General features: G+C 60.6%; 45 protein-coding genes and 2 pseudogenes (1 of these 47 only partly in view). 35 read left to right on the top strand and 12 right to left on the bottom strand.

Going from position 1 to position 57671, the window contains the following annotated elements; translation table 11 throughout:
• Positions 1 to 121: 121 nt before the first annotated feature.
• Positions 122 to 1648 carry a 2,3-bisphosphoglycerate-independent phosphoglycerate mutase gene (gene gpmI / locus ACQY47_RS12960; RefSeq protein ID WP_428557206.1) on the bottom strand — a complete coding sequence of 509 codons (1527 nt, stop codon included), beginning with the start codon at positions 1646 to 1648 and terminating at the stop codon, positions 122 to 124.
• Between the two features lie 151 nt (positions 1649 to 1799).
• On the opposite strand from gpmI, the gene ACQY47_RS12955 reads away from it, so the two are divergent.
• From ACQY47_RS12955 to secB, 3 genes are read left to right on the top strand one after another with little or no spacing between them, the layout of a single operon-like run.
• Positions 1800 to 2213: a rhodanese-like domain-containing protein gene (locus tag ACQY47_RS12955; RefSeq protein WP_017138635.1), complete on the top strand. Its 414-nt coding sequence runs from the start codon at positions 1800 to 1802 to the stop codon at positions 2211 to 2213.
• Between the two features lies 1 nt (position 2214).
• The gene (gene grxC / locus ACQY47_RS12950; RefSeq protein ID WP_017138634.1) at positions 2215 to 2469 is read left to right on the top strand and encodes a glutaredoxin 3; all 255 of its coding nucleotides are present in this window, start codon (positions 2215 to 2217) and stop codon (positions 2467 to 2469) included.
• 42 nt (positions 2470 to 2511) lie between these two features.
• Complete coding sequence (secB, locus tag ACQY47_RS12945; RefSeq protein WP_012721755.1) at positions 2512 to 2991, top strand: protein-export chaperone SecB; 480 nt, start codon at positions 2512 to 2514, stop codon at positions 2989 to 2991.
• 149 nt (positions 2992 to 3140) lie between these two features.
• On the opposite strand, the gene ACQY47_RS12940 is transcribed toward secB, so the two are convergent.
• Complete coding sequence (locus tag ACQY47_RS12940) at positions 3141 to 3596, bottom strand: tRNA (cytidine(34)-2'-O)-methyltransferase (protein WP_003171120.1); 456 nt, start codon at positions 3594 to 3596, stop codon at positions 3141 to 3143.
• Here ACQY47_RS12940 and ACQY47_RS12935 point away from each other — a divergent pair.
• On the top strand, positions 3595 to 4035 hold the full coding sequence (locus ACQY47_RS12935; RefSeq protein WP_017138633.1) for a hypothetical protein: 441 nt from the start codon (positions 3595 to 3597) through the stop codon (positions 4033 to 4035). The two genes, ACQY47_RS12940 and ACQY47_RS12935, sit on opposite strands and share 2 nt — an antisense overlap.
• A gap of 565 nt (positions 4036 to 4600) precedes the next feature.
• Here the strand turns inward: ACQY47_RS12935 and ntrC are convergent.
• The 3 genes from ntrC to ACQY47_RS12920 form a co-directional block, all read right to left on the bottom strand.
• Positions 4601 to 6037 carry a nitrogen regulation protein NR(I) gene (gene ntrC / locus ACQY47_RS12930; RefSeq protein WP_017138632.1) on the bottom strand — a complete coding sequence of 479 codons (1437 nt, stop codon included), beginning with the start codon at positions 6035 to 6037 and terminating at the stop codon, positions 4601 to 4603.
• Positions 6034 to 7119, bottom strand: a complete 1086-nt coding sequence (gene glnL / locus ACQY47_RS12925; RefSeq protein WP_017138631.1) for a nitrogen regulation protein NR(II) — start codon at positions 7117 to 7119, stop codon at positions 6034 to 6036. Before glnL ends, ntrC begins: the two co-directional genes overlap by 4 nt.
• Before the next feature lie 373 nt (positions 7120 to 7492).
• Positions 7493 to 8089: a chorismate mutase gene (locus tag ACQY47_RS12920; protein ID WP_428557360.1), complete on the bottom strand. Its 597-nt coding sequence runs from the start codon at positions 8087 to 8089 to the stop codon at positions 7493 to 7495.
• Positions 8090 to 8475: 386 nt separating this feature from the next.
• Between ACQY47_RS12920 and ACQY47_RS12915 the strand changes: the two genes are divergently transcribed.
• Entirely contained in the window at positions 8476 to 8715 is a 240-nt protein-coding gene (locus tag ACQY47_RS12915) for a DUF6124 family protein (RefSeq protein WP_428557205.1), read from the top strand.
• A gap of 70 nt (positions 8716 to 8785) precedes the next feature.
• Here ACQY47_RS12915 and glnA read toward each other — a convergent pair whose 3' ends face one another.
• Entirely contained in the window at positions 8786 to 10192 is a 1407-nt protein-coding gene (gene glnA, locus ACQY47_RS12910; protein ID WP_017138628.1) for a glutamate--ammonia ligase, read from the bottom strand.
• Between the two features lie 334 nt (positions 10193 to 10526).
• On the opposite strand from glnA, the gene thiI reads away from it, so the two are divergent.
• Positions 10527 to 11981, top strand: coding sequence for a tRNA uracil 4-sulfurtransferase ThiI (gene thiI / locus ACQY47_RS12905; RefSeq protein WP_065930794.1), 1455 nt, complete (start codon positions 10527 to 10529; stop codon positions 11979 to 11981).
• Between the two features lie 139 nt (positions 11982 to 12120).
• Positions 12121 to 13941 (top strand): translational GTPase TypA, encoded by a 1821-nt coding sequence (gene typA, locus ACQY47_RS12900; RefSeq protein WP_003217997.1) that lies wholly within the window; start codon positions 12121 to 12123, stop codon positions 13939 to 13941.
• 194 nt (positions 13942 to 14135) lie between these two features.
• Here the strand turns inward: typA and ACQY47_RS12895 are convergent, their stop codons facing one another.
• Positions 14136 to 14570 (bottom strand): YkgJ family cysteine cluster protein, encoded by a 435-nt coding sequence (locus tag ACQY47_RS12895; protein ID WP_053253906.1) that lies wholly within the window; start codon positions 14568 to 14570, stop codon positions 14136 to 14138.
• Between the two features lie 236 nt (positions 14571 to 14806).
• Between ACQY47_RS12895 and ACQY47_RS12890 the strand changes: the two genes are divergently transcribed.
• From ACQY47_RS12890 to ACQY47_RS12865, 6 genes are all read left to right on the top strand, one after another.
• Positions 14807 to 17257: a glycogen/starch/alpha-glucan phosphorylase gene (locus tag ACQY47_RS12890; RefSeq protein WP_017138624.1), complete on the top strand. Its 2451-nt coding sequence runs from the start codon at positions 14807 to 14809 to the stop codon at positions 17255 to 17257.
• Positions 17258 to 17462: 205 nt separating this feature from the next.
• Positions 17463 to 20969: a DUF2339 domain-containing protein gene (locus ACQY47_RS12885; protein ID WP_099549493.1), complete on the top strand. Its 3507-nt coding sequence runs from the start codon at positions 17463 to 17465 to the stop codon at positions 20967 to 20969.
• Complete coding sequence (locus ACQY47_RS12880) at positions 20969 to 22312, top strand: DUF3999 domain-containing protein (protein WP_428557359.1); 1344 nt, start codon at positions 20969 to 20971, stop codon at positions 22310 to 22312. Before ACQY47_RS12885 ends, ACQY47_RS12880 begins: the two co-directional genes overlap by 1 nt.
• A gap of 96 nt (positions 22313 to 22408) precedes the next feature.
• Complete coding sequence (locus tag ACQY47_RS12875; RefSeq protein ID WP_003237460.1) at positions 22409 to 23419, top strand: class 1 fructose-bisphosphatase; 1011 nt, start codon at positions 22409 to 22411, stop codon at positions 23417 to 23419.
• 260 nt (positions 23420 to 23679) lie between these two features.
• On the top strand, positions 23680 to 23934 hold the full coding sequence (locus ACQY47_RS12870; RefSeq protein ID WP_017138621.1) for a hypothetical protein: 255 nt from the start codon (positions 23680 to 23682) through the stop codon (positions 23932 to 23934).
• A gap of 30 nt (positions 23935 to 23964) precedes the next feature.
• On the top strand, positions 23965 to 24534 hold the full coding sequence (locus tag ACQY47_RS12865) for a lipocalin family protein (protein WP_017138620.1): 570 nt from the start codon (positions 23965 to 23967) through the stop codon (positions 24532 to 24534).
• Between the two features lie 160 nt (positions 24535 to 24694).
• Here the strand turns inward: ACQY47_RS12865 and ACQY47_RS12860 are convergent, their stop codons facing one another.
• A complete protein-coding gene (locus ACQY47_RS12860) occupies positions 24695 to 26059 on the bottom strand; it encodes a formimidoylglutamate deiminase (protein WP_428557204.1) in 1365 nt (454 codons plus the stop codon).
• Positions 26060 to 26206: 147 nt separating this feature from the next.
• Here ACQY47_RS12860 and hutC point away from each other — a divergent pair, with 147 nt between their 5' ends.
• The 22 genes and pseudogenes from hutC to ACQY47_RS12750 all read left to right on the top strand — a co-directional run bounded on the left by hutC (position 26207) and on the right by ACQY47_RS12750 (position 52886).
• Positions 26207 to 26917 carry a histidine utilization repressor gene (gene hutC, locus ACQY47_RS12855; RefSeq protein ID WP_017738808.1) on the top strand — a complete coding sequence of 237 codons (711 nt, stop codon included), beginning with the start codon at positions 26207 to 26209 and terminating at the stop codon, positions 26915 to 26917.
• Positions 26914 to 27474, top strand: coding sequence for a HutD/Ves family protein (locus tag ACQY47_RS12850; protein ID WP_428557203.1), 561 nt, complete (start codon positions 26914 to 26916; stop codon positions 27472 to 27474). The genes hutC and ACQY47_RS12850 overlap by 4 nt, the downstream gene beginning before the upstream one ends.
• 341 nt (positions 27475 to 27815) lie before the next feature.
• Complete coding sequence (gene hutU, locus ACQY47_RS12845; protein WP_017138616.1) at positions 27816 to 29501, top strand: urocanate hydratase; 1686 nt, start codon at positions 27816 to 27818, stop codon at positions 29499 to 29501.
• Between the two features lie 191 nt (positions 29502 to 29692).
• The gene (locus ACQY47_RS12840) at positions 29693 to 31138 is read left to right on the top strand and encodes a purine-cytosine permease family protein (protein WP_099549490.1); all 1446 of its coding nucleotides are present in this window, start codon (positions 29693 to 29695) and stop codon (positions 31136 to 31138) included.
• Positions 31139 to 31207: 69 nt separating this feature from the next.
• The gene (locus tag ACQY47_RS12835; protein ID WP_428557202.1) at positions 31208 to 32173 is read left to right on the top strand and encodes an ABC transporter substrate-binding protein; all 966 of its coding nucleotides are present in this window, start codon (positions 31208 to 31210) and stop codon (positions 32171 to 32173) included.
• A gap of 72 nt (positions 32174 to 32245) precedes the next feature.
• Positions 32246 to 33097, top strand: a complete 852-nt coding sequence (locus ACQY47_RS12830; protein ID WP_028615386.1) for an ABC transporter permease — start codon at positions 32246 to 32248, stop codon at positions 33095 to 33097.
• Entirely contained in the window at positions 33094 to 33918 is an 825-nt protein-coding gene (locus ACQY47_RS12825) for a quaternary amine ABC transporter ATP-binding protein (protein ID WP_046034013.1), read from the top strand. Before ACQY47_RS12830 ends, ACQY47_RS12825 begins: the two co-directional genes overlap by 4 nt.
• A gap of 136 nt (positions 33919 to 34054) precedes the next feature.
• Complete coding sequence (locus tag ACQY47_RS12820; RefSeq protein WP_428557201.1) at positions 34055 to 35578, top strand: HAL/PAL/TAL family ammonia-lyase; 1524 nt, start codon at positions 34055 to 34057, stop codon at positions 35576 to 35578.
• Between the two features lie 31 nt (positions 35579 to 35609).
• A complete protein-coding gene (hutH, locus tag ACQY47_RS12815; protein WP_099549489.1) occupies positions 35610 to 37148 on the top strand; it encodes a histidine ammonia-lyase in 1539 nt (512 codons plus the stop codon).
• Positions 37149 to 37310: 162 nt separating this feature from the next.
• Positions 37311 to 38720 carry an amino acid permease gene (locus ACQY47_RS12810; protein ID WP_017138609.1) on the top strand — a complete coding sequence of 470 codons (1410 nt, stop codon included), beginning with the start codon at positions 37311 to 37313 and terminating at the stop codon, positions 38718 to 38720.
• Between the two features lie 15 nt (positions 38721 to 38735).
• Positions 38736 to 39941, top strand: coding sequence for an imidazolonepropionase (hutI, locus tag ACQY47_RS12805; protein WP_017138608.1), 1206 nt, complete (start codon positions 38736 to 38738; stop codon positions 39939 to 39941).
• Positions 39942 to 39952: 11 nt separating this feature from the next.
• The gene (hutG, locus tag ACQY47_RS12800) at positions 39953 to 40753 is read left to right on the top strand and encodes an N-formylglutamate deformylase (RefSeq protein WP_236445686.1); all 801 of its coding nucleotides are present in this window, start codon (positions 39953 to 39955) and stop codon (positions 40751 to 40753) included.
• Positions 40754 to 40969: 216 nt separating this feature from the next.
• Positions 40970 to 41905, top strand: a complete 936-nt coding sequence (locus tag ACQY47_RS12795; protein ID WP_428557200.1) for a choline ABC transporter substrate-binding protein — start codon at positions 40970 to 40972, stop codon at positions 41903 to 41905.
• A 152-nt stretch (positions 41906 to 42057) separates the two neighbouring features.
• Positions 42058 to 42987 (top strand): alpha/beta hydrolase, encoded by a 930-nt coding sequence (locus tag ACQY47_RS12790; RefSeq protein WP_428557199.1) that lies wholly within the window; start codon positions 42058 to 42060, stop codon positions 42985 to 42987.
• Positions 42988 to 43091: 104 nt separating this feature from the next.
• A complete protein-coding gene (gene pip / locus ACQY47_RS12785) occupies positions 43092 to 44063 on the top strand; it encodes a prolyl aminopeptidase (RefSeq protein WP_017138604.1) in 972 nt (323 codons plus the stop codon).
• Complete coding sequence (gene dtd / locus ACQY47_RS12780; RefSeq protein WP_017138603.1) at positions 44060 to 44497, top strand: D-aminoacyl-tRNA deacylase; 438 nt, start codon at positions 44060 to 44062, stop codon at positions 44495 to 44497. Before pip ends, dtd begins: the two co-directional genes overlap by 4 nt.
• 323 nt (positions 44498 to 44820) lie before the next feature.
• Entirely contained in the window at positions 44821 to 46509 is a 1689-nt protein-coding gene (locus ACQY47_RS12775) for a glucan biosynthesis protein G (protein ID WP_169986745.1), read from the top strand.
• Positions 46502 to 49146: pseudogene (gene mdoH / locus ACQY47_RS12770) on the top strand (glucans biosynthesis glucosyltransferase MdoH). The gene ACQY47_RS12775 and the pseudogene mdoH overlap by 8 nt, the downstream one beginning before the upstream one ends.
• Positions 49147 to 49257: 111 nt before the next feature.
• Positions 49258 to 50058 (top strand): transporter substrate-binding domain-containing protein, encoded by an 801-nt coding sequence (locus ACQY47_RS12765; protein WP_428557198.1) that lies wholly within the window; start codon positions 49258 to 49260, stop codon positions 50056 to 50058.
• A 220-nt stretch (positions 50059 to 50278) separates the two neighbouring features.
• On the top strand, positions 50279 to 51076 hold the full coding sequence (locus ACQY47_RS12760; protein ID WP_099549483.1) for a transporter substrate-binding domain-containing protein: 798 nt from the start codon (positions 50279 to 50281) through the stop codon (positions 51074 to 51076).
• Positions 51077 to 51199: 123 nt separating this feature from the next.
• Positions 51200 to 52159 carry an amino acid ABC transporter permease gene (locus tag ACQY47_RS12755; protein ID WP_017138598.1) on the top strand — a complete coding sequence of 320 codons (960 nt, stop codon included), beginning with the start codon at positions 51200 to 51202 and terminating at the stop codon, positions 52157 to 52159.
• Positions 52152 to 52886, top strand: coding sequence for an amino acid ABC transporter ATP-binding protein (locus tag ACQY47_RS12750; RefSeq protein WP_017138597.1), 735 nt, complete (start codon positions 52152 to 52154; stop codon positions 52884 to 52886). The genes ACQY47_RS12755 and ACQY47_RS12750 overlap by 8 nt, the downstream gene beginning before the upstream one ends.
• Positions 52887 to 52942: 56 nt before the next feature.
• Here the strand turns inward: ACQY47_RS12750 and ACQY47_RS12745 are convergent, their stop codons facing one another.
• The 4 genes and pseudogenes from ACQY47_RS12745 to ACQY47_RS12730 form a co-directional block, all read right to left on the bottom strand.
• Positions 52943 to 54850: a methyl-accepting chemotaxis protein gene (locus ACQY47_RS12745; protein ID WP_428557197.1), complete on the bottom strand. Its 1908-nt coding sequence runs from the start codon at positions 54848 to 54850 to the stop codon at positions 52943 to 52945.
• A gap of 137 nt (positions 54851 to 54987) precedes the next feature.
• Positions 54988 to 55701 carry a methyl-accepting chemotaxis protein gene (locus ACQY47_RS12740; RefSeq protein WP_407073964.1) on the bottom strand — a complete coding sequence of 238 codons (714 nt, stop codon included), beginning with the start codon at positions 55699 to 55701 and terminating at the stop codon, positions 54988 to 54990.
• A 144-nt stretch (positions 55702 to 55845) separates the two neighbouring features.
• Positions 55846 to 56904, bottom strand: a pseudogene (locus ACQY47_RS12735) (methyl-accepting chemotaxis protein); the annotation flags it as partial.
• Positions 56905 to 57096: 192 nt separating this feature from the next.
• A protein-coding gene (locus ACQY47_RS12730) for a 16S rRNA (uracil(1498)-N(3))-methyltransferase (RefSeq protein ID WP_428557196.1) crosses the window boundary here: on the bottom strand, positions 57097 to 57671 show its 3' portion. The gene runs 133 nt beyond the window's last position; only the last 575 of its 708 coding nucleotides appear in the window; its start codon lies off the right edge, out of view; the stop codon is at positions 57097 to 57099.

Here is a 57671-nt window from a genome sequence, read left to right as displayed (position 1 = left end):
GCCCCCCCTGTGGGAGCTGGCTTGCCTGCGATGCGGACACCTCAGTGATTCAGAGGTACCGAGTTGATGCTATCGCAGGCAAGCCAGCTCCCACAGGGGGGGCGCGCGGTGCTTTTGAGGGTTAGACCAGAATCGAAGTACCGGTCATCTCTTTCGGCTTCTCCAGCCCCATCAGTTTCAGCATGGTCGGCGCTACGTCCGCCAGCACGCCGCCTTCACGCACTTTCAGGTCGCGCTTGCCGACATAGATGAACGGCACCGGCTCGGTGGTGTGAGCGGTGTGGGCCTGGCCGGTGGATTCGTCGGACATCTGCTCGCAGTTGCCGTGGTCGGCGGTGATCAGTGCCTCGCCGCCGACTTTCTCCAGGGCGTCGACGATACGGCCGACGCACAGGTCCAGGCATTCTACGGCTTTAACGGCCGCTTCCAGGTTGCCGCTGTGGCCGACCATGTCACCGTTGGCGTAGTTGACCACGATCACGTCGTAACGCTGGTTGTCGATGGCATCGACGATTTTGTCGGTGACTTCAGGCGCGCTCATTTCCGGCTGCAGGTCGTAGGTGGCGACTTTGGGCGACGGGATCAGGATGCGTTCTTCGCCCGGGAACGGTTCTTCACGGCCGCCGGAGAAGAAGAAGGTCACGTGGGCGTATTTCTCGGTTTCGGCGATGCGCAGCTGGGTCTTGCCGTTTTTCGCCAGGTAATCGCCCAGCACGTTTTCCAGGCTGCCCGGGGCAAAAGCTGCCGGGGCCGGGATGTTGGCGGCGTATTGGGTGAGCATGACGAACTCGACCTTCGGCTGGCGGGCGCGCTCGAAGTCTTTGAAACCGGCGTCAACGAATACATGGCTCAGTTCGCGGGCACGGTCGGCGCGGAAGTTCATGAACACTACGGCGTCGCCGTCTTCCACTTTCACCGGCTCGCCGATGGTGGTGGCTTTGACGAACTCATCGCTCTCGCCACGCGCGTAGGCGGCTTCCAGGCCTTCCTGGGCGGTGGCGGCGTTGAATTCGGCCTGGCCGTCGACGATCAGGTTATAAGCCTGGGAGACACGGTCCCAACGGTTGTCGCGGTCCATGGCGAAGTAACGGCCGACCAGGCTGGCGATACGGCCCTTGCCAAGCGCGGCGAAGGTGGCGTCGAGCAGTTCGATGGACGACTGCGCGCTTTTAGGTGGGGTGTCGCGGCCGTCGAGGAAGGCGTGCAGGTAAATCTTGTCGGCGCCGCGCTTGAAGGCCAGCTCGGCCATGGCGACCAAGTGATCCTGGTGGCTGTGAACGCCGCCGTCGGACAACAGGCCCATGAAGTGCACGGCCTTGCCGGCTGCGACTGCTTTATCCACCGCCGCGCAGATGGTCGGGTTCTCGAAGAACTCGCCGTCGCGGATCGATTTGGTCACGCGTGTGAAGTCTTGGTATACCACTCGTCCGGCGCCGAGGTTCATGTGGCCGACTTCCGAGTTGCCCATCTGGCCGTCCGGCAAGCCTACATCCATGCCGGAACCGGAAATCAGGCCGTTGGGTACGGTGGCCGTTAGGCGGTCGAGTACCGGCTTGTTGGCCGAGTACACGGCGTTGTCGTGGTGGCTTTCACTGTGTCCGAAGCCATCGAGAATTATCAGGACCAAAGGTTTAGGCGTGGTAGTCATAGATCCTCTCGCGGCGGTAATAAAGGAAGGCAATCTAAAAGGGAGTAGCAGTTTAAAGCGAAGTTCCGACCACGTCACCGCTTTACGGGGGTTGGCCGCCCCTGACGGCTGTGTATACTTACCGCCATTTTAACGCCCTGGAACCTCCTTGATGGTTGATCACCTGATTGCATTTGCCACTGCCCACTACCTGCTCGCGGGTGCCTTCGTCATCCTGCTGGCGCTGCTGATCGCTCATGAAATGAGCCGCGGTGGCCGCAGCCTGAGCACGTCGGAGCTGACCGCACTGGTCAACAAGGATGAGGCCGTTGTCGTGGATATCCGCCCGGCCAAGGATTTCGCCGCCGGCCATATCGTCGGCGCCCTGAACATTCCACAGGACAAGCTGATCGCCCGTTTGCCCGAGCTGGAAAAACACAAGGCCAAGACCATTATTCTGGTCGACGCCCAAGGCCAGCACGCCGGCACCCATGCCCGCGAGATGCTCAAAGCCGGTTTCACCGCCGCCAAACTGTCCGGCGGTATTGGCAGCTGGAAGGCCGATAACCTGCCGCTGGTGAAGTGATATGAGCCAGGTTGTCGTTTACTCCAGCGATTGGTGCCCCTACTGCATGCGGGCCAAGGCCCTGCTTGAGAAGAAGGGCATTGCCTTCGAAGAGATCAAGGTCGACGGCAAACCCCAGGTGCGCGCCGAAATGACCAAGAAAGCGGGACGCACGTCCGTGCCGCAGATCTGGATCGGTGACAAGCATGTCGGTGGATGCGATGACCTGTTCGCTCTGGAGCGCGCCGGTAAACTCGATGCGCTGCTGCTCGTCTGACTCCTAAACCCTAAAAGACCCCAAGATCAAGAAGGATCTGCGATGACTGACCAACAGAACACCGAAGCAGCAGAAGCTCAAGGCCCACAGTTTTCGCTGCAGCGGATCTACGTGCGTGACCTGTCGTTCGAAGCGCCGAAAAGCCCGGCCATCTTCCGCCAGGAATGGACCCCAAGCGTTGCGCTGGACCTGAACACCCGTCAAAAGGCTCTGGAAGGCGACTTCCACGAAGTCGTGCTGACCTTGTCCGTGACTGTTAAGAACGGCGAAGAAGTAGCCTTCATCGCTGAAGTGCAACAGGCTGGTATCTTCCTGATCCAGGGCCTGGACGAAGCGTCCATGAGCCACACCCTGGGCGCGTTCTGCCCGAACATCCTGTTCCCGTATGCCCGTGAGACCCTGGACAGCCTGGTCACCCGTGGCTCGTTCCCTGCGCTGATGCTGGCGCCGGTGAACTTCGATGCCCTGTACGCGCAAGAGCTGCAGCGCATGCAACAGGAAGGTTCGTCGACTGTTCAGTAAGTTGACGCGATAAAAAATGTGGGAGCGGGCTTGTGTGGGAGCTGGCTTGCCTGCGATAGCATCACCTCAGTATCACTGATACACCGAGGTGACTGCATCGCAGGCAAGCCAGCTCCCACACAGGTCTGCTCCCACATTTTGTTTATGCGTTACTTGAAGCCGAGCTGGCGCCAGCCTTCGTAAACCGCGACGGCTACAGTGTTGGACAAGTTCAAGCTGCGGCAACCCTCGCGCATCGGCAAACGCAGACGATGGCCATCGGGCAAAGCATCAAGCACCTCGGCCGGCAGGCCACGGCTTTCCGGGCCGAACAGGAAGGCGTCGCCTTCGGCAAAGCTGGCATCATGAAACGGCCGCGAGCCCTTGGTGGTGAACGCGAACAGCCGTGGGTGGCCGAGGCTTTCCAGGCAACTGGCCAAATCGGCGTGGCGCTTGAGCGTGGCGTACTCGTGGTAGTCCAGCCCGGCGCGGCGCAGGCGTTTGTCGTCCATGTCAAAGCCCAGCGGCTCGATCAAATGCAGGTGGCAGCCACTGTTGGCGCACAGCCTGATAACGTTGCCGGTATTCGGCGGAATTTCTGGTTGAAAAAGGATGACGTGAAACATGCACGGCTCCGAAGGCAAAGATGCGTTGCATTCTACCCCTGAAGACGACCCAAGGCCGAAGCTATTGCCACGGGTGATGGGCTCACTGGCGATTGTTGGCTTGATGATCGGGCTGATGATCGGTCGCCTGACCACGCCGGATCCGGTTGAGTTGCAGCAGGTAGAAACAGCGGCAGACGGCGTGGTGGTGTGGTTCAACAGTGAACCCAAGCTGCACGGCGAACATATCGACGGCACCGTGGCGCTGCTGTTCGGCGCGCAAGGCAAGGCTGCCAGCGGGCAACTCAAGGTCAACGACAAGGACGTGAATTGGCGCGTTCGCAAGACCGATGGCGGCCTGCTGCTGAACCTGGTGGCGGCTCGGCCGTTGCGCGGGGAATGGAAAGGGGAGAAGGCCGAGGGTCGCTGGCGGCTGCAGATCCATCTGCGCGAGGAATAAAAGAGGGAGTTCCCGGCCTGCCTGTACCAGGGCTCCCAAAACGGGGTGAAGCCTTGCAAGGCTTCGGTGTTAAAGAGGGAATCCCCGGCCTGCCTGTACCGAGGTTCCCGAAACGGGTGTGGGGCGCGACGCGATCCGCATCAAGCACCCCGGGTGTAAAGAGGGGATTCTCGGCCTGCCTGTACCAAGGTCCCCGAAACTGGGTGATGTAAGGGTTATTGCAGGGCGCGTGCCAGAAGTTGCAATGTGTGCCAAAAAATTTCGCCAGAAAGCGCAAAGCCCCGGAATACGGGGCTTTGGTGTTTTTGCGGTTTGATGTTTTCTTGATTCGGCGGGTGTTTCAGGCTGACTGGATGTGCGCGATGCTAGTTCATGGTGCATTGAAGCGGTGCACAGAGTTTGTCCCTGGCATAAAACAACTGTGGGAGCTGGCCTTATGTGGGAGCCGGGCTTGCCCGCGATGCAGGCACCTCGGTGTGTCAGTTACACCTTGGTGATGCTATCGCAGGCAAGCCAGCTCCCACACAAAGCCAGCTCCCACATGGTTCTTCAGTGGTTTTGAGATTTAGGCTTCATCACCCTCATCATCATCCCCGCCATCGACCTTCATCCCCAGCTCCTTGATCTTGCGCGTCAAGGTGTTACGGCCCCAGCCGAGCAGCACGGCGGCGTCGCGGCGGCGGCCGGCGGTATGCTTCAAGGCGGTTTCGATCATGATGCGCTCGAAGGCCGGTACGGCGCTGTCCAGCAGGTTCGACTGGCCGCGTGCCAAAGCCTGGTCGGCCCACTGGCGCAGCGCTTGCTCCCAGTTGGTCACAGGAGCCGAATCCTGCGGCAGGCTCAACAGCTCCGGTGGCAGGTCGCTGATGTGCACCTCACGCCCGGACGCCATCACCGTGATCCAGCGGCAGGTGTTCTCCAACTGACGCACGTTGCCCGGCCACGGCAGGTTCTTGAGGTATTCCTCGGTCTCGCTTTTGAGCAGCTTCGGCTCCACCGCCAATTCTTGCGCGGCGCGGCTGAGGAAGTGGCGGGCGAGGGTAGGGATGTCTTCGCGGCGGTCCGACATGCGTGGGATGTGGATGCGGATTACGTTGAGGCGGTGAAACAAGTCCTCACGGAACTTGCCCGCGTGTACCAGGGTTTCGAGGTTCTGGTGGGTCGCCGCAATGATGCGCACGTCGACCTTGACCGGCGTGTGCCCGCCGACGCGGTAGAACTCGCCGTCAGCCAGTACACGCAGCAAGCGCGTCTGAGTGTCAGCCGGCATATCGCCGATTTCATCCAGAAACAGCGTGCCGCCGTCAGCCTGTTCAAAGCGCCCGCGACGCAGGTTGGCCGCGCCGGTGAACGCGCCTTTTTCATGGCCAAACAGCTCGGACTCCATCAAATCCTTCGGAATCGCCGCCATGTTCAGCGCGATAAACGGCGAAGCCGCCCGTGGGCTGTGACGGTGCAGCGCATGAGCGACAAGCTCTTTACCGGTGCCCGACTCGCCGTTGATCAACACGGTGATGTTGGAGTGGCTCAAACGCCCGATGGCGCGAAACACTTCCTGCATCGCCGGTGCTTCACCGATGATTTCCGGGGTGCGGGTCAGGGCTGGCGGGGCTTCCTGGCTTTGTTGTTCCTGGGCGTGCTGGTTGGCGCGCTTGACCAGCGCCACCGCCTCGTCCACATCGAACGGCTTGGGCAGGTATTCAAAGGCACCGCCCTGGTAGGACGCGACAGCGCTGTCCAGGTCCGAGTGCGCGGTCATGATGATCACCGGCAAACGCGGGTGCTGCTCGCGGATCCGCGCCAGCAAGTCCAGGCCACTGGCGCCGGGCATGCGGATGTCGGAGATGATCACGTCCGGCTGCTGACGCGCCAGGCGGCTCATCACCCCGTCGGCGCTGTCGAAGCTCTGGGTGGTCATGCCTTCCTGTTGCAAGGCTTTCTCGAGGACCCAGCGGATAGAACGGTCGTCATCGACGATCCACACAGTTTCACTACGGCTCATGTCGTGGGGGCTCCTTGTTCCAATGGCAGGAAGATCGAGAACGTGGTGTGGCCGGGATGGCTTTCACATTCGATCAGGCCCTGGTGCTGGCTGATGATGTTCTGAGTAATGGCCAGGCCCAGCCCGGTACCGTCCGGGCGGCCGCTGACCATGGGAAAGAAGATGGTTTCCTGCAGTTCGGCTGGGATGCCCGGGCCGTTGTCGATGATCTCGACCTTGGTGACCAGGCGGTGGCGCACATGGCCGATGGTGAACTGGCGCAGAGCGCGGGTGCGCAGGCTGATGCGGCCCAGGCGCAGTTCGTTCTGGCTGCTGATGGCCTGCATGGCGTTGCGCACGATATTGAGCACCGCCTGAATCATCTGCTCGCGGTCGATCAATACGTCGGGAATGCTAGGGTCGTAGTCGCGCACCAGAGTGATGCAGCCTTGGCTTTCGGCCTCGACCAGCTGGCACACGCGCTCCAGCACTTCGTGCACGTTGGTCATCGCCAGGGACGGCAACTTGTTGGAGCCGAGCATGCGGTCCACCAGGTTACGCAGGCGGTCGGCCTCCTCAATGATGACGTTGGTGTAGTCCTTGAGGTGTTCCTCCGGCAACTCACGGGCCAGCAACTGCGCGGCGCCACGAATCCCACCCAGTGGGTTTTTGATTTCATGGGCCAGGCCGCGCACCAGCATCTTGCTGGTTTCCTGTTTGGACAGCTGCGCTTCTTCTTTAGTAATGCGCAGCAGACGGTCGCGGGGGTGCACTTCGAGCAACAGCAGGGTCGCGCCGTTGCTCAAAATCGGGGTCACGGCGTAGTCGACGGTCAGGGTCTGGCCGGTGAGGGCGGTGAGCATCGCTTCGCGCTTGGTAAACGGGTGCGCCTGCTCCACGGCCTGGCGCAACGAACTCAAGGCCTCGGCCGACTCGGTGAACAATTCGCTGATGAACTGCCCATGGCTGCGCTGACCACTGATGGCCAGGAGCATCTCCGCCGCCGGGTTCATGTACTCAAGACGCAGGTCGTCATTGAGCAGGATGGTCGCGGTGGTCAGGTTGTCGAGTAACAAACGGTGCAGTGCATCGCTGATGGTCATCGGGACCTCTTTTGGAGCAAGGCGCGGGCTTGAGGCACACGCTGATACAAGGAAAATGCAAAAACCAAACCAAGGCTCCGAAAAGAAGCGTTAAACCCCTGAAATAAGGGTTTTAGGCGCGAAACTGTGGCGTTCTGCCAGCTTGATCGAGAAGAATCGAACCAAAATGGGCTGGGAGGGTGGGAAGTGTGCAGGCTGTCGCACCAATATAGTGCGGTTTTGTGAAGGTTGTTCAGGAAGTGATGGCTGGTGAAAAATTGTCTGGAGGAGCGGGGTCAATGTGGGAGCTGGCTTGCCTGCGATAGCGGTGGCACATTCACCATTGCTATCGCAGGCAAGCCAGCTCCCACAGTTTTGATTGGGTTTGCAGGCTTTAACCTTTGTAGATGCACAGCTCGGCGGTGGCGCGGATCATTGCCAGTTGGCGCAGCGGATCATTCAGCGGCTCATGCACGGCGGTGGCCAGCCACTGCGGGCATTGCGGGTCGGTGCGCTGCGGGGTGAAGTCGGCCAGTTGCTGCAGCAGGGTTTTTTGCAGTTGGTCCAGCCGTGGTCGGATCTGTTTTACCAAGTCCGGGCGCGGGTCGTCCGGGGCTTTGCCCTGGAACTGCCAGTCGGACAGGTGGGTGTACTGCACCAGCTTATTGGCCTCGATCTGCGCCGAGAAAAACTGCTCGGCGGCAGAAGGGTCGAGTTTGTAGTTGGGCGCTTGGGCGGCGACGCTGGCGATCACCTCTTGTTCGCGCTTTTTGTCCTCTACGGGCTTGTGGCTGTCCCATTTGCTCAGGGCTACCTGATCGGCAATCTCCAGGCGCTCGGCGATGCTGTTGAGCAAAGGCTCCAGAGTGGGCGGCGCTGCGCTGGCACTGACGCTGACAAATAACAGAGCGAACACAAGTCGATGTTTCAAAGCGGATCTCCTGTGGGAGCTGGCTTGCCTGCGATGCGGGCAACTCGGTACAGCAGGTATACCCAGCTGATGCTATCGCAGGCAAGCCAGCTCCCACATTTTTAATCGGGTTGCAGGCCTGCAGTGGCGTCAGCCAGAGGCTACCTTAGCTTGCGTGCTTGCCTACAGGTGCGCCAGAATCCGCCGGCTTGTACGGCTGGCTTGTCGTCTCTAAGGTTGCTCGGTCGCTGCTCATCAGCGATCAGGTTTAGTAGCCTGGATTCGAATTGTAGGCCGTGCATTCTCCATCAATCAGATTTCCCAAATCTGTGCTTGATGGTGGCTGTGCGCAGGGCATCCTCGGATGCGCCGGGCTTCTACATTCACCGGTCTACTAACCTGCGCACAGCCGCCACCCTTTCGTTTAGTAGCGAAGCGAAGGCGGCCTCATTAGAGGAATGTAGAAAATGTTCAAACCAACGCCAAATCCGCCTCCATCCGTCTTCACCATCGACCCTGGCAGCGACGACGAATCCCTGCTGATCAACAGCTTCGAAGCCTTCTCCTCGGTCAGCACCTTGTTGCTTGATTTGTCCGAGGCGCTGGAAGGCAAACACCGCGATACCGTCCTGGCCATTCACCAGCTCAGTGCCCTCGGCACCTTGATGGTTGGCAAACTGCTCGACCGCCACGCCCCGGCTCGCTAAACACCAGGCAAAAAAAAGACCTCCCGAAGGAGGTCTTTTTCGTTACGCCGCGTTAAGCAGCGCTACCGGATCAGCAGCTGTAGTACAGCTCGTATTCCAGTGGGTGTACGAAGGTGCGTACTTTGATTTCTTCTTCGCTTTTCAGCTCGATGTAGGCATCGATGAAGTCGTCGCTGAATACGCCGCCTTTGGTCAGGAACGCACGGCCCTTGTCCAGCTCTTCCAGGGCTTCTTTCAGGCTGCCGCACACTTGTGGGATCTCTTTGGCCTCTTCAGGCGGCAGGTCGTACAAGTTTTTGTCGGCGGCGTCGCCTGGGTGGATCTTGTTCTGGATACCGTCCAGGCCAGCCATTACCAGCGCAGCGAAGGCCAGGTATGGGTTAGCTGCCGGGTCCGGGAAGCGCGCTTCGATACGGCGAGCGCGAGGGCTGGACACGTAAGGAATACGGATCGAAGCGGAACGGTTACGCGCCGAGTAGGCCAGCATTACCGGAGCTTCGAAACCTGGCACCAGACGCTTGTAGGAGTTGGTCGACGGGTTGGTGAAGCCGTTCAGGGCCTTACCGTGCTTGATGATACCGCCGATGAAGTACAGGGCAGTGTCGGACAGGCCGGCATAACCTTCGCCAGCGAAGGTGTTCTTGCCATCTTTGGCGATGGACAGGTGAACGTGCATACCCGAACCGTTATCGCCGTACAGTGGCTTAGGCATGAAGGTAGCGGTACGGCCGTAGGCATCAGCCACGTTGTGTACGCAGTACTTCAGGGTCTGAACTTCGTCAGCCTTGGCTACCAGGGTGTTGAACTTCACGCCGATTTCGTTCTGGCCGGCAGTCGCCACTTCGTGGTGGTGAACTTCGATGACCAGGCCCATCTCTTCCATGGCGTTGCACATGGAGGTACGGATTTCGTGGTCGTGGTCGAACGGCGGAACCGGGAAGTAACCACCTTTGATACCTGGACGGTGGCCTTTGTTGCCGCCTTCGATGTCCTGGTCGGACATCCACGAACCTTGTTCGGAGAAGATCTTGAACATGGAACCGGAGATGTCGGACTTGAACTTGACCGAATCAAAGATGAAGAACTCTGGCTCCGGGCCTACGAATACGGTGTCGCCGATACCGGTCGACTTCAGGTATTCCTCAGCGCGCTTGGCGATCGCACGTGGGTCGCGGTCGTAGCCTTGCATGGTCGAAGGCTCGATCACGTCGCAGACGATGATCAGGGTTGGGTCTTCGGTGAACGGGTCGAGTACGGCAGTGCTGTCGTCCGGCATCAGGATCATGTCGGAAGCTTCGATGCCTTTCCAGCCGGCAATGGAGGAACCGTCGAACATTTTGCCTTCTTCGAAGAACGCATCATCCAGCGCGTCGCGAGCCGGCATGGTCACGTGGTGCTGAGTACCTTTAGTGTCCGTGAAGCGCAGATCAATCCATTTAACGTCATGATCTTTGATGAGTTGAACCGACTTCGACATGGTGTCCTCCGGGTGGCTTCGGGCTGGGGTAGTGGAGTTAGCCCTTAGAATGTGGGTGATGCCGGCGCGAATACTCGACCAAGGCAACCTGCCTCACAAGAGAGCAAATTGCATGCCAGTGCGCCAACATGGCCTTTTTGCCTCAAAATGGCCCCTATAACGGTGCAATCCGCTGAAGCGGAATAAATAACGCACTGCAATGTAGCGTTAATTTGCGCAAATGACCCGTTTTGGTGCGTTGCGTCTGTGATGCATATTAACTGGTTAAACCTTGAGCGATTTCCGCTATAATCCGCGCCCCCCTTTTTCAGCAGGCCCGGCGCGCGCTGTTTCCATGAAATTAATCGTAAAAGTCTTCCCCGAGATCACCATCAAAAGCCGACCGGTACGGACGCGTTTCATCCGTCAGTTGGCCAAGAACATCCGTGCCGTGCTCCGAGACCTGGACCCGGCTGTGGTGGTGAACGGCGTGTGGGACAACCTCGAGCTGGAAACCCGCATAACCGACGCCAAAGCCTTGAAGGACATGACCGAGCGCCTGAGTTGCATGCCGGGCATCGCGCATTTCCTGCAGGTCGATGAGTACCCGTTGGGCGACTTCGATGACATCACCGAAAAGTGCAAACAGCACTACGGCGAGTCGCTTGAAGGCAAGATCTTTTCGGTGCGCTGCAAGCGCGCCGGCAAGCACACCTTCAGCTCCATGGATGTGGAGAAATACGTCGGCAGCAAGCTGCGTCGCGAGTGCGGCGCCGCCGGAATTTCCCTCAAAGCGCCGCAAATTGAAGTGCGCATGGAAATTCGCGACCAACGGTTGTTTGTGATCCACAGCCAGCACAACAGTATCGGCGGCTACCCGCTGGGCGCACTGGAACAGACCCTGGTACTCATGTCCGGCGGTTTCGATTCCACGGTGGCGGCCTACCAGATCATGCGTCGCGGCCTGATGAGCCACTTCTGCTTCTTTAACCTGGGCGGGCGTGCACACGAATTGGGCGTGATGGAAGTCGCGCACTTTATCTGGAAGAAGTACGGCAGCTCCCAGCGCGTGCTATTTGTAAGCGTGCCGTTTGAGGAAGTGCTGGGCGAAATTCTCGGCAAAGTCGATAACAGTCATATGGGCGTAGTATTGAAGCGTATGATGTTGCGCGCTGCGTCGCGAATCGCCGATCAGTTGCAGATCGACGCGCTGGTGACCGGTGAGGCGATCTCCCAGGTGTCCAGCCAGACGCTGCCGAACCTGTCGCTGATCGACTGCGTCACCGAGAAGCTGGTCTTGCGCCCGCTGATCGCCAGCCACAAACAGGACATCATCGACCTGGCAGAAGAAATCGGCACGGCCGACTTTGCCAAGCACATGCCTGAATATTGCGGGGTCATTTCGGTGAACCCCAAGACCCACGCCAAGCGCAACCGCGTGGAGTATGAAGAACAACAGTTTGATATGGCGATTCTGGAGCGTGCGCTTGAGAACGCCAAACTGGTCCCGATCGATCGTGTTATCGATGAATTGGGCCAGGATGTGCAAATCGAAGAAGTCAGCGAAGCCCTGGCCGGCCAGATCGTCGTCGACATCCGTCACCCGGATGCCGCCGAGGATGAGCCGCTGGAAATCGCTGGCATCGACGTGCAAGCGCTGCCGTTCTACGCACTGAACGCGCGCTTCAAGGAACTGGATAACAGCCGTCAGTACCTGCTGTATTGCGACAAAGGCGTGATGAGTCGCCTGCATGCCCACCATTTGCTCAGTGAGGGGTATGCCAATGTGCGCGTTTATCGACCGAGCTAAGAGCCCGGGGCTGTTTGCCTGTGGCCTGCGTCACCGGCCCCCCGACTCTGCCGTCAAGCTGTAACGGCAAGGCCTGACTCTACTGTTAATCGCTGCCACGACCTGTCAGCACACCGAATCCTCTGATCGAGATACACAAGTGATCGAAAATCTACGTAACATCGCCATCATTGCTCACGTTGACCATGGTAAAACCACCCTGGTAGACAAACTCCTGCGTCAATCCGGCACCCTGGAGCGCAACGAGCTCAACGACGAGCGCGTGATGGACTCCAACGACCAGGAAAAAGAGCGCGGTATTACCATCCTGGCTAAAAACACCGCTATCAACTGGAACGGCTACCACATCAACATCGTGGACACCCCGGGCCACGCCGACTTCGGCGGCGAAGTAGAACGCGTAATGTCGATGGTTGACTCCGTTCTGCTGCTGGTTGACGCTCAAGACGGCCCTATGCCGCAAACTCGTTTCGTGACCAAGAAGGCTTTCGAAGCCGGCCTGCGTCCGATCGTGTGCATCAACAAGGTTGACCGTCCAGGCGCGCGTCCGGACTGGGTTCTGGACCAGATCTTCGACCTGTTCGACAACCTGGGTGCTACCGAAGAACAGCTTGACTTCAAAGTGGTCTACGCCTCGGCCCTGAACGGCATTGCCGGTCTGGAACACACCGACATGGCTGAAGACATGACCCCGCTGTACCAGTCGATCGTCGACAACGTACCGGCACCAAAAGTTGACCGTGAAGGCCCGTTCCAGATGCAAATCTCGGCACTGGACTACAACAGCTTCCTGGGTGTTATCGGTGTTGGCCGTATCGCGCGTGGTAGCGTCAAGCCGAACACTCCAGTTGTCGCCATCGGCGCCGACGGCAAGAAGCGTAACGGTCGTATCCTGAAGCTGATGGGTCACCACGGCCTGCACCGCATCGACGTTGAAGAAGCTTTCGCCGGCGACATCGTGTGCGTGAGCGGTATGGACTCGCTGTTCATCTCCGACACCCTGTGCCAGCCAGACAACGTTGAGGCGATGAAGCCTCTGACCGTTGACGAGCCAACCGTTTCCATGACCTTCCAGGTAAACGACTCGCCTTTCTGCGGTAAAGAAGGCAAGTTCGTGACTTCCCGTAACATCAAGGAACGTCTGGACAAAGAGCTGCTGTACAACGTTGCACTGCGCGTTGAAGAAGGCGACTCGGCTGACAAGTTCAAGGTTTCCGGCCGTGGTGAGCTGCACCTCTCGGTACTGATCGAAACCATGCGTCGCGAAGGCTTCGAAATGGGCGTTGGTCGTCCAGAAGTGATCATCCGTCAGGTTGACGGCGTGAAGCAGGAACCGTTCGAAAACGTGACCATCGACACCCCTGAAGAATCCCAGGGCAAGGTCATGGAAGAGATGGGCCTGCGTAAGGGCGACCTGACCAACATGGTGCCGGATGGCAAAGGCCGTGTACGTCTGGAATACAACATCCCTGCGCGTGGTCTGATCGGTTTCCGTAACCAGTTCCTGACCCTGACCAACGGTGCTGGCATCCTGACCTCGATCTTCGATCGCTACGACACCATGAAGTCCGGCGACATGTCCGGCCGTCAGAACGGTGTTCTGGTATCGGTAGAAACCGGCAAGGCGCTGACCTACTCCCTGGAAACTCTGCAGGCGCGTGGCAAGCTGTTCGTTGAACACGGTCAAGAGATCTACAACGGTCAGATCGTTGGTCTGAACAGCCGTGACAACGACATGGGCGTTAACCCAACCAAAGGCAAGAAGCTCGACAACATGCGTGCTTCGGGCAAAGACGAAACCATCGCTCTAGTCCCACCTGTTCGCTTCACCCTGGAACAGGCCCTGGAATTCATCCAGGACGACGAGCTGTGCGAAGTTACGCCTAAGTCGATCCGCCTGCGTAAGAAGATCCTGGACGAAGGCGAGCGTACCCGCGCTGCCAAGAAAGCCAAGAACTGAGTTAGCTCAGGCTGAATGAAAAACGCCCCCGGTCGAAAGGCCGGGGGCGTTTTTTTATGCCTGCAGTTTTTGTGTTGTCTTGACTGGCCCCATCGCAGGCAAGCCAGCTCCCACATTTTGGATCTGTGAATACATTCAAATGTGGGAGCTGGCTTGCCTGCGATGAGGCCCTTGAGGGCACTACAAAATCCGGATCAGAACTTGTCGAGAGTCCGGAAATTGGTCTCGCGCACCACTTCCTTCGGCTTATACGCACAATACCCCGGCCGCGGCCCGATTTTCGGATGGTTGCGGCAGGTATCCGGGCGCTTGTCATAAATAGTGCAGAAGCGCGTCTTACGATCCAGGTACAGGCAGTCGTTATTGCTCATGCGCTGCAGGGTGAAAATTTCGGATTTGGAATTGTAGCGCTCGACGATGCCTTCCTTCTGCAAACGCTTGGCGATGTTCTTCGGCGGGTCGCCGCGCTCGAACTCATCGACGATGCCAATGCGGATCAGGTCCTTGATCTTCACCTCGACCGGCAGCGTGCAGCAGCTGGACACGCAGCCACCGCACATGTGGGCGGAATATTTCTGCCAGGTCTCGAGACGGTCGAGTTCAGCGGCGGCGATCAGTTGAGGCTTCATCAAGGTTCCAAGGTGGGGCTGTATCCGGGCGCGCGATCATACCGGGATTGGTGGTTTTTTGAACAATATTTTGCAGATTTCATCTCCAACGGTGCAGGGGAGAAAAGCAGGCACGGCCCCTGCATCAATTTCCAGCAATGGTGAATGAGTTAAAAAACTGCCGAACCAGCACGTCTACCGTCTGTCAGACCGACTAGGCTCTAGCAACTCCTTCAATCTCGCCCGAGGTCGCACCGATGTCTCAGGAACCGCTTGCACGAGAAGCAGAGGTAGCCGCATTCCGCGATGCTGTCTTGACCAAACTCACTTACGCGGTGGGCAAGGACCCGGATCACGCCTTCGACCACGACTGGTTCGAAGCCATTGCCCTGGCCGCCCGCGACCAGATGGTCGACCACTGGATGAACCACACGCGGCGCATCTACCGCAAAGGCCAGAAGCGGGTGTATTACCTCTCGCTGGAGTTCCTGATCGGCCGTTTGCTCTACGACAGCCTGAGCAACCTGGGGGTGTTGGAGATTGCCCGCGAAGCCCTGTCCGAACTGGGCGTGGACCTGGAGCGCATCCGCCTGCTGGAGCCCGACGCGGCGCTCGGCAACGGTGGCCTGGGCCGCCTGGCCGCGTGCTTTATGGAAAGCATGTCGACCCTGGGCATTGCCGGCCACGGCTATGGCATCCGGTATGAACACGGCCTGTTTCGCCAGGCGATTGTCGACGGCTGGCAGCAGGAACAGACCGAACGCTGGCTGGATTTCGGCAACCCGTGGGAGTTCGAGCGGGCCGAGGTGATTTACCCGATCGGCTTTGGCGGCAGCGTCGAAACCCTAGCGGATGCCTCCGGCAAGATGATCCAGGTGTGGACGCCCAACGAAACAGTTCGCGCGGTGGCATACGACACGCCGGTAGTCGGCTGGCGCGGCGCCAGCGTCAACACCTTGCGCCTGTGGCGTGCCCGAGCGGTAGAAGACCTGCACCTGGAGCGCTTCAACGCCGGTGACCATTTGGGCGCCGTCGCCGAAGTGGCCCGCGCCGAAAGCATCTCCCGAGTGCTTTACCCGGCCGACAGCACCGAAGCGGGGCAGGAATTGCGTCTGCGCCAGGAATACTTCTTTGTTTCGGCCTCGCTGCAAGACCTGCTGCGCCGCCACAAGAACATGCACGGCTCGGTACTCAGCCTGGGCGAACACGCCGCGATTCAGCTCAACGACACCCACCCGTCCATCGCCGTGGCTGAGTTGATGCGCCAACTGGTCGACCTGCATGACATTCCGTGGGAAGCCGCGTGGGATGTCACCGTCGAAACCCTTTCCTACACCAACCACACCTTGTTGCCCGAGGCGTTGGAAACCTGGCCTGTCGGTTTGATGGAACGCATGCTGCCTCGGCATATGCAGATCATCTACCTGATCAACGCCCAGCACATCGACTCGCTGCGCGCCAAGGGCATCCACGATTTCGACGTATTGCGTGCCGTGTCGCTGATCGAAGAAGACAACGGCCGCCGCGTGCGCATGGGTAACTTGGCGTTCCTTGGCTCCCATAGCGTTAACGGTGTGTCCGGTTTGCACACCCAGCTGATGCGCAGCACGGTGTTCTCCGAACTGCACAAGCTGTACCCGGAGCGCATCAACAACAAAACCAACGGCATCACCTTCCGCCGCTGGCTGTACCAGGCCAACCCCAAGCTCACCGAGATGCTGGTGGAGGCTCTGGGGCCGGACATCCTCGACACCATGGAAACCCGCCTGACGGAGCTGGAGACCTTCGCCGAGAAGCAGGTTTTCCGCAAAGCCTTCGCCGAACAGCGCCTGCACAGCAAGAGGGCACTGGCCGAGATCATCCACGAGCGCCTGGGCATTTCGGTGAACCCGGCGGCGATGTTCGACGTGCAGGTCAAGCGGATCCACGAATACAAACGCCAACTGCTCAACCTGCTGCACACCGTGGCCTTGTACCAGGCAATCCGCGCCGAGCCAGGCACCGATTGGGTGCCGCGCGTGAAAATCTTCGCGGGCAAGGCGGCGGCCAGCTATCACCAGGCCAAGTTGATCATCAAGCTGACCAACGACATCGCCCGCACCGTGAACAACGACCCGACCGTGCGCGGCTTGCTCAAGGTGGTGTTCCTGCCCAACTACAACGTCAGCCTGGCGGAAAGCATCATCCCGGCGGCGGACTTGTCCGAGCAGATTTCCACGGCCGGTTTTGAAGCCTCTGGCACCAGCAACATGAAGTTCGGCCTCAATGGCGCGCTGACCATCGGCACCATGGACGGCGCCAACGTGGAGATGCACGAGCGCGTGGGCGCCGAGCATATGTTTATCTTCGGCCTCAGCGCCGAACAAGTGGAAGCCCGCAAGCACGCCGGTGAATTCCACGCCGGGCCGGATGTGGCAGCCTCCCATCGTCTCAACGATGTGTTGCAAGCGATCCGTGGCGGGGTGTTCTCGCCGGATGATCCGGGCCGCTATGTGGGCTTGATCGACGGGTTGATCGACTACGACCGTTTCCTGGTGTGCGCCGACTTTGACGCCTACTGGGACGCCCAGGCGCGGGTCGAAGCGCATTGGCACGATTCCAAGGCCTGGTGGCGTTCGGCTGTGCTCAATACGGCGCGCATGGGCTGGTTCAGCTCGGACCGCACCATCCGCGAATACGCCACCGAGATCTGGAAAGCCCTCGACTAAACACCGCAGGCCTCCAAGTGGTAGCAGGCCTCTGTGGCGAGGGAGCTTGCTCCCGTTCGGTTGCGTAGCAGCCGCCGGCTATTGCGGGCGCTTCGCACCCGAACGGGAGCAAGCTCCCTCGCCACAAAAGCCGCTCCCACATTAGCTTTGCGTCGATATACTAGGCCTCGGTTTGCCCGCCTCGGGCTGCTTAGGGATATCGACCATGCAATGGATTTTCATGCTGATTGGCCTGGTGCTCGGCTGGACACTCGATGAGTCGTTCACCGATGCCGGCTTCGGTGCGCTATTGGGCTTGGGCATTGGTCAGGCAATTCGCCTGTCGAGGCTGTCCGCCCAGGCAGACCAGCAAGCGCTTCAGTTAGAGACCACGCAGAAGGCATTGATAGCCCTGGGTGAGCGCCTGCGGCAACTGGAAGTGCCCGCGCCTACAAACAGCGTGATTGTCGAAGCCCCCATCCCTGAACCTGCACCTGCCGTTGCCAAGCCCGAACTTGTTTGGGAGCTGCCCACCGAACTGGCGCCCGTCGCCGTGATGGCCGAGGCGAGCCAGCCACTGCCGGAGGACGTCTGGACCCCAGCACCAAAACCGAAAGAACCTGCCATCCCCCGCGGCCCCAACCTGATCGAGCGCGCCATCGGCGGCGCCCGCAATTGGCTGTTCGGCGGCAACACCGTGCTGCGCGTTGGCGTGGTGCTGCTGTTCCTTGGCCTGGCCTTCTTGCTGCGTTATGCCACCGAAGGCGTGGTGGTGCCGATTGAACTGCGTTACGCCGGGGTTGCCGCTGCCGCCATCGGCCTGCTGGGCCTGGGTTGGTGGTTACGGCTGCGCAACAGCAATTACGGGCTGATGCTGCAGGGTACCGGGATTGCCGTGTTGTACCTGACGGTGTTTGCTGCGATGCGCCTGCACCCGTTGATCGACCCAGGCGCGGCACTCGGCCTGCTGGTGGCGGTCACGGTGTTCTCGGCAATCCTGGCGATCACCCAGGATGCCCTCGGCCTGGCCTGCGCAGCGGCGCTGGGTGGGTTTGCCGCGCCGATTCTGACCTCAACCGGCGCCGGTAATCATGTGGCGCTGTTCAGTTACTTTGCATTGCTCAACGCCGGCATTCTGGCCATCGCGTGGTTCAAGGCCTGGCGTCTGCTCAACCTGATCGGGTTTGTCGGCACCTTCGGCATAGGCTTCGCCTGGGGCATGCGCTCCTACACACCGGAACTGCTGTGGAGCACCGAGCCGTTCCTGATCCTGTTTTTCCTGATGTACCTGGCCATCGGCCTGTTGTTCGCCCGCCGCAAGCTGCAAGAAGTGGGCGATGCGCCTGAAGGCCGTGAGGCACTGCTGCGCTGGTCGGCGGCCAAGGGTGATTATGTTGATGGCAGCATGCTGTTCGGCCCGCCGTTGGTAGGCTTTGGCTTGCAGTTCGCCGTGGTGCAGCACCTGGAGTTTGCCGCCGCCTTCAGTGCACTCGGTTTAGGCCTTATCTACATGGGCTTGGCGCGGATGCTGAGTGGCGGGCGCGCCTTGCTGCTGGCCGAAACTTGCCTGGCGCTGGGCGTGATCTTTGCCAGCCTGGCGATTCCGCTGGGCCTCGACGCGCGCTGGACGGCAGCGGCCTGGGCGGTGGAGGGCGCCGGGATCTTCTGGCTCGGCTTGCGTCAGCAGCGGCCGTTGGCTCGTGCGTTTGGCCTGTTGTTACAGTTGGGGTCAGCGCTGGCGTTCCTCAGCGAACTGCGCGTTGGCGAGTTGACCTTGCTCGACGGTGCGCCACTGGGCGCGCTGTTGCTGGGCGCGGCCCTGTTGTTCAGCTTCGATCAGTTGCGCAAGGCATCGACCGAACAAGCGGCGCAATGGGAGCGCAACGGCCTGCCCGTGCTGGCGAGCCTGGGATTGACCTTTTTGTACCTGCTTGCACCCTTGTTGTTGCTGACCCAAGGCACCGCCATCAGTTGGGCAATCGCCGGGCTGCTGACGCTGTTTGTCGGCCTGCGCATTGGCTCGCGCACCTTCCTGTTCACTGCCTTTGCTGTGCAATTGCTCGGTGGGGTGTTGTTCCTCCTGCGCTTGCAGGGCGGTGATGGGGCCGCGGTATTCAGTGCCGGTTGGACCGGCTTGTTGACCGCCTCGCTGATCGGCCTGGCGTTGGTCGGCGGCATGCTGATGGCGGCGCGCGATGACATGGTGCGCAGCGATGTGCGGCTGCTGCGTGGCTTGTCGGTGGTGCTGCTCGCGGGTCTGGTGCTGATCAACCTTGCGGTGCTGTTTGTGCTGCCATGGGAAAGCGCCAGCGGCGTGTGGGCGGCCAGTGGCTTGCTGATCATCTGGTTGAGCCTGTACCTGCAACAACGCGTGAGTTTCGTGTTTGGTTTGCTGCTGCAACTGATCGGTGGTGCCTCGTTCCTGTTGGCGGTGCCGCAGTTGCTCGGGCCGTTGAACAGCGAGGGCTTGCGCCCCTTGGCGCACAGCGCTTTCTGGACGCCGATGGTGCTGGGCCTGGCTGCAATGGTGGGCGCCTGGCGCTTGCAACGTGAGTCGCAGGCGCCGGTGTTTGACGTGTTGAAATTGCAACGCCTGTCCGACCTGCTGTTGGTGTGGGGCGCGGCCTGGTGGGCATTGGCGTTGATCGGCGAAGTGCTGCGGTTTATCCCGCAAGCGCTGCAAGGCGCATTTCTGCTCGGCATCGCGGCGCTGAGCGTGGCGATCTGGGCGCTGTTGGCCGCACGTTTACGCTGGGCATCTCTGGGCATGCTGTGCGCCTTGCTGATGCCGGCGGCGGGCGTGGTGTTGCTGGTGTCTGCCCATGATTACTACCACCCGGCAGCGCATTACGGCTGGCTGGCGTGGTTGGCGGTGTTTGTGGTGCATTTTATCGCGCTGCGCCGTTTGGCGGCGGTGGTGCCGGGCAAGGTATTGAGCATCGCTCATGTGTTCGGCTGCTGGATGTTGATCGGTGTGTTGGCGCTGGAGCTGCGTTACGGCCTGTTGCTGCTGTCGAGTGAGTACAACGCCTGGCGTTGGCTGGGTTGGGCGATTCTGCCAAGCCTGTACCTGGTGCTGGCGGCGGCACCGCGCAGTTGGCCGTGGCCGGTGTCGGCAAACCCGCGTGAATACCGTGTGCTGGCCGCGTTGCCGCTGGCGGTATTGATGCTCGGTTGGTTCTGGTTGGCGAACATCTTCAGCGACGGCACGGCGAAACCACTGCCGTACGTGCCATTGCTCAACCCGTTGGACGTGGGCCTGCTGTTCGCATTGCTGGGTATTTACCTGTGGTCGCGCAGCGTGGCGCCGCAGCGCGGGCCGCGTGCTGAACTGATCGCCCAAGGTGTCGCAGGTGCTTCGCTGTTTGCCTTCTTCACGGCCTTGGTGATGCGCACCGCCCACCATTGGGCGGGCGTGCCGTTCCAACTGGATACCTTGCTGGCGTCCATGTGGGTGCAGGCTGGCCTGTCGCTGGTCTGGACCCTGATCGCCCTGGGCCTGATGATCGGCGGCCACCTGCGCCATCGTCGCGAAGTGTGGCTGATCGGCGCGGCGTTGATTGCGGTGGTGGTCGCCAAGCTGTTCTTTGTCGAGCTGAGCAACCGTGGCGGGCTGGCGCGGATCGTATCGTTTATTGGTGTGGGCGGGCTGTTGCTGGTGGTGGGTTACTTCGCACCGCTGCCGCCCAAACGCGCCGAGCCGGTGTTGGAAACTGAAGGAGCATCCTCTTGATCGGTAAGTTGAGCGTGATCGCGTTGGGCATGTGTTCGACGTTGTCGGCGTGGGCGCAAGAAACACCCGCCGACTTCACCACACAGGTGCCGTTGGCGGTAAGTGGCAACGGGCCTTGGTATCGCCTGGAGTTGCCGCTGTCGGTGCAATTGAGCGCGCGCCAGGCGGATCTTGGTGATGTGCGCGTGTTCAACGCCGCCGGCGAGCCCCAGGCTTATGCGTTGTCGCGCCAATCAGCGCAACGCACCGAAAGCCGCACGGTCGCCGACGTGAAGTGGTTCCCGTTGTACGCCGCCGACACCCGCCAAAGTGTGCCGGACGTGGTGATGAAATCCACCGCCGAAGGCACGCTGCTGGAAGTGCGCCCGTCCAAGGCCGGCAAACAGGTGCTGCGTGGCTGGGTACTGGACGCCAGCGCGATCAGGGCGCCGCTGCAGCAACTGAGCCTGGACTGGAGTCGCGAACAGGATGGCTTCCAGCGTTTCAGCATTGAAGCCAGCGATGACCTGCAGCACTGGGAACCCTGGGGCGATGGCCAGGTGGCGCGCCTATCGTTTGCCGATGAGCGGGTCGAGCAACATGACGTGAGCCTGCCGGGGCAATCGGCGCGTTACCTGCGCCTGCTGTGGCAAGGCCAGGCCGCGCCGACGCTGACCTCGGCCAAGCTTGTGAGCGCCACCAGCAGCAGCCTGCCAATGCCCTTGGTGTGGTCGCAGCCGTTGGCGGGTACGCGGCTCAAGGCGGGTGAATACAGCTGGCAGTTGCCGACGGGGCTGCATGTGGAGCGCTTGCGCGTCGAGCTCAAGCAGCCCAACACGCTGGCGCCCGTGACGTTGGCGGGGCGGCGGGAAGCCAATCAAGCCTGGCAGCCTTTGAGCAATGGCTTGTTGTATCGCCTGGCCCAGAACGGCCAGGACGTGGTGCAGGATGAATTGCAATTGCCAGGCGTGGCCGTGGGCGAACTCAAGTTGCAGGTGGACGAGCGCGGCGGCGGCCTGGGCGTGGAAGCGCCGGCATTGCGTTTTGCTGTGCGCGCCACGCAGTTGGTGTTCCTGGCGCGGGGCGAGCCGCCGTTTACCCTGGCGTTGGGCAACCCGTCGGTAAAGGCCGCTAACTTGCCGCTGTCGACGCTGATTCCCGACTACAGCACCGAGCGTATCAAGACCTTGGGGCAGGCCACGGTCACAGGCGACGTGACGGTCAAATCGCCTGCGATTGCCGTTTCACCCGATGCGGGCACCGACTGGAAGAAACTCGGCCTGTGGGCCGTGCTCCTGCTGGGTGTAGCGGCGCTAGGGGCGATGGCCTACAGTTTGTTGCGTGCACCGGCGGCCAAGCCGTGAACTCTATTGGGGTTAAATCCTCTGATTAGAGGAAATAACCCTCGACTCGCGTTAAACTGCGCGGGTTTTTAAGCCCCCCATTTTCCGGAGCCTTCCATGTCCCGCGTTACCCTGAGTCGCTATTTGATCGAGCAGACCCGCAGCAACAACACGCCTGCCGATCTGCGCTTCCTTATCGAAGTGGTGGCGCGTGCTTGCAAGGAAATCAGCCACGCCGTGTCCAAAGGCGCACTGGGTGGTGTTCTGGGCAGCATGGGCACTGAAAACGTCCAAGGCGAAGTGCAGAAGAAGCTCGACGTGATTTCCAACGAAATCCTGCTCGAAGCCAACGAATGGGGTGGCCACCTGGCCGGCATGGCGTCCGAAGAAATGGACAATGCCTACCAGATCCCGGGCAAATACCCGAAAGGCGCGTACCTGCTGGTGTTCGACCCACTCGACGGCTCGTCCAACATCGACATCAACGCACCGGTCGGCACTATCTTCTCGGTACTGCGCTGCCCTAACGAATACCTGAGCCAGAACGAAGCCCTGAACGAAAAGGCCTTCCTGCAGCCAGGCACCGAACAGGTTGCTGCCGGTTACGCCATCTACGGCCCGCAGACCATGCTGGTGCTGACCCTGGGTGACGGCGTCAAAGGCTTTACCCTGGACCGCGAAATGGGCAGCTTCGTACTGACCCACGAAGACATCACCATTCCTGCTTCCACCCAGGAATTTGCGATCAACATGTCCAACCAGCGTCACTGGGAAGAGCCTGTGACCCGCTACGTGGGCGAGTTGATGGCCGGCGAAGAAGGCCCGTTGAAGAAGAACTTCAACATGCGCTGGGTCGCTGCGATGGTTGCCGACGTACACCGCATCCTGACCCGTGGTGGCCTGTTCATGTACCCACGTGACAGCCGCGAACCTTCCAAACCGGGCAAGCTGCGCTTGATGTACGAAGCCAACCCGATGTCGTTCCTGGTTGAGCAAGCAGGCGGCGCGTCCACTGACGGCCACCAGCGCATCCTCGACATCCAGCCGGAAGGCCTGCACCAGCGTGTGGCAGTGTTCCTGGGCTCGAAGGAAGAAGTTGAGCGTGTGACGGCTTATCACAAGAAGTAAACCTCTGTGGCGAGGGAGCATGCTCCCGTTGGGCTGCGAAGCGGCCCCAAAAAGCTTGCGGGCGCTGCGCACCCGAACGGGAGCAAGCTCCCTCGCCACAGAAGCATTCAAGACTTGAAGTTTTGAATGAGAGGAAGCCCCGAAACGTTTCAGCGTTTTCGGGGCTTTTTTGTTTTTGCCCATCGGGAACCAGACACCTCTTTTCCCTTCTAAGCTTCTGGCAGATACCCCAGCTGCTTTGTCTCTCCAGGAGCTTTTCCATGTCTTTACGCCGTCTCTCCCTGCTGGCTTTTTGCGTGCTGTTAGCCGCGTGCAGCAAGGTCAATCAAGAAAACTACGCGAAGCTGTCGGCTGGCATGGCCAAGGCCGAGGTGGAGTCGTTGCTGGGTAAGCCGACCGATTGTTCCGGTGCGCTGGGCATGTCCAGTTGCACGTGGGGCGATAAAAACAGCTTTATCAGCGTGCAGTACGCCGGTGACAAAGTTCTGATGTTTTCCGGGCAAGGCCTGAAGTAAACCGGGGCGCGAGCCTGCGGGAGAAGAAGAATGATGCGTTTTGTTTTGTTTCTTTGCGCCAGTCTGTTTTTGGCGGGCTGCGCCAGCCATTCTGGCGATGATCTGCAACCCAAGACCGCGAGCAACGTCAACCTCAAGCGTTACCAGGGCACCTGGTATGAGTTGGCCCGATTGCCGATGTACTTCCAGCGTAACTGCGCGCAGTCCGAGGCTCGCTACACCCTGCTGCCGGATGGCGATATGTCGGTGTTTAACCGCTGCCTGACCACAGAGTGGAAGTGGGAAGAAGCCAAGGGCACGGCCACGCCGCAAGTGCCGGGCAAGACCGACAAGCTCTGGGTGGAATTCAATAACTGGTTCACCGCGTTGCTGCCAGGCGTCGCCAAGGGCGATTACTGGGTGCTGTACGTGAGTGATGATTACAAGACCGCCATCGTCGGTAGCCCGAGCCGGCGTTATATGTGGATCTTGTCGCGCACACCGACGGTGAGCGCCGACACCCGCGAAGACCTGCTGAGCAGGGCGCGCCAGCAAGGGTATGACACGACGCGACTGATCTTCCGCACGTCGGACAAGCAGATGGCGAAGACCTCGCAGTAACCTGAGGTCACCCTCAATCCAATGTGGGAGCTGGCTTGAATTGGGAGCTGGCTTGTGTGGGAGCTGGCTTGCCTGCGATGCAGACACCTCGGTGTATCAGTTACACCCAGGTGATGCTATCGCAGGCAAGCCAGCTCCCACATTTGTTTTGCATTGTTTTTTAGCCGAGTAGATTCCTCAGAACGTGGGTGAACGCCCGGCTGCTTTCTTCTTCGCCAGCATGATGCCCATCGCGCACCACCCATTTGCCGTTGACCAGCACATCGCGCACTTGGCGATCACCACCGGCGAACAGCCAGCGATTGAGGATGCCATCCTCGATTGCCGTCGCCAGGTACGGGTCATTGCCATCCAGCACAATCCAATCTGCCCGCTTGCCGACTTCCAATCGACCAATCGGCTGCCCCAACGCTTGGGTGCCGCCGTCCAGCGCAGCATCGAACAATGTGCGGCCAACCATCGGTTGATCACTGCGATACAGGCGGTTGCGCCGCTGGTCCCGCAGGCGCTGGCCATATTCGAGCCAACGCAACTCCTCCACCACGCTCAGTGACACATGGCTGTCGGAACCGATACCCATACGCCCGCCTTGAGCGAGGAAATCCACCGCCGGGAAAATCCCGTCGCCCAGGTTGGCTTCGGTGGTCAGGCACAAGCCGGCGATTGCCCGGCTCTTGGCCATGCGCGTGACTTCATCGGCGTCAGCATGGGTGGCGTGTACCAGGCACCAACGTTCATCCACTTCAACATTGTCATACAGCCATTGCAGCGGGCGTTTGCCGCTCCAGGCCAGGCAATCATCGACTTCTTTTTGCTGCTCGGCGATGTGGATGTGTACCGGGCATGCCTTGTCGCTGGCGGCCAGCACCTCATTGATCTGTTCGGGTGTGACGGCACGCAGTGAGTGGAAACACAGGCCCAGTTGCTGCGCTGGCTGCGCCGCCAGAATGGGCTTCAGGCGTGCTTGCAGGTCCAGGTAATCTTCGGTGCTGTTGATAAAGCGCCGCTGGCCTTCATTCGGCGCCTGGCCACCAAAGCCGGAATGGGTGTAGAGCACTGGCAGCAATGTCAGGCCAATCCCACTGCTGGCGGCCGCCTGGCTGATCTGCCGCGACAGCTCCGTGCGATCGGCATACGCCTGGCCGCTGACGTCGTGGTGCACATAATGAAACTCGGCCACCGAGGTGTAACCGGCCTTGAGCATCTCGATATAGAGCTGGCGGGCGATGACCTGCAGTTGTTCCGGGGTGATCTTGCCGACCATGCGGTACATCAAGTCGCGCCAGGTCCAGAAGCTGTCATTCGGGTTGCCGGCCACTTCGGCCAACCCGGCCATGGCGCGCTGGAACGCATGGGAGTGCAGGTTGGGCATGCCCGCCACAACCGGGCCTCTGAGCCGTTCGGCGTTGTCTGCGCTGGCATTGGGCTCAACCTGGGTCAGCACGCCATCGGCGCTGACTTCAAAGCGTACATCGTTGGCCCATCCATTAGGCAGCAGCGCGCGTTCGGCAAAGAAAGCGGACATGATCAAGGCACTCCGGTCGTGTGTTTATTTGTATATACATATACAGACGTTTGCCTGCTCGGTAAACTCCGGCAATCTATGCATCTTTTCCCCCTGCAAGGATTCCCTGTGCCGACTCCGCCCGCCAAGTCTTCGCTGGCTGCCCACATGGACGAAAGTCCGGCGCCCTTGTATGCCCGCGTCAAACAGATGATCAGCCAGCAGATTCTCAACGGCAACTGGCCGCCCCATTACCGCGTGCCGTCCGAGAGCGAACTGGTCAGCCAGTTAGGCTTCAGCCGCATGACCATCAACCGCGCCCTGCGTGAGCTCACCGCCGAAGGGTTGCTGGTGCGCATGCAGGGCGTTGGCACTTTCGTCGCCGAACCCAAGAGCCAATCGGCGCTGTTTGAAGTACACAACATTGCCGATGAGATCGCCTCCCGCGGTCATCGGCATACCTGCCAGGTTATTCACCTGGGCGAAGAGGCCGCCGGTTCCGAGCGCGCTGTGGCCCTGGAAATGCGCGAAGGCGGCCGCGTGTTTCACTCGTTGATCGTGCACTTTGAAAACGACATTCCCGTACAAATCGAAGACCGCTTCGTCAACGCTCTGGTCGCGCCGGAATACTTGCAACAGGATTTCACCCAGCAAACGCCGTACGCCTACCTCAACCAGGTCGCACCACTGACCGAGGGCGAGCATGTGGTTGAAGCCATCCTCGCCGACGCCGCCGAGTGCAAGCTGTTGCAGATCGAGCCAAGCGAGCCTTGCCTGTTGATTCGCCGCCGCACCTGGTCCGGCCGCCAGCCGGTGACCGCCGCGCGTTTGATCCACCCCGGTTCCCGTCATAGCCTGGAAGGACGTTTCAGTAAATGAGTGAAGTGAAAGTCTGGCGCGCCGCCGACTACATCCGCATGCCATGGAAAAACGGCGGCGGCAGCACCGAAGAAATCACCCGTGACGCAGGCACTGGCCTGGATGGCTTTGGCTGGCGCCTGTCGATCGCCGATATAGCCGAATCGGGTGGGTTTTCTACCTTCGCCGGCTACCAGCGTGTGATCACCGTGATCAAAGGTGCGGGCATGGTTCTGACCGTGGATGGCGAGGAACAGCGCGGGCTGTTACCGTTGCAGCCGTTCGCCTTCAAGGGTGACAGCCAGGTGTCGTGCCGCCTGATCACCGGGCCGATCCGCGATTTCAACCTGATTTATTCGCCTGAGCGTTACCACGCACGGTTGCAATGGATTGACGGCGTGCAGCGGTTTTTCAGCACGGCGCACACGGTGTTGGTGTTCAGTGTGGCGGATGAAGTGAAGGTGCTGGGTGAAAAGCTCGGCCATCACGATTGCCTGCAAATCGACGGTAACAATGACCTGCTGGATATTTCTGTCACCGGCCGCTGCTGCGTAATCGAACTGACCGCACGCGGTTAAAAAACTGTGGGAGCAGGCAACCCAGCTCCCACATTTGCTTTTCATTGCTCATAAGAGCTGTTTCCAGCCGCGCACCAATTTGTTACCGAACGCCCCAGCTTGGCGCAATGCCAGGCCGTCCTGAACAATGTCCCCGTCCGCAAACTCCCTCTGTAAGAAAATTCACCAAGCCTCAAAGCCTTAATTTCCGAGGCTTTCACGCACCTCCCAAAAAAATCTCACCCGCTCTCTCACCAAGTTGGCCGCTTGATTGCATATGCTTGTACATACAAGTAAAGATGTGTGCGTAAGACTCTCCTTCGCACCATCAATGTTCGCGCACCATGCCGAGGAGTCCAGCTGTGACCGATTTTTCGAAAGCCAAGCCTACTAAATACCGTGACGTCGAAATCCGTGCCGCCCGCGGTAACAAGCTCACCGCCAAAAGCTGGCTAACTGAAGCACCGTTGCGCATGCTGATGAACAACCTCGACCCGCAAGTGGCCGAGAACCCGAAAGAGTTGGTGGTGTACGGCGGTATCGGCCGTGCGGCGCGCAACTGGGAGTGCTACGACCAGATCGTCGAGAGCCTCACCAACCTGAATGACGACGAGACCCTGCTGGTGCAATCCGGCAAGCCGGTCGGCGTGTTCAAGACCCACAGCAACGCTCCGCGCGTGCTGATCGCCAACTCCAACCTGGTGCCGCACTGGGCCAGTTGGGAACACTTCAACGAACTGGATGCCAAGGGCCTGGCCATGTACGGCCAGATGACCGCCGGCAGCTGGATCTACATCGGCAGCCAGGGCATCGTGCAGGGCACCTACGAAACCTTCGTCGAAGCCGGCCGCCAGCACTACAACAGCGACCTCACCGGCCGTTGGGTACTCACCGCCGGCCTCGGCGGCATGGGCGGCGCTCAGCCGTTGGCTGCGACCCTGGCTGGCGCTTGCTCGCTGAACATCGAGTGCCAGCAGGTCAGCATCGATTTCCGTCTGGCCAGCCGTTATGTCGACGAGCAAGCCACCGACCTCGACGACGCCCTGGCCCGCATCGCCAAATACACTAAGGAAGGCAAGGCCATCTCCATCGCCTTGCTGGGCAACGCGGCCGAAATCCTGCCGGAACTGATCAAGCGCGGCGTGCGCCCGGACATGGTCACTGACCAGACCAGCGCCCACGACCCACTCAATGGTTACCTGCCTGCCGGCTGGACCTGGGACGAATACCGCGCCCGCGCCAAAACCGAGCCGGCTGCCGTGATCAAGGCCGCCAAGCAGTCGATGGCCGTGCACGTCAAAGCCATGCTGGAATTCCAGAAACAAGGCATCCCGACTTTCGACTACGGCAACAATATCCGCCAGATGGCCCAGGAAGAAGGCGTAGAAAACGCCTTCGACTTCCCAGGCTTCGTACCGGCCTACATCCGCCCGCTGTTCTGCCGTGGCATCGGCCCGTTCCGCTGGGCTGCGCTGTCGGGTGACCCGCAAGACATCTACAAGACCGACGCCAAAGTCAAAGAGCTGATCCCGGACGACGCGCACCTGCACAACTGGCTGGACATGGCGCGCGAACGCATCAGCTTCCAGGGCCTGCCAGCACGTATCTGCTGGGTTGGCCTGGGCCAACGCGCCAAGCTCGGCCTGGCATTCAACGAAATGGTGCGCAGCGGTGAGCTGTCGGCACCCGTAGTGATCGGCCGTGACCACCTCGACTCCGGCTCGGTCGCAAGCCCGAACCGCGAAACCGAAGCCATGCAGGACGGCTCCGACGCCGTGTCCGACTGGCCACTGCTCAACGCCTTGCTCAACACCGCGAGCGGCGCGACCTGGGTTTCGCTGCACCACGGCGGCGGCGTGGGCATGGGCTTCTCCCAGCACTCGGGCATGGTGATCGTCTGCGACGGCACCGATGAAGCGGCTGAGCGGATCGCCCGCGTACTGCACAACGACCCGGCCACCGGGGTGATGCGTCACGCCGATGCCGGTTACCAGATCGCCATCGACTGCGCCAAGGAACAGGGCCTCAACTTGCCGATGATCAAGTAACGGCTGGCTTGGTTCCTGTGGGAGCTGGCTTGTGTGGGAGCTGGCTTGCCTGCGATGCGGGCGACTCGGTCTCTCGGCAGAACCGAGGGGATGCCATCGCAGGCAAGCCAGCTCCCACATTTGCCCTGCTGTGTACACAAGACATGTTTCACCCGCACCACCGAAAAACAATCCATCAGAGGTTGACCAACATGGCTGCAAATGACACCACACCGTTGATCGAAAGGCGTTCGATCGACTACATCCCGGAAGCGGAAAGACACGGTCGTCTATTGAGCCAGTTCACCCTGTGGATGGGTGCCAACCTGCAAATCACCGCGATTGTCACCGGGGCCTTGGCCGTGGTGCTCGGCGGTGATGTGTTCTGGTCGTTGATCGGTCTGTTGATCGGCCAACTCATCGGCGGCGGCGTCATGGCGTTGCATGCGGCGCAAGGGCCAAAGCTTGGCCTGCCACAGATGATCTCCAGCCGGGTGCAGTTCGGCGTTTACGGTGCAGCCATCCCGATTGTGCTGGTCTGTTTGATGTACCTCGGTTTCACCGCAACCGGGACCGTGCTGTCGGGGCAGGCGCTGGGCCAGTTGTTCGGGGTCAGCGACAGCGTCGGTATCCTGATTTTTGCCAGCGTCATCGTACTGGTCACCGTGCTGGGCTACCGGGTGATCCACTTTATTGGGCGGGTCGCCAGCGTCATTGGCGTGATTGCCTTTGTCTATCTGTTCAGTCGTTTGATGAGCCAGACCGACGTTGGCGCGCTTTTGCAGATCCGTCACTTCAGCTGGAGCAGCTTCCTGCTGGCGGTATCGCTCGCGGCCTCCTGGCAGATCGCCTTCGGCCCTTACGTGGCGGACTATTCACGTTACCTGCCAAGCAAGACATCTTCGCTGAAAACCTTTCTCGCCGCCGGTGCAGGTTCGGTCATTGGCGCTCAGGTGGCGATGGTCCTTGGCGTGTTTGCCGCGGCCATGTCCAACGGGCAATTTGCCGGTCACGAAGTCGCCTACATCGTTGGGTTGAGTGGTACAGGCGCCACCGCTGCGCTGCTGTACTTCAGCATCGCGTTCGGCAAGGTCACCATCTCTACCCTGAACTCCTACGGCAGCTTCATGTGCATTGCGACCATCGTCAGCGGCTTCCGTGGTCGCCTTGAGGTCACCCGCCTGCAGCGTCTGGTGTTCGTGCTGGTGATTGTCGGCACTGCAACCCTGATCGCGTTGCTCGGCCAGCACTCGTTCCTCGGCGCGTTCAAGTCTTTCATCCTGTTTCTGCTGGCGTTCTTTACGCCGTGGAGTGCAATCAACCTGGTGGATTACTACTGCATCACCCGCGAGCGCTATGACGTCCCGGCTTTGGCCGACCCGAATGGCCGCTACGGTCGCTGGAACCTGCTCGGTATCAGCGTCTATGTGTTCGGTGTGCTGGTGCAGTTGCCGTTCATCTCCACCAAGTTCTACACCGGCCCTTTGGTTGCCGCGCTGGGTGATGTGGATATCTCCTGGATCATCGGCCTGGTACTGCCAGCGGCCTTGTATTACGTCTGTGCGAAAAAATGGCACGGCACGGTGCCCGATCAACTGATCCTGCCAATAGAGCAGGGCGCTGCACCAACGACAAACGGGCTGGCTGCACAGGCCTGATGGGACGTGGACAGGGCAGGACGCCTACTGACTGCCGTAATCCATTTCAAGATTGGGAGCGTCACAACAATGAAGATGAATAAAACCCTGCTGGCCACCGTGTTATCTACAGGCTTGCTGGCCTCTGCCGGCGCCCAGGCGGCGGGTTGGTGCGAGTCCGGCAAACCGGTGAAATTCGCCGGGCTGAACTGGGAAAGCGGCATGTTGCTCACCGACATCCTGCAAACCGTGCTGGAGAAAGGCTACGGCTGCAAAACCGATAGCCTGCCGGGTAACTCCATCACCATGGAAAACGCCCTGAGCAGCAACGACATCCAGGTTTTCGCCGAAGAGTGGGTAGGCCGCAGCGAGGTCTGGAACAAGGCCGAGAAGGCCGGCAAAGTTGTCGGTGTTGGTGCGCCGGTGGTCGGCGCCGTGGAAGGCTGGTATGTGCCGCGTTATGTGATCGAAGGCGACGCCAAGCGCAAGCTGGAACCCAAGGCACCAGACCTGAAAAATATCGCCGACCTGGCCAAATACGCCTCGGTGTTCAAGGACCAGGAAGAGCCCTCCAAGGGCCGCTTCTACAACTGCCCGGCCGGTTGGACCTGTGAGCTGGATAACAGCGAAATGCTGAAAAACTATGGCCTGGAAAGCACCTACACCAACTTCCGTCCAGGCACCGGCCCGGCGCTGGATGCGGCCGTGCTGTCGAGCTACAAGCGTGGCGAGCCGATCCTGTTCTACTACTGGTCGCCAACCCCGCTGATGGGCCAGGTCGATCTGGTCAAGCTGCAGGAAAAGCCCGGTGTGGATAAAAGCGTGAGCATCAAGGTCGGCCTGTCCAAAACCTTCCACGAGCAAGCGCCTGAACTCGTGGCGGTGCTGGAGAAGGTCAACCTGCCCATCGACCTGCTTAACCAGAACCTCGGTCGCATGGCCAAAGAGCGGATTGAGTCGCCAAAACTGGCGAAAATTTTCCTCAAGGAACATCCTGAAGTCTGGCACGCATGGGTGAGCGACGACGCAGCCAAGAAAATCGACGCGGCCTTGTAGGTCAAGCGTGTCCGGCTACCCTCAAGGGCCAGCCGGGCACCCGGCCACAACCCACTGGATCGAGAGCACGCTATGTTTCCTGAGAGTTTTACGTTTTCCATCGCCGACTGGGTCAACGGTTGGGTGGACTCACTGGTCACCAACTACGGCGATGTGTTCCGGCACATCTCCGACACGCTGTTATGGGCCATCGTCAACCTGGAAGGCTTGCTGCGTGCAGCGCCCTGGTGGCTGATGCTCGCCATTGTCGGCGGCGTCGCCTGGCATGCCACCCGCAAGGTGGTGACCACGGCGGTGATCGTCGGTCTGCTGTTCCTGGTGGGTGCGGTTGGCCTGTGGGACAAGCTCATGCAAACCCTGGCACTGATGATGGTCGCCACGGTGATCTCGGTGCTGATCGGCATTCCGTTGGGCATTTTGTCTGCACGCAGCAATCGCCTGCGGTCGGTATTGATGCCGCTGCTCGACATCATGCAAACCATGCCCAGCTTCGTGTACCTGATCCCGGTGCTGATGCTGTTTGGCCTGGGCAAGGTGCCGGCGATTTTCGCCACGGTGATCTACGCCGCGCCACCGTTGATTCGCCTCACCGACTTGGGCATTCGCCAGGTCGACGGCGAAGTCATGGAAGCCATCAATGCCTTCGGTGCCAACCGCTGGCAGCAACTGTTTGGCGTACAACTGCCGTTGGCGCTGCCGAGCATCATGGCCGGTATCAACCAGACCACCATGATGGCGTTGTCGATGGTGGTGATCGCCTCGATGATCGGCGCCCGTGGCCTGGGTGAAGACGTGCTCGTCGGCATCCAGACCCTCAACGTCGGCCGTGGCCTCGAAGCCGGGCTGGCGATTGTGATTCTTGCAGTGGTCATCGACCGCATTACCCAGGCCTATGGTCGTCCACGGCATGAGGCGAGCAAATGACTACTGTCAGCAAAATTGAAGTTAAAAACGTCTTCAAGATTTTTGGCAACCGCTCCAAGGAAGCCCTGGCGCTGGTTGGCCAGGGCAAGACCAAGGACCAGGTGCTGGCCGAGACCGGTTGCGTGGTCGGCGTGAACGACCTGTCACTGAGCATCGGCACGGGCGAGATCTTTGTGATCATGGGCCTTTCGGGTTCGGGCAAGTCCACGTTGGTGCGTCACTTCAACCGCCTGATCGATCCAACCAGCGGCGCGATCCTGGTGGACGGCGAAGACATCCTGCAACTGGACATGGAAGCCCTGCGTCAATTCCGTCGCCACAAGATCAGCATGGTGTTCCAGAGCTTCGGCCTGCTGCCCCACAAGAGCGTGCTCGACAACGTCGCCTACGGCCTCAAGGTGCGCGGCGAAACCAAGCAGGTGTGCGCCGAACGTGCGCTGCACTGGATCGAAACCGTGGGCCTCAAAGGCTACGAAAACAAATACCCGCACCAGCTTTCCGGTGGCATGCGCCAACGTGTAGGCCTGGCCCGCGCCTTGGCAGCCGATACCGACATCATCCTGATGGACGAAGCCTTCAGCGCCCTCGACCCGCTGATCCGCGCCGAGATGCAGGACCAGTTGCTGGAGCTGCAAAAGACCCTGCACAAGACCATCGTGTTCATCACCCACGACCTCGACGAGGCGGTGCGCATTGGCAACCGCATTGCGATTCTCAAGGACGGCAAGCTGATCCAGGTCGGCACGCCGCGCGAGATTCTGCATTCGCCGGCGGATGAGTATGTGGACCGGTTTGTTCAGCGCCGGGCGGCGGTGGTCTGATCCGGATCTTGTGGTGAGCCGGCTGGCGCCATCGCAGGCAAGCCAGCTCCCACAGGGGAATGCATTTCAAATGTGGGAGCTGGCTTGCCTGCGATAGGGCCAGTGAAGCTGCACAAGCATTGAAGAAGGTATGAAGATGTCCCAGGCAACAAAAATCATCATCGCCGACGCTCCACTGCGTTGGCAGGACGTGGTCGCCGTCGCCCGCCACGGCGCCGTGCTCGAACTCTCGGGCCACGCCTGGGCGCGTATCGACAATGCCCAGGCCATCGTGCAACGCATCGTCACCAGCGGCGAACGCGCCTATGGTGTGAATACCGGCCTGGGCGCGCTGTGCAATGTGTCGCTCAAGGGTGAACAACTCAGCCAGTTGTCGCGCAACACACTGCTGAGCCACGCCTGTGGCGTCGGCACGGTGCTGAGCGACGAACAGACCCGCGCGATCATCTGCGCAGCCATCATCAACTACAGCCACGGCAAATCCGGCCTGCACCCGCAGGTGGTGCATTCGTTGCTGGCGTTGCTCAACCATGGCATCACGCCGCAAGTGCCGTCCCAGGGCTCGGTGGGCTACCTGACCCACATGGCCCACATTGGCGTGGCCTTGCTCGGGGTTGGCGATGTGAGCTATCGCGGCCAGATCGTGACGGCGCAAGCCGCCTTAAAAGCCGAAGGTTTACAGCCTGTGGTGCTCGGCGCCAAAGACGGCCTGTGCCTGGTCAATGGCACGCCGTGCATGACCGGCCTGAGCTGCCTGGCCCTGGCCGATGCGCATCACCTGCTGCAATGGGCCGACGTGATCGGCGCCATGAGTTTTGAGGCCCAGCGTGGCCAGATCGATGCCTTTGACGAAACCATCATCGCCCTCAAGCCACACCCAGGCATGCAGCAAGTCGGCATCAACCTGCGTGCCTTGCTTGACGGCAGTGAAGTGATCGCCAGCAGCAAAGGCATCCGCACCCAGGACGCGCTGAGCATCCGCTCGATCCCGCAGATTCACGGTGCGGCGCGTGATCAGGTCGAACACGCCACGCGCCAGATCGAGACCGAACTCAACAGCGCCACCGACAACCCGCTGGTGCTCGGCACGCCGGACAACTACCGCGTGGTGTCCCAGGCCAACCCGCATGGGCAGTCTGTGGCGCTGGCGGCCGACATGCTCGCCATCGCCATGGCCGAAATCGGCTCGGTGGCCGAGCGTCGACTGGACCGCCTGATCAACCCGCACGTCAGTGGTTTGCCGGCGTTCCTGGTCAGCAACCCTGGGGTCAACTCCGGGATGATGATCGTGCAGTACGTCGCCGCCTCGCTGTGCGGGCAAAACCGTCAGCTGGCGCAACCGGCGGTGCTCGACAATTTCGTTACCTCGGGCCTGCAGGAAGACCACCTGAGCATGGGCACCAATGCCGCGCTCAAGCTGCATCAGCTGTTGGCCAACGTCACGCAGATTCTCGCCATCGAGTACCTGCTGGCAGCCCAGGCGTTCGAGTTTTTGAAGGACCAGCGTTTCGGCGCGGGTACTGACAGCGCCTGGCGTCTGTTACGCGAAAAGGTCGCACCTTACGAACAAGACCGTTGGTTGGCGCCAGATATTGCCGCCACCGCCGCGCTGCTCAAAGACACTGCTTTGCTGCGCTCAGCAATTCCCCATTTGCACTAAACACTTATTCAAAAGAACAATTCAAAGGAGCATGAATGTGACTGCGCTAAATTTGATTCCAGGCCAACTGAGCCTTGCCCAACTGCGAGCCATCTACCAGCAGCCGGTAACCCTCACTCTGGATGACAGCGCCACGGCGCAGATCGAAGCCAGTGTGGCCTGCGTGGAGCAGATTCTCGCCGAGAACCGCACCGCCTACGGCATCAACACCGGTTTTGGCCTGCTGGCCTCGACCCGCATTGCCAGTGAAGACCTGGAAAACCTCCAGCGTTCCCTGGTGCTGTCCCACGCCGCCGGCGTCGGTGAGCCGATCAGCGATGCGCTGGTGCGGCTGGTCATGGTGCTTAAGGTCAACAGCCTGAGCCGTGGGTTCTCCGGCATTCGTCGCCAGGTGATCGACGCGCTGATCGCACTGATCAACGCCGAGGTGTACCCGCACATTCCGCTTAAAGGTTCGGTCGGTGCTTCCGGCGACTTGGCGCCATTGGCGCATATGTCGCTGGTGCTGCTGGGCGAAGGCAAGGCGCGCTATAAGGGCGAATGGCTGGAAGCCACCGAAGCGCTGAAAGTTGCCGGCCTGACGCCGCTGACCCTCGCGGCCAAAGAAGGCCTGGCGCTGCTGAACGGCACCCAGGTATCCACCGCTTATGCCTTGCGCGGCCTGTTCGAAGGCGAAGACCTGTTCGCCGGTGCGCTGGCGTGCGGTGCCCTCACCGTGGAAGCGGTATTGGGCTCGCGCTCGCCGTTTGATGCACGTATCCATGCCGCCCGTGGCCAGCGCGGTCAGATCGACGCGGCCGCGGCTTATCGCGACCTGCTCGGCGAGAGCAGCCAGGTGTCCCAGTCGCACCAGAACTGCGACAAGGTGCAAGACCCGTATTCCCTGCGTTGCCAGCCGCAAGTCATGGGCGCCTGCCTGACCCAGTTCCGCCAGGCTGCCGAAGTGCTGGTGGTAGAGGCCAACGCCGTGTCGGATAACCCGCTGGTGTTTGCTGCCGAGGGCGACGTGATTTCCGGCGGTAACTTCCACGCCGAGCCGGTGGCCATGGCTGCCGACAACATGGCGCTGGCCATCGCCGAAATCGGCTCGCTGAGCGAGCGTCGTATCTCGTTGATGATGGACAAGCACATGTCGCAACTGCCGCCGTTTTTGGTCGGCAATGGCGGGGTGAACTCCGGTTTCATGATCGCCCAGGTCACCGCTGCGGCGCTCGCCAGTGAGAACAAGGCGCTGGCGCATCCCCATAGCGTGGATAGCCTGCCGACGTCGGCCAACCAGGAAGACCACGTGTCCATGGCTCCGGCTGCGGGCAAGCGTTTGTGGGAAATGGCTGAAAATACCCGTGGTGTACTCGCGGTTGAGTGGCTGGCGGCATGCCAGGGCCTGGACCTGCGCGATGGCTTGAAGACTTCGACCAAGCTGGAAAAAGCCCGCGGGATCCTGCGCGACAAAGTGGCGTTTTATGAGAAGGACCGCTTCTTCGCCCCGGACATCAATGCCGCCAGCGAACTGCTCGCCAGCCGCTGCCTGAATGAGCTGGTGCCGGCCAAGCTTCTGCCGAGCTTGTAACCGCAACGCAACCCAGTGTGGGAGCTGGCTTGCCTGCGATAGCTATCTGTCAGTTGAAACATGTGTGACTGACATACCGCCATCGCAGGCAAGCCAGCTCCCACAGGTTGAGCGTTCGCCGATTTTGAATTTTCTCGGGATAAAAATAACTAGGGAAGAGAAATGCACCAGCAAGAAAAGGGTTTGAAACGCGGGCTGAGCGCCCGACATATTCGCTTCATGGCACTCGGTTCAGCGATCGGCACCGGGTTGTTCTATGGTTCCGCCTCTGCAATCCAAATGGCCGGCCCTGCCGTGCTGCTGGCCTACCTGATCGGCGGCGCCGCCGTGTTCATGGTGATGCGTGCTCTCGGTGAAATGGCCGTGCACAACCCGGTGTCAGGCTCCTTCGGCCAGTACGCCAGCACCTACCTGGGGCCTATGGCCGGGTTTGTGCTCGGGTGGACCTACGCATTTGAAATGATCATCGTCTGCCTCGCCGACGTCACCGCCTTTGGCATCTACATGGGCTTCTGGTTTCCCGAGGTCGCGCGCTGGGTCTGGGTGCTGGGTATCGTGTTTTTGATCGGCGGCCTGAACCTGTGCAACGTCAAAGTGTTTGGCGAAATGGAGTTCTGGCTGTCGCTGCTCAAGGTCGGCGCGATTGTGGCGATGATCCTCGGCGGCTTTGGCATCATGCTGTTTGGCATTCATTCTGCTGGCGAAACCCAGGCCAGCGGCTTGAGCAACCTGTGGGCCCACGGCGGCTTCATGCCTAACGGCATTGGCGGCCTGATCGCCTCGTTCGCGGTGGTGATGTTTGCGTTTGGCGGCATCGAAATCATCGGCATCACCGCCGGTGAAGCCAAAGACCCGCAGCGCGTGATCCCCAAGGCGATCAATGCGGTGCCGCTGCGCATCCTGCTGTTCTACGTGCTGACCCTGTTTGTGCTGATGGCCATCTACCCGTGGCCACAGATTGGCAGCCAGGGCAGTCCGTTCGTGCAGATCTTCAGCAACCTTGGCATCGGCTCGGCAGCGACCATCCTCAATATCGTGGTGATCTCGGCCGCCGTCTCGGCCATCAACAGCGACATTTTTGGCGCCGGCCGCATGATGTATGGCCTGGCCCAGCAAGGGCAGGCGCCCAAGGGTTTTGCGCAGCTGTCCAAGCAAGGCGTGCCGTGGATGACTGTACTGGTAATGGGCGCGTCGTTGCTCGGCGGCGTGGTGCTCAACTACCTGATCCCGGAAAACGTGTTCCTGTTGATCGCCTCGATTGCCACTTTCGCCACCGTGTGGGTGTGGCTGATGATCCTGTTTACCCAGGTTGCCATGCGCCGCTCGATGACCAGGGAGCAGGTGGCCGAACTGAAATTCCCGGTACCGTTCTGGCCGTATGCGCCAGCGGCGGCCATTGTGTTCATGCTGTTCGTGTTTGGCGTGCTGGGTTACTTCCCGGACACCCAGGCCGCTTTGCTGGTCGGCGCCGTCTGGATCGTGTTGCTGGTCCTCGCCTACCTGCTGTGGGTCAAGCCCGCTGCCGGGCAGGGGGCCAAGGTCCATTACGACCCGGCTTTGTCTCATCGATAACTTAGGGAGGCGTTGATGAAAACGCTTTGGCAACACTGCCACGTCGCAACTATGGCCCAGGGCAAATACTCGATCATCGAGGATGCCGCCATGGTCACCGCGGGTTCGCTGATCGAGTGGATCGGCCCCCGCAGCCAGGCGCCAGTGGCGGATTACGCCCAGGTGCATGACCTGCAAGGCGCGTGGGTCACCCCCGGGCTGATCGACTGCCACACCCACACGGTGTTCGGCGGCAATCGCAGCGGTGAATTCGAGCAGCGTCTTGAAGGCGTGAGCTACGCCGAAATCGCCGCCAAGGGTGGCGGTATTGCCAGCACCGTGCGCGCCACCCGTGCCGCCACGGAAGATGAATTGTTTGCCAGCGCTGAAAAGCGCTTGCGCAGTTTGCTGCGTGACGGCGTGACCACGGTGGAGATCAAGTCCGGCTACGGCCTGGACCTGGCCAACGAGCGCAAGATGCTGCGGGTTGCGCGGCGCCTTGGCCAGGTGCTGCCGGTGAGCGTGCGCGCCACGTGCCTGGCGGCTCACGCGCTGCCGCCGGAGTACAAGGATCGCGCTGACGACTACATCGACCACATCTGCACCGAGATGCTCCCGGCGCTCGCGGCCGAAGGGCTGGTGGATGCGGTAGACGCCTTCTGTGAGTACCTGGCGTTTTCCACCGAACAAGTGGAGCGTGTATTCAAGGTCGCCCAGCAGTTGGGCTTGCCGGTGAAACTGCACGCCGAGCAGTTGTCCTCTTTGCACGGCTCCAGCCTGGCGGCGCGTTACCACGCACTGTCGGCGGACCACCTGGAGTTCATGACCGAAGAAGACGCCATCGCCATGGCCGCGTCCGGCACTGTCGCGGTGTTGCTGCCGGGCGCGTTCTACTTCCTGCGTGAAACCCAGTTGCCGCCGATGGATGCGCTGCGCAAGCACGGCGTGAAAATCGCCATCGCCAGTGACCTCAACCCCGGCACCTCGCCGGCGCTGTCGGTACGCCTGATGCTGAACATGGCCTGCACCCTGTTCCGCATGACCCCGGAAGAAGCCTTGGCCGGCGCCACGCAACATGCGGCCACCGCGCTGGGCATGGGTGACACCCACGGTTCGCTGGAAGTGGGCAAGGTCGCGGATTTTGTCGCCTGGCAGATTGATCGCCCCGCCGACCTGGCTTACTGGCTGGGCGGCGAGCTGGATAAACGCGTCGTGCGCCATGGCGTCGACGTCACCGTCTGAGGAGTGTTGTTGTGGATAAGGTTCTGAGTTTCAAACAAGGCCGTGTGCCGCTGCTGATCAGCATGCCCCACGCGGGGTTGCGCCTGACGCCTGCGGTCGAAGCCGGGCTGATCCCCGAGGCGCAAAGCCTGCCGGACACCGACTGGCACATCCCCACGCTGTATGACTTTGCCGAGGCATTGGGCGCCAGCACCTTGTCGGCCGAGTACTCGCGGTTTGTGATTGACCTGAACCGGCCGTCCGACGACAAACCGCTCTACGCCGGCGCCACCACCGGGCTGTACCCGGCGACCCTGTTCGATGGCGTGCCGTTGTTCCGTGAAGGGCAGGTGCCGTCCGAAGAAGAACGCGTAACCTACCTGCAAAAGATCTGGGGCCCGTACCACCGCACCCTGCAAGAAGAGCTGGCGCGCCTCAAGGCCGAGTTCGGCTACGCCTTGCTGTTTGATGCGCACTCGATCCGTTCGGTGATCCCGCACCTGTTCGAGGGCAAGCTGCCGGACTTCAACCTCGGCACCTTCAACGGAGCGGCGTGTGACCCCGAGCTGGCCAGCCAGTTGGAAGGCATCTGCGCTCAGCATCCGCAGTTCACCCATGTGCTGAACGGGCGCTTCAAGGGCGGGCATATCACTCGCCACTATGGCGACCCGGCGCAGGATATTCATGCGGTGCAGTTGGAACTGTGCCAGAGCACGTATATGGAAGAGGTTGAGCCGTTCCGGTATCGCCCAGATTTGGCTGCGCCGACCCAGGTTGTGTTGAAGCAGTTGCTGGAAGGGTTGTTGGCCTGGGGGCAGAAGCGCTACGGCTGATATCGCTATCGCAGGCAAGCCAGCTCCCACATTTGGATGTATTCACAGATCAAAATGTGGGAGCTGGCTTGCCTGCGATGGGGCCTTCCGGGTCGCCCCAGTGCAACTGCCGGTCGCCACAGTTCGTGTCAGCACAGGTCTCGCTGGGTAAGGTTGTGGGTACGGCGCACCAGACGCCACTTCCCACAATAAAAGCTGCCCAGTGAGACCTCATCCATGAAAAGACTGTTGTTGATCCTCACCGGCGCGGCTTTGATCAGCGCCAACGCCATGGCCGCAGAACCTGCATCCTGTAAAACCATCCGCATGGGCGTGGTCAGCTGGACCGACGTCGTCGCTACCTCAGGCATGGCCGACGTGCTGCTCAATGGCCTGGGCTACGACAGCAAGCAGACCAGCGCGGTGCAGCAGATCATCTTTGCCGGCATCCGCGACAAACGCCTGGATATCTTCCTCGGCTACTGGAAACCGGCGATGGATAACAACATCGCACCGTTCCTGGCCGCCAAGCAGGTCAAGGTGTTCGACACGCCCAGCCTCGCCGACGCCCAAGCCACCCTGGCCGTGCCGCAATACGTGGCGGATGCCGGGCTGAAGACGTTTGCCGACATCGCCCGCTTCAAGGACAAACTCGGCGGCAAGATCTACGGCATCGAGCCGGGCAGCGGTGCCAATACCGATATCCAGAAGATGATCGACACCAATCACTTCGGCCTCGGTGGCTTCAAGCTGGTAGCTTCCGGTGAAGCCGGCATGCTCGCGGCGGTGCAGCGAGCGGTGAACCGCAAGGAGTTCGTGGTGTTCGTCGGCTGGACCCCGCACCCGATGAACATCAACATGAAAATGGCTTACCTCACCGGCAGTGAAGATGTGTTCGGCCCGGACGAAGGCCGCGCCACGGTTTCCACCGTCACCGCGCCGGACTTTGGCGAACGCTGCCCCAACGCCAACCGTTTGTTGCAGAACCTGACCTTCACCGCTGCCCAGGAAAGCCAGTTGATGGTGCCGATCATGGAGCGCCAGTCGCCGCAGGAGGTGGCCAGGCAATGGTTGCGTGACCACCCAGAGGATTTGCAGCGCTGGTTGGCCGGGGTTACGGCGTTTGATGGCAGCGATGGCGTGGCGGCAGTGCAGGCCAGCCTCAAACCCTGAAAACACCGCCGGGCAAAATGTGGGAGCTGCGGTGCGACGATTCGACTGGCCTGCGATAGCGGTGTATCAGTGAATGAAGAGGTGACTGACACACTGCTATCGCAGGCAAGCCAGCTCCCACGTTTAGATCTCCATTCTCAGGGATATTGAGCATGTATCCGATTTCAGCGCAGCTTGCCGCCTTCATCGCCAAAACCGAATCCTTCACCAGTGACGACTCTTCGCTGGCGGGCTTGCGCCATAACTACGACCGTATGTGCCAGGCCTTCACGCCACCGAAGCCTGAAGGGCTGCAACTGTCGGACTTTTCCCTGGGCGGTGTAGGCGTGCGCAGTTACCTACCCACGGCGCCAGCGCCAACGGAGGGCTGGCCCTGTCTCCTTTATATGCACGGTGGCGGCTGGGTGGTGGGCGGGTTGGACTCCCACGACTTCATCTGCTTCGAACTGGCGAGCGCGTTGCAGGTCCTGGTGATCGCCATCGACTACCGTCTGGCGCCGGAGTACCCGTTCCCGGCAGCCTACCAAGACTGTCGCGCCGTATGGCAGGCAATCCAGGCCGCGCAGGGGCCGCACGCCATCAACCTGCAACGCCTGGTGGTGATGGGCGACAGCGCGGGCGGCAATCTGGCGGCGGCGCTGTGCCTGGGGCTGCGCGACGACGGCCAGCCGCTGCCCATGGCCCAGGTGCTGATTTACCCCGGCCTGGGCGGGCCTGCCGATTTGCCCTCGCGGCGTGACTGCATGGACGCGCCGCTGCTCAGTACTGCCGACACCGACTGCTACCTGGCAATGTATCTGGACGCGGCGGGCACGCCATCGGCCTATGCCATGCCTTTGTTGGCCGAGCATTTCGGCGGCTTACCCAAGGCATTGATCGCCGTGGCCCAGTTCGACCCGTTGCGCGATGACGGCATGCTCTATGCCGAACGGCTGCAACAGGCCGGTGTGCCCGCCGTGCTGTATCCCGGCAAAGGTCTGGTCCACGGTTGCTTGCGCGCGCGCGGCCAAGCCCCGGAGGTGGATCAGCTTTATAACTATCTGCTGCATTACCTCAGGAGCGAAGGGCTGACACAGGTCTAAGTATTCAAGGACATGCTCATTGCACAATTCGGGTTTATGATGCCAGACGGCAAGAATAATAGACGTCCCCTCAGGGATGAACCCGACACCCTATGGAGCGCGCAATGCAGACTTGGTACCCGCAGATCAAACCCTACGCCCGGCACGATCTGGCAGTCGATGACACCCACACGCTGTACGTCGATGAAAGTGGCTCCCCCGAAGGTTTGCCTGTCGTCTTCATCCATGGCGGCCCCGGCTCCGGTTGCGATGCCCAGAGCCGCTGCTATTTCGACCCGAACCTGTACCGCATCGTTACCTTCGACCAGCGTGGCTGCGGGCGTTCCACGCCGCGCGCGAGTCTTGAAAACAACACCACCTGGGATCTGGTCGCCGACCTCGAGCGCATCCGCGAACACCTGGGCATCGACAAATGGGTGCTGTTTGGTGGTTCCTGGGGCTCGACCCTGTCGCTGGCCTATGCGCAAAGCCACCCTGAGCGTGTGCATGGTTTGATCCTGCGCGGTATCTTCCTGGCCCGCCCGCAGGATATTCATTGGTTCTACCAGGAAGGCGCGAGCCGCATGTTCCCGGATTACTGGCAGGACTACCTTGCCCCGATCCCGGCGGACGAGCGCCACGACATGGTTGCCGCCTACCACAAGCGCCTCACCGGCAACGACCAGATCGCCCAGATGCACGCAGCCAAAGCCTGGTCCGGCTGGGAAGGGCGCATGCTCGGCCTGTGCCCGAGCCCGCAGCACGTCGAGCGTTTTTCCGAGCCGCAGCGCGCCCTGTCGATTGCGCGTATCGAGTGCCACTACTTCACCAATAACTCTTTCCTGGAGCCCAACCAGCTGATTCGCGATATGCACAAGATCGCCCATCTGCCTGGCGTCATCATCCATGGCCGCTACGATATGATCTGCCCGCTGGATAACGCCTGGGAGCTGCATCAGGCCTGGCCCAATAGTGAGCTGCAGGTGATTCGCGAGGCTGGCCATGCGGCATCCGAGCCGGGCATCACCGATGCGTTGGTGCGTGCGACCGGCGAGATGGCACGGCGCCTGCTTGATCTGCCGCCAGAAGAAGCATGAAGGGCCTGTTGCAACGGGTGCGTGGCGCCCGGGTCGAGGTGGCGGGTGAAGTCGTAGGCTCTATAGACCAGGGATTACTGGTGCTGGTCGCCGTGGAACCTTCAGATACGCCCGAGAGTGCCGACAAACTGTTGCACAAGCTGCTTAACTATCGGGTGTTCAGCGACGATGAGGGCAAGATGAACCTGTCCTTGAAGGACATTGGCGGTGGTTTGCTGCTGGTATCGCAGTTCACTCTGGCGGCGGACACCAAAAGCGGGTTGCGGCCCAGCTTCTCCACGGCGGCCCCACCGGCCCTGGGAGCCGCGCTTTTTGAACACTTGTTGTTACAAGCGCAACAATTGCATGGCAAGGTGGCATCGGGGCGTTTTGGCGCTGATATGCAGGTGCATTTGGTCAATGATGGCCCTGTGACCTTCCTCTTACAGACATGAATGTATTAAAAACGACTTTAATGCCTAAAAACGCAGGGTTTCGCTACAAATACTTCGTTGTCCCTGATGCGTTGTTTCGCGGGCTACTAGATAATCGCGCGCTATGGGGATCAGCGTAAATTGGTCCATTTTTGACTTAGGTAGAGACTTGTCCGACGGCCTTTGGGGAATCATTTTGACCCAGAGGAGTCGGAACAATGCTCGCCAACCTGGCATATAGATAGCTGGCCGTTGGTTTTTTGATCTGTTTTCGGCGAGGGTTGCTCGTGATTGTTAGTCCCTGTAATGCACCAAAATTGTCTGCCAAACGGTTACGAAACGCACTGGTAACGGGCTCTGCCCTGTTTTGCCTGTTCGGGGCGGGTCAACTGTGGGCATTCAGTCTGGATGATGTGTCGGCCAAGGCAAAAGAGCTGGCCGGGCAGAAATACGAAGCTCCGCGCAGCAATCTGCCGAACGAATTTCGCGAAATGAAATTCGCGGACTATCAGAAGATTCGTTTCCGCAACGAAAAAGCCGAGTGGGCCGATCAGAACACGCCATTCAAGCTGTCCTTCTATCACCAGGGCATGCACTTTGACACGCCGGTGAAAATCAACGAAGTGACCGCCGACAGCGTCCAGGAAATCAAGTACGACCCAAATCGTTTCGATTTCGGCGACGTGAAATTTGATCCTAAAGCCACCGAACAGCTGGGTTATGCCGGTTTCCGTGTGCTGTACCCGATCAACAAGGCCGACAAGCAAGACGAAATCATGACCATGCTCGGCGCCAGCTACTTCCGCGTCGTCGGCAAAGGCCAGGCCTATGGCCTGTCGGCCCGTGGCATGGCGATCGACACTGCATTGCCGTCCGGTGAAGAATTCCCGCGTTTCACCGAGTTCTGGATTGAACGCCCAAAACCGGGCGAGAAACAGCTGGTGATCTTCGCCCTGCTGGACTCGCCACGCGCAACCGGCGCCTATCGCCTGACCCTGCGCCCGGGCACCGACACCATTGTCGACGTCAAATCCCAGATGTTCCTGCGTGACAAGGTCAGCAAGCTGGGCATCGCCCCGCTGACCAGCATGTACTTGTTCGGCGCAAACCAGCCGTCCAAGGTGCTCAACTACCGTCGTGAATTGCACGATTCCAGCGGCCTGTCGATCCATGCCGGCAATGGCGAGTGGATCTGGCGCCCTCTGAACAACCCTAAACACCTGTCGGTCAGCAACTTCGCCGTTGAAAACCCACGTGGTTTCGGCCTGCTGCAACGTGGCCGCGACTTCAGCCACTACGAAGACCTGGACGACAACTACGACAAGCGCCCAAGCGCCTGGATCGAACCTGAAGGCGACTGGGGCAAGGGTTCTGTCGACCTGGTAGAGATTCCGACCGCCGACGAAACCAACGACAACATCGTTGCGTTCTGGAGCCCGGCCGAGCTGCCGAAAGTCGGCGAGCCGCTGGACGTCAGCTACCGCCTGCACTGGACCATGGACGAGAAAGACCTGCACCCGGCCGACAGCGCCTGGGTCAAGCAGACCTTGCGCTCCACCGGTGACGTGAAGCAATCCAACCTGATCCGCCAGCCTGACGGCAGCGTGGCCTACCTGGTGGACTTCGAAGGCCCGTCCCTGAAGAACCTGCCACCGGATGCGCCAGTGCGTAGCCAGGTGAGCGTGGGCGACAACGCCGAAATCGTTGAAAACAGCGTGCGCTACAACGAGCACACCAAAGGCTGGCGCCTGACCCTGCGCATGAAGATCAAGGACGCAGGCAAGCCCACCGAAATGCGTGCCGCGCTGGTCGAAGACATCGTGAAAGCTGAGCCTGAGAAGGTTTCGACCCAGGTGCTCAAGGCCGACAAGCTGCTGGCCAAGCAACACGAAAAACAGGCCAGGAAAGACGCCAAGGAAGCGAAAGACAAGGACGCCAAGCAGCCAGAGGCTGCCCCCGCCAATCCGGAGCCGGAAAAGACCGAACACGTCCTGACCGAAACCTGGAGCTATCAGTTGCCTGCCGATGAGTAATTCTCAAGCCACGCCAGAGACCCTGTCCGAGTACCTGGCGCACCTCCCGATGACCGCAGAGCAGCGCGCCGAACTGGCGGGCTGCACCTCCTTCAGCGAGCTGCACGAACGCTTGTCGTCAAAGACTTTCGACGCACCCACCGAGGCTGCCCAAGCCTCGGTCGGCCGCCGGTTGACGCTCAATACCGCCGAAGAGCTGCAAGACGCCGAGATGCTGGCGCTTGACGCCAACGGCCGGGTTTGCCTGAAGGCCACGCCGCCGATCCGTCGGACCAAAGTGGTGCCGGAGCCATGGCGTACCAATATCCTGGTGCGTGGTTGGCGCCGGATGACCGGTCGCACCAACCCTCCGGCCCCGCCGAAGGATGAGCGCGTATTGCCGGCAGCACGCTGGCGTACCGTGGGTTCGATCCGTCGCTATATCCTGCTGGTGCTGATGCTTGGCCAGACCATTGTGGCCGGCTGGTACATGAAAGGCATCATGCCGTACCAGGGCTGGTCGCTGGTCGACTTCGACGAAATCCGCAACCAGACCCTGCTGCAAACGGCCACCCAGGTGCTGCCTTACGCCTTGCAAACCAGCATCCTGATCATGTTCGGGATTCTGTTCTGCTGGGTCTCGGCCGGTTTCTGGACCGCGCTGATGGGCTTCCTGGAGCTGCTGACCGGCCACGATAAATACCGGATCTCCGGTAAAAGTGCTGGTGACGAGCCGATTCCAAAGGATGCCCGCACCGCGCTGGTGATGCCGATCTGCAACGAGGACGTGCCCCGGGTATTTGCCGGCCTGCGCGCTACTTTCGAATCGGTAGCCGCCACTGGCGACCTGGACCGTTTCGATTTCTTCGTGCTCAGCGACAGTAACGAAGCCGATATCTGCATCGCTGAACAGCAAGCCTGGCTTGATGTGTGCCGCGAAGCCGGTGGTTTCGGCAAGATCTTCTATCGCCGCCGTCGCCGTCGCGTAAAGCGCAAGAGCGGCAACCTCGACGACTTCTGCCGTCGCTGGGGCGGTGAATACAAGTACATGGTGGTGCTCGACGCCGACAGCGTGATGAGTGGTGAATGCCTCACCAGCCTGGTGCGCTTGATGGAAGCCACGCCGGATGCCGGGATCATCCAGACCGCGCCACGTGCGTCCGGCATGGACACCCTGTATGCGCGCATGCAGCAGTTCGCCACCCGTGTTTATGGCCCGCTGTTTACCGCTGGCCTTCACTTCTGGCAGCTGGGTGAATCCCACTACTGGGGTCACAACGCTATCATTCGTATGAAGCCGTTTATCGAGCACTGCGCCCTGGCGCCGTTGCCGGGTAAAGGCGCGTTTGCCGGTGCCATCCTCTCCCACGACTTCGTTGAAGCCGCGCTGATGCGCCGTGCCGGCTGGGGCGTGTGGATTGCTTATGACCTGCCGGGCAGCTACGAAGAACTGCCGCCGAACCTGCTGGATGAACTCAAGCGTGACCGTCGCTGGTGCCACGGCAACCTGATGAACTTCCGCCTGTTCCTGGTCAAAGGCATGCACCCGGTGCACCGTGCGGTGTTCCTGACCGGCGTGATGTCCTACCTGTCGGCGCCGTTGTGGTTCTTCTTCCTGGTGCTGTCGACGGCGTTGCTGGCGGTGAACACCTTGATGGAGCCGCAGTACTTCATGGCGCCACGCCAGCTGTACCCGCTGTGGCCACAATGGCACCCGGACAAGGCGGTGGCGCTGTTCTCCACCACCATCGTGCTGTTGTTCCTGCCTAAATTGCTCAGCATCATCCTGATCTGGGCCAAGGGCGCGAAAGAGTTCGGTGGCAAGTTCAAGGTGACCTTGTCGATGCTGCTGGAGATGCTGTTCTCCATGCTGCTGGCGCCGGTGCGCATGATCTTCCACACCCGTTTCGTGCTCGCCGCGTTCCTGGGCTGGGCTGCGACCTGGAACTCGCCGCAGCGTGACGACGACTCCACGCCATGGAGCGAGGCAGTCAAGCGCCACGGTCCACAGACTCTGCTGGGCTTTCTGTGGGCACTGTTGGTGGTGTGGTTGAACCCAAGCTTCCTGTGGTGGCTGATTCCGATCGTCGGCTCGCTGATGCTGTCGATTCCGGTGTCGGTGATCTCCAGCCGGGTCAAGCTGGGCCTCAAGTCTCGCGACGAGAGCCTGTTCCTGATCCCAGAGGAATACAACCCGCCGCAAGCTTTGCTGTCGACCGAGCAATACACCCACGAAAACCGTTGGCACGCCCTCAATGACGGGTTTGTGCGCTCGGTGGTCGACCCGCAGCAAAACGCCCTGGCCTGTGCCCTGGCGACCTCGCGTCACCGTGAGGCGGAGCCAATCGAGCACTTGCGTCAGGAACGTGTGCGCCACGCGCTGAAAGTCGGCCCCGCCGGCCTCAACAACGGCGAGCGCCTGGCATTGCTCAGCGACCCGGTAGCCTTGGCTCGCCTGCATCAGCAGGTGTGGACTGAAGGTCACGCCGAGTGGCTCGGCGCCTGGCGTGCTTCGGTCAAGGCTGATCCGCACGCGCCATTGCTGCCGCTGCAACCGCTGTCGTCCCAGGCCCAACCGGCCTGATTCCGACGCCCCCGAGGGCTCACCTCGGGGGCGTTAGATGCGCTGGTCCTACAGCGTTTAGAACATCTTCTTGATAACGCTAACCCCTTGTTATTTCGAAACAAAAGACCTTTGTTCGAAGCGTATTTCCGTGCCTGTCGCTGGGGTAGCATCGCCCCCAAATTGACTAGGTCGCAGGGGGATTAATGATCAAAAGGTATTGTTTGGCGGTGCTGAGCGGCGTCATCGCATTGATTTACGCAGGCTGGTTGAGCGCTGGTGCCCTCGATGAGGCGGTTCGACGCGGTGTGCTTAAAGTCGGCACCACGCCCACCTATATGCCCTTTGAAATGAAGGACAAGCAGGGCCGCATCGTCGGTTTCGAAATCGATTTGCTGCAGGCGATGAGCCGCGCGTTGGGCGTCGAGCTTGAACTGGTCGCGGTGCCGTATACCGAGTTGTTGCCGGGGCTGATGGCGAAGAAGTTCGACCTGATCGGCAGCGGCATGACGGTGACGCAGGAGCGCAACCTCAAGCTGAACTTCAGCGACTCCTTTATTGTGGTCGGCCAGACCGTGCTGCTGAACCCCAGCCTGGCCGGCAAGATTGCCAGCATCGAAGATCTCGACGAGGCGGGTTACCGCATCGCCGCGACTGAAGGCACGACCGGCGAAGCGGCTGCGCAGCGGTTTTTGGGCGCGGCGCGCCTGAGCACTTTTACCACGCCGGAAGAAGGCGTGCGCCAAGTGGTCGAGGGCAAGGCCGACGCCTTCGTCCATGACGCACCCTACAACCTGATTGCGCTGGCCAGGCCGGAAAACCACCGGCTCTTTGCCCTTGAGCAACCGTTTACCTTTGAGCCTCTGGCGTTTGGCCTGAAAAAAGGCGACTACGACAGCCTCAACTGGATCAACCACTTCCTCAATCAAATTGCCCAGGATGGCACCTACGATCGGCTGCACGACAAGTGGTTCAAGGACACGGACTGGATGGCGGAGATCGACTAAGCGTCATAACTGCTTACACATCAATGAATTGCCGGCCTGTTGCACTGATGTGTCTAGCCCCTGCGCAGTGATGCACCATTGTGGGGCTTTTCCGATATGCGCCGATAACATTTACCCGTGAAACCTTTGTGACGGGCAACGAGTGGGTTAGGATCGCACCCCGAATGGGTGCAGCCCTTTTGCGCGCCGGCCTTATAAGAATCTTTCAGGGGACTTGATGATGAAAAAGTATCTTTCGATGCTGATGCTCGGCGTCACCGCGCTGGTCGCGGCCACTGCGGCGCATGCGGGCGCCATCGACGATGCGGTCAAGCGCGGCACGCTGAAAGTCGGCATGGACCCGACCTACATGCCGTTCGAGATGACCGACAAGCGCGGTGAAATCATCGGCTTTGAAGTCGACATTCTCAAGGCCATGGCCAAGTCCATGGGCGTCAAGCTGGAGTTGGTGTCCACCGGCTATGACGGCATTATCCCAGCCTTCCTGACCGGCAAGTTCGACATGATCGGCAGCGGTATGACCCTGACCCAGGAACGCAACCTGCGCCTGAACTTCAGCGAACCCTTCATCGTGGTCGGCCAGACCCTGCTGATTCGCAAGGACCTGGAAGGCACGATCAAGTCCTACAAAGATTTGAACGACGAGAAATACCGCCTGACCTCCAAGCTCGGCACTACCGGCGAGATGGTTGCCAGGAAACTGATCTCCAAAGCCAAGTACCACGGCTATGACAACGAGCAGGAAGGCGTGCTGGACGTGGTCAACGGCAAGGCCGATGCCTTTGTGTATGACGCACCTTACAACGTGGTCGCCGAGAAAAAAGTCGGTAATGGCAAGCTGGTGTTCCTGGAAGAACCCTTCACCTTCGAGCCCCTGGCGTTCGGCCTGAAAAAGGGCGATTTCGACAGCATCAATTACATCAACAACTTCCTGCACCAGATCCGCAACGACGGCACCTACGATCGCATCCATGACAAGTGGTTCAAGAGCTCCGAGTGGCTCAAGGACATGGAATAAGCGCTGACACCGAGTCGACTTCATCGCAGGCAAGCCAGCTCCCACAGTTGAAATGCGTTCCCTTGTGGGAGCGGGCTTGCCCGCGATGACGACATGCCAGGCGATACATCTTCGGAAACTGAAATGAAACAGAAAAAAGCCCAATGGCCCTGGCACCTGCTGACCGTGGTCGTGCTGGTTGGCCTGGCCGGCGCGTTGTACTACGCCACCTCGTTGATGTCCTACGAGTGGCGCTGGAACCGCGTGCCGCAGTACTTCGCCTATCAGGCCGAAACGTCCCAGCGCGCCGCCGACATCTCCACTGTCATTGAGCTGGTGCGCAAAGGCGATGTGGCCGAAGTGACCTTGCGCAACGACGCAGGCGCCGAGCAAAAGCTGACCGTGGCCGACAACAGCCTGCAAGTGTCACGTGGCGATGACGTGGCCGAAGGCGATGTTATTGGCGTAACCCGGCATTGGGCGCTGGGCCCGCTGATGTGGGGCTTGTGGACGACCTTGTGGTTGTCGGTGGTCTCCGGAATCCTCGGCCTGGCGATTGGCCTGGCAACCGGCTTATGCCGTTTGTCGAGCAACCCGACCTTGCGCGATCTGTCGACGATCTACGTCGAACTGGTGCGCGGTACGCCGCTGTTGGTGCAAATCTTTATTTTCTACTTTTTCATCGGCACGGTGCTCAACCTGTCCCGCGAATTCGCCGGTATTGCCGCGTTGTCGCTGTTCACCGGCGCCTATGTGGCGGAAATCGTCCGCGCCGGCGTGCAGTCCATCACCCGTGGTCAGAACGAGGCCGCCCGTTCCCTGGGGTTGAGCGCCAGCCAGTCGATGCGTCATGTGGTGTTGCCGCAAGCGTTCAAACGCGTGCTGCCGCCATTGGCTGGGCAATTTATCAGCCTGGTGAAAGACACTTCGCTGGTTTCGGTGATCGCGATTACCGAGCTGCTTAAAAGTGGTCGTGAAGTGATCACCACCTCGTTCTCGCCCTTCGAAATCCTGTTCTGTGTGGCAGGCCTGTACCTGCTGATCAACCTGCCGCTGTCGAAAATGGCCAGCCGGCTTGAGCGGAGGCTCGCGCAAAGTGATTGAAGTCCGCGATCTGGTAAAAGTCTTCGACACCCGTGGCCAGGTGGTGCGCGCGGTAGACCACGTGACCACCCAAGTCGCCAAGGGCGAAGTGCTGGTGGTGATCGGTCCTTCAGGTTCGGGCAAGTCCACGTTCCTGCGCTGCCTTAACGGCCTGGAAGAGTTCGACTCGGGCTCGGTGAGCATCGATGGCCTGCAACTGGCCGACCCGAAAACCGACGTGAATGCCTACCGCCGTGAAGTCGGCATGGTGTTCCAGCACTTCAATTTGTTCCCGCACATGACCGTGCTGGAAAACCTGTGCCTGGCGCAAAAAGTCGTGCGCAAACGCGGCAAGCAAGAGCGTGAAGCCAAGGCTTTGGCACTGTTGGAAAAGGTCGGTATCGCGCAGAAGGCCAACGAGTTTCCATCACGCTTGTCCGGCGGCCAGCAACAACGGGTAGCCATTGCCCGTGCGTTGGCCATGGAGCCCAAGGTAATGCTGTTTGATGAGCCGACCTCGGCGCTGGACCCGGAAATGGTCGGCGAAGTGTTGGACGTGATGAAGACCCTGGCCCTGGAAGGCATGACCATGGTCTGCGTCACCCACGAGATGGGCTTTGCCCGTGAAGTGGCAGACCGCGTGCTGTTCTTCGACCACGGCAAATTGCTCGAAGATGCGGCCCCGGCCGAGTTTTTCGATGCGCCCAAAGACCCGCGCGCCCAAGCGTTCCTGCGCCAGGTCCTGTAATTGAAGGCCGAGCTTCCTGTGGCGAGCGAGCTTGCTCGCCACAAGGGCCGTGAGTATCAAAGCCTGAATTTGCCCACCAGCGTCTGCAAATCCAGGCTCAATCGGGTCAACTGAACACTCGCAGCGGCCGTTTCCTCACTGGCCGCAGCGGTTTGTTCGGTGACATCGCGCACCTTCAGCACACTGCGATTGATCTCTTCCGCCACCGCGCTTTGCTGCTCGGCGGCGGCGGCAATCTGCGGGTTCATTTCCTGGATGATCGACACGGTACGCGTGATCGCTGCCAAGGCATCGCCGGCATCGCGGGTCAGGCCGACGCTGTTGTCGGTCAGGCTGCGGCTGTTGTCCATGATGTCCGCGACCTGCTGGGTGCCGGTATTCAGGCCGAGAATCAAACCCTCAATTTCTTCGGCGGATTCCTGGGTGCGCTGGGCCAGGCTGCGCACCTCGTCGGCCACTACCGCAAAACCCTGGCCGGCACTGCCCGCACGCGCCGCTTCGATGGCAGCGTTCAGGGCCAGCAGGTTGGTTTGCTGGGACACTGATTTGATCACGTCGAGCACGCTGCCGATTTTCTGGCTTTCATGTTGCAGCGCAATCATCGCCTGGCTCGAGCGCGCCATCTCATGGGCCAGATGGCCGATTTGCTCGACGGCCTGGGTCACCACTTTTTCGCCGGCGCTGGCTTCCTGGTCGGCTTCATTGGCCGCGACGGAAGCCTGCTCGGCATGCCGGGCGACCTCCTGGGCGGTGGCGAGCATTTCATTCATCGCCGTGGCCACTTGATCGGTTTCCTCCTTCTGGTCATTGACCCCGGCGCGGGTCTGCTCGGTGACGGCTGATAGCTGCGTTGCGGCACTGGCGATCTGCCGGGCGCTGTCGCCGATACCGCTGATCAGGTTGCGCAGGTTGCGGGTCATTTGCCCGATGCTCTGCTGCAACTGGCCCAGTTCATCGCGGCGGTCCTCTTGAATGTCTCGACTCAGGTCGCCGTCAGCAATGCGGTGGGCGGCGGTGAGGATCGCGCGTAAAGGCACGACTATTTGCCGCGCGATCCACCAGGCGGCCAGTACACCGAGTAGCAAGGCCGCCACGGTGACGCTCAGCAGTCGTGTGTGGGTCTGCTCGGCTTCGCTGTCACGCTTGCTGTTCTGGCCGTCACTCAGTTGATGGCTTTGCTCGCGTAAATCATTGAGTTGCTGTTCAAAGCGGTTTTGCAGGGTTTCGGTGTTGAGCTGTGCGTCCTTGAGCTTGGTCAATTGTTCGCGATAGTTGGCCAGGTCGGCTTTGAGCAGGGCCGCGTCCACGGGCAGTGCGGTCACCGCTGCTTGTGCCACGTTCAGGGCTTCGAGCGCCTGGGTGAGTGCGTCGGTGTAGGCTTGCAGCGACTCGGCCGCCCAGGCGGGGCTTTGGGCGCGATCTTCGGCCTGCTCCATGGCCTGGCGCAGGTTTTCGATAGCATCCAGAGCCTTTTCGTCTTCCTGGTTCGGTAAGTCGCTGGCGAACTGGGCGAGAGTATCGCTGGCTTGCAGCGCGGTTTTCTTGAGGGTCGGGCGGATGCTTTCGCGTTGCTCGATCAAAGCGGGCAAGGCCGCCAGCGCTGTCTTGAAGCTCGCCACCAAGCGTGTTGCTTCCTGCAGTCGCTGCAAGTCGGCCGGGTGTTTGAGGCGGCTTGAAAGGTCGGCCAGATGCTGGTCGATCTTTTCGGTCTGCCTGTGCATTTTGGCCAGGCTGCTGGCGTCCGTCAGTGTGCGGTACACAATTCTGTCAGCGCGCATGGCCTCGGCGTCAAGGGCCAGTTGCCCAAGGGTCGTCAGGCTGTTTGAGCGATAAAGCACGTCTTTCAAGGCCTGCCAGCCGGTCGCGGCGATCAGGATGCTCAAGATCAGCACTTGGCCGAAACCCAGTGCGAGTTTGAGACGGACGCTGGCGTTGACCAGCAAACGGGTCAGCCGAGGAAACATGGTGAACCTCCAAATCTGAGGAAGCATTTCGCAACAGCTGAAACGCTAAATCGATTCGAGGTTGTGGCGGGCTGATAACCGCGTAGGAAATTTCACAAGTTACGGCGGCCTTGCTCTGGCCGCCGTGTGGGGGCGGGTCAGATGCGGAAGCGCCCGACCAGAGACTGCAAATAGATCCCCAAGCGTGCCAGTTCGGCACTCGATGCGGCAGTTTCCTCACTGGCCGAGGAGGTCTGCTCAGACACGTCGCGCACATTCAACACGCTGCGGTTGATCTCTTCGGCCACAGCGCTTTGTTGCTCGGCGGCAGTGGCGATCTGCGAGTTCATCGCCTGAATGGTTGAGACCGTGCGCGTGATATTGCTCAGCGCGTTGCCGGCACGTCGGGTCAGCTCGACGCTGCTGTCGGTGAGCCCCCGGCTGTTGTCCATGATGGTCGCCACCTGCTGAGTGCCGTTTTGCAGGCCGACGATCAGCTCTTCGATCTCCTCGGTGGACTTCTGTGTGCGCTGCGCCAGGCTGCGCACCTCGTCGGCCACCACCGCGAAGCCGCGACCGGCTTCACCGGCACGCGCCGCTTCAATCGCCGCGTTCAGCGCCAGCAGGTTGGTTTGCTGGGCGACAGACTTGATCACATCGAGCACGCTGCCGATCTTGTCGCTTTCGCGCTTGAGATCGCCCATGGCCACCGTGGAATTACCGACCTCGGTAGCCAGGCGCTCAATCTGCGCGATCGCCTCACCGACTACCTTGTCGCCTTCACGGGCCTGTTGGTCCGCTGCAACGGCAGCTTCGGAGGCTTCTTCGGCGTTGCGCGCCACTTCCTGCACGGTGGCGGCCATTTCGTTCATGGCGGTGGCCACTTGGTCGGTCTCAACCTTTTGGCTGTTAACCCCGGCGCTGGTCTGTTCGGTCACGGCCGACAGTTGTTCGGCAGCGCTGGCAATCTGGGTAACACCGTCGCTGATACCGCCGATCAACTCGCGCAGGCCCAGGGTCATGCTCTGCATGGCGCGTTGCAGTTGGCCCAGCTCGTCCTGGCGGGCGGAGTTGAGGTTATGGCTCAGATCGCCCGAGGCCACACGCTCGGCGACTGTGAGGGTCTGGTTAAGCGGGATCACGATCTGGCGGGTGATAGCCCAGGCGGCGAGAATGCCGAAGATCAGCGCCAGCACGGTGGCCAGCAGCAACAGCTGTTTAGCCTGCGCGGCATCGGCATCGCGCACGGCGGTCTGGGAGGTGGTGAGTTTTTCGCTGTGCCCCAGCAGGATATCGCCTTGGGCGATCATGATTTTCAGCGCGGCGGCGCTGGCCACTTGGGAGTCACGGTACTGGCTGACCGCGGCGCGGTAGGCTTGCAGTGACACGCCGGCCTCTTGCAGGTTGGCCTGGTACTGCTCAGGCAGCTTGCCTTGCAGGTCAGTGATTTTCTTCAGGGCATTGTCGATGGCATCCAGGGCTGGTTGCTCGGCCTCGGTCTTGCCGCTGTAGGTATAACCGCGCACCTGGAAGCGCGACTGTTGGATCAACTTGCTCAGCTCGACCACGCTGTTGAACTGCGTGACGCTGTCGCCTTGCAGCAGGGTCGCTTCGATTTCGTTGATCTTGGCCACGGCGTTGTCGGCGGTGTCACCGAGTTTGCTGCGTGCACCCTCACGCTTGAGGCCGGCCAGGACCATTGCGCCAAAGGCTTTTTTGTATTGGCCCAAGGCTTCCAGCTGTTGCTCTACCAGGGCTTTGTCGCCGGGTTGTTCAATCAGCGTTTGGGCGGTTTTGAGGCCATCGTCCAGTTGCTTCAGCAGACCGTTGACGGCATCGGTGCCTTGTTCGCCCCGGCGCATTTCAAAGTCCAGGCGCGCCAGGCGCAGGTCTTTGGTCAGGCCGTTGAGGCTGGAGATAAAGCCCAGTTTGTCGCCGCGACTGATCACGTCGCCCAAGCCGGTCCAGCCGGTGAAGGTGATCAACAGCGTCAGGATCAACACCAAGCCAAAGCCTATGCTCAGCTTGCGATTGACGCTCACATTCCCCAGTTTTTCGGCTAACCAACGATACATGCTGCGATCTCCTTTGGAACAAGGCTTGGACTTATTCAGAGGCTATCGGCAGCGTAGGAAGTTTCTGTAGGTTCTCAGAACCAATGTGGGAGCTGGCTTGCCTGCGATGCAGGCACCTCGGTACATCAGGCATACCCAGGTGATGCAATCGCAGGCAAGCCAGCTCCCACTTTTTTCGGGGCAGGTCGGTGTTCAGAACAACCGGGCGAGCAGGGCGGTCACGGCGGTTTCTACGCGCAGGATGCGCGCACCCAGTTGCACCGGTTGCAAGCCGGCCTTGGCCAACAGCTCCACTTCGTAGGGGATCCAGCCGCCTTCCGGGCCGATGGCCAGGGTCACCGGTTCGTCCAGTCCACGTGGGCAGGCCGGGTAATCGCCGGGATGGCCGATCAGGCCTAGGGTGCCTGCGGTCATGGCCGGCAGGCGGTCCTCGACGAACGGCTTGAAGCGCTTTTCGATGCTGATCTCGGGCAGCACGGTGTCCCGTGCCTGCTCCAGGCCGAGGATCAACTGCTCGCGCACCGCCTCCGGCTCCAGGAACGGGGTTTGCCAGAAGCTTTTTTCAACCCGGTAACTGTTGACCAGTACCACCTTCGGCACGCCCATCGCCGCCACGGTTTGCAGCACCCGGCGCAGCATCTTCGGACGCGGCAGGGCCAGCAGCAGGGTCAGCGGCAGTTTGGTCGGCGGCGGTTGGTCGAAGCTCACTTGCAGCTCGGCTTCACCGGTTTCCAGGCGCAGCAGTTGCGCATTGCCCATCAGCCCGC

Source organism: Pseudomonas edaphica, assembly GCF_965277385.1.
GTDB lineage: Bacteria > Pseudomonadota > Gammaproteobacteria > Pseudomonadales > Pseudomonadaceae > Aquipseudomonas > Aquipseudomonas edaphica.
Note: the sequence above shows the minus strand (reverse complement) of the source record. Positions and strands in the feature narration are given on the sequence as shown.

Excerpts from the sequence above, each read along its gene's own strand:
- gpmI (WP_428557206.1), bottom strand. The coding sequence starts at position 1,648 with ATGACTACCACGCCTAAACCTTTGGTCCTGATAATTCTCGATGGCTTC.
- ACQY47_RS12955 (WP_017138635.1), top strand. The coding sequence starts at position 1,800 with ATGGTTGATCACCTGATTGCATTTGCCACTGCCCACTACCTGCTCGCG.
- grxC (WP_017138634.1), top strand. The coding sequence starts at position 2,215 with ATGAGCCAGGTTGTCGTTTACTCCAGCGATTGGTGCCCCTACTGCATG.
- secB (WP_012721755.1), top strand. The coding sequence starts at position 2,512 with ATGACTGACCAACAGAACACCGAAGCAGCAGAAGCTCAAGGCCCACAG.
- ACQY47_RS12935 (WP_017138633.1), top strand. The coding sequence starts at position 3,595 with ATGCACGGCTCCGAAGGCAAAGATGCGTTGCATTCTACCCCTGAAGAC.
- ACQY47_RS12940 (WP_003171120.1), bottom strand. The coding sequence starts at position 3,596 with ATGTTTCACGTCATCCTTTTTCAACCAGAAATTCCGCCGAATACCGGC.
- ntrC (WP_017138632.1), bottom strand. The coding sequence starts at position 6,037 with ATGAGCCGTAGTGAAACTGTGTGGATCGTCGATGACGACCGTTCTATC.
- glnL (WP_017138631.1), bottom strand. The coding sequence starts at position 7,119 with ATGACCATCAGCGATGCACTGCACCGTTTGTTACTCGACAACCTGACC.
- ACQY47_RS12915 (WP_428557205.1), top strand. The coding sequence starts at position 8,476 with ATGTTCAAACCAACGCCAAATCCGCCTCCATCCGTCTTCACCATCGAC.
- glnA (WP_017138628.1), bottom strand. The coding sequence starts at position 10,192 with ATGTCGAAGTCGGTTCAACTCATCAAAGATCATGACGTTAAATGGATT.
- thiI (WP_065930794.1), top strand. The coding sequence starts at position 10,527 with ATGAAATTAATCGTAAAAGTCTTCCCCGAGATCACCATCAAAAGCCGA.
- ACQY47_RS12895 (WP_053253906.1), bottom strand. The coding sequence starts at position 14,570 with ATGAAGCCTCAACTGATCGCCGCCGCTGAACTCGACCGTCTCGAGACC.
- ACQY47_RS12890 (WP_017138624.1), top strand. The coding sequence starts at position 14,807 with ATGTCTCAGGAACCGCTTGCACGAGAAGCAGAGGTAGCCGCATTCCGC.
- ACQY47_RS12885 (WP_099549493.1), top strand. The coding sequence starts at position 17,463 with ATGCAATGGATTTTCATGCTGATTGGCCTGGTGCTCGGCTGGACACTC.
- ACQY47_RS12875 (WP_003237460.1), top strand. The coding sequence starts at position 22,409 with ATGTCCCGCGTTACCCTGAGTCGCTATTTGATCGAGCAGACCCGCAGC.
- ACQY47_RS12870 (WP_017138621.1), top strand. The coding sequence starts at position 23,680 with ATGTCTTTACGCCGTCTCTCCCTGCTGGCTTTTTGCGTGCTGTTAGCC.
- ACQY47_RS12865 (WP_017138620.1), top strand. The coding sequence starts at position 23,965 with ATGATGCGTTTTGTTTTGTTTCTTTGCGCCAGTCTGTTTTTGGCGGGC.
- ACQY47_RS12860 (WP_428557204.1), bottom strand. The coding sequence starts at position 26,059 with ATGTCCGCTTTCTTTGCCGAACGCGCGCTGCTGCCTAATGGATGGGCC.
- hutC (WP_017738808.1), top strand. The coding sequence starts at position 26,207 with ATGGACGAAAGTCCGGCGCCCTTGTATGCCCGCGTCAAACAGATGATC.
- ACQY47_RS12850 (WP_428557203.1), top strand. The coding sequence starts at position 26,914 with ATGAGTGAAGTGAAAGTCTGGCGCGCCGCCGACTACATCCGCATGCCA.
- ACQY47_RS12840 (WP_099549490.1), top strand. The coding sequence starts at position 29,693 with ATGGCTGCAAATGACACCACACCGTTGATCGAAAGGCGTTCGATCGAC.
- ACQY47_RS12835 (WP_428557202.1), top strand. The coding sequence starts at position 31,208 with ATGAAGATGAATAAAACCCTGCTGGCCACCGTGTTATCTACAGGCTTG.
- ACQY47_RS12830 (WP_028615386.1), top strand. The coding sequence starts at position 32,246 with ATGTTTCCTGAGAGTTTTACGTTTTCCATCGCCGACTGGGTCAACGGT.
- ACQY47_RS12825 (WP_046034013.1), top strand. The coding sequence starts at position 33,094 with ATGACTACTGTCAGCAAAATTGAAGTTAAAAACGTCTTCAAGATTTTT.
- ACQY47_RS12820 (WP_428557201.1), top strand. The coding sequence starts at position 34,055 with ATGTCCCAGGCAACAAAAATCATCATCGCCGACGCTCCACTGCGTTGG.
- hutH (WP_099549489.1), top strand. The coding sequence starts at position 35,610 with ATGAATGTGACTGCGCTAAATTTGATTCCAGGCCAACTGAGCCTTGCC.
- ACQY47_RS12810 (WP_017138609.1), top strand. The coding sequence starts at position 37,311 with ATGCACCAGCAAGAAAAGGGTTTGAAACGCGGGCTGAGCGCCCGACAT.
- hutI (WP_017138608.1), top strand. The coding sequence starts at position 38,736 with ATGAAAACGCTTTGGCAACACTGCCACGTCGCAACTATGGCCCAGGGC.
- ACQY47_RS12795 (WP_428557200.1), top strand. The coding sequence starts at position 40,970 with ATGAAAAGACTGTTGTTGATCCTCACCGGCGCGGCTTTGATCAGCGCC.
- ACQY47_RS12790 (WP_428557199.1), top strand. The coding sequence starts at position 42,058 with ATGTATCCGATTTCAGCGCAGCTTGCCGCCTTCATCGCCAAAACCGAA.
- pip (WP_017138604.1), top strand. The coding sequence starts at position 43,092 with ATGCAGACTTGGTACCCGCAGATCAAACCCTACGCCCGGCACGATCTG.
- dtd (WP_017138603.1), top strand. The coding sequence starts at position 44,060 with ATGAAGGGCCTGTTGCAACGGGTGCGTGGCGCCCGGGTCGAGGTGGCG.
- ACQY47_RS12765 (WP_428557198.1), top strand. The coding sequence starts at position 49,258 with ATGATCAAAAGGTATTGTTTGGCGGTGCTGAGCGGCGTCATCGCATTG.
- ACQY47_RS12760 (WP_099549483.1), top strand. The coding sequence starts at position 50,279 with ATGAAAAAGTATCTTTCGATGCTGATGCTCGGCGTCACCGCGCTGGTC.
- ACQY47_RS12755 (WP_017138598.1), top strand. The coding sequence starts at position 51,200 with ATGAAACAGAAAAAAGCCCAATGGCCCTGGCACCTGCTGACCGTGGTC.
- ACQY47_RS12745 (WP_428557197.1), bottom strand. The coding sequence starts at position 54,850 with ATGTTTCCTCGGCTGACCCGTTTGCTGGTCAACGCCAGCGTCCGTCTC.
- ACQY47_RS12740 (WP_407073964.1), bottom strand. The coding sequence starts at position 55,701 with ATGAACGAAATGGCCGCCACCGTGCAGGAAGTGGCGCGCAACGCCGAA.